47 protein-coding genes (1 of these 47 running past the window's edge) are annotated in these 57,671 nt (G+C 65.5%); 31 read left to right on the forward strand and 16 right to left on the reverse strand.

From position 1 onward, the window contains the following. Nucleotides 1-69: 69 nt before the first annotated feature. The 15 genes from KF791_15675 (at nucleotide 70) to KF791_15745 (ending at nucleotide 15,865) form a co-directional block, all read left to right on the forward strand. A complete protein-coding gene (locus KF791_15675) occupies nucleotides 70-765 on the forward strand; it encodes a hypothetical protein (protein MBX3734014.1) in 696 nt (231 codons plus the stop codon). 394 nt (nucleotides 766-1,159) lie between these two features. Then, nucleotides 1,160-1,759 carry a restriction endonuclease subunit S gene (locus tag KF791_15680; protein ID MBX3734015.1) on the forward strand — a complete coding sequence of 200 codons (600 nt, stop codon included), beginning with the start codon at nucleotides 1,160-1,162 and terminating at the stop codon, nucleotides 1,757-1,759. Then, entirely contained in the window at nucleotides 1,756-3,246 is a 1,491-nt protein-coding gene (locus KF791_15685) for a type I restriction-modification system subunit M (protein MBX3734016.1), read from the forward strand. Before KF791_15680 ends, KF791_15685 begins: the two co-directional genes overlap by 4 nt. Next, on the forward strand, nucleotides 3,243-4,286 hold the full coding sequence (locus KF791_15690; GenBank protein MBX3734017.1) for a virulence RhuM family protein: 1,044 nt from the start codon (nucleotides 3,243-3,245) through the stop codon (nucleotides 4,284-4,286). The genes KF791_15685 and KF791_15690 overlap by 4 nt, the downstream gene beginning before the upstream one ends. Before the next feature lie 79 nt (nucleotides 4,287-4,365). Then, the gene (locus KF791_15695) at nucleotides 4,366-5,547 is read left to right on the forward strand and encodes a restriction endonuclease subunit S (protein ID MBX3734018.1); all 1,182 of its coding nucleotides are present in this window, start codon (nucleotides 4,366-4,368) and stop codon (nucleotides 5,545-5,547) included. Between the two features lie 31 nt (nucleotides 5,548-5,578). Beyond that, on the forward strand, nucleotides 5,579-6,844 hold the full coding sequence (locus KF791_15700; GenBank protein ID MBX3734019.1) for an AAA family ATPase: 1,266 nt from the start codon (nucleotides 5,579-5,581) through the stop codon (nucleotides 6,842-6,844). A gap of 3 nt (nucleotides 6,845-6,847) precedes the next feature. Beyond that, on the forward strand, nucleotides 6,848-7,498 hold the full coding sequence (locus KF791_15705; GenBank protein MBX3734020.1) for a DUF4276 family protein: 651 nt from the start codon (nucleotides 6,848-6,850) through the stop codon (nucleotides 7,496-7,498). A gap of 19 nt (nucleotides 7,499-7,517) precedes the next feature. Next, a complete protein-coding gene (locus KF791_15710) occupies nucleotides 7,518-10,787 on the forward strand; it encodes a type I restriction endonuclease subunit R (protein ID MBX3734021.1) in 3,270 nt (1,089 codons plus the stop codon). Beyond that, nucleotides 10,780-11,481, forward strand: coding sequence for a M48 family metallopeptidase (locus KF791_15715; GenBank protein MBX3734022.1), 702 nt, complete (start codon nucleotides 10,780-10,782; stop codon nucleotides 11,479-11,481). Before KF791_15710 ends, KF791_15715 begins: the two co-directional genes overlap by 8 nt. A 293-nt stretch (nucleotides 11,482-11,774) precedes the next feature. Next, on the forward strand, nucleotides 11,775-12,176 hold the full coding sequence (locus tag KF791_15720) for a hypothetical protein (protein ID MBX3734023.1): 402 nt from the start codon (nucleotides 11,775-11,777) through the stop codon (nucleotides 12,174-12,176). After that, nucleotides 12,157-13,803: a transposase gene (locus KF791_15725; GenBank protein MBX3734024.1), complete on the forward strand. Its 1,647-nt coding sequence runs from the start codon at nucleotides 12,157-12,159 to the stop codon at nucleotides 13,801-13,803. The genes KF791_15720 and KF791_15725 overlap by 20 nt, the downstream gene beginning before the upstream one ends. A gap of 280 nt (nucleotides 13,804-14,083) precedes the next feature. Further along, entirely contained in the window at nucleotides 14,084-14,395 is a 312-nt protein-coding gene (locus tag KF791_15730; GenBank protein ID MBX3734025.1) for a DUF433 domain-containing protein, read from the forward strand. After that, nucleotides 14,392-14,739: a DUF5615 family PIN-like protein gene (locus KF791_15735; GenBank protein ID MBX3734026.1), complete on the forward strand. Its 348-nt coding sequence runs from the start codon at nucleotides 14,392-14,394 to the stop codon at nucleotides 14,737-14,739. The genes KF791_15730 and KF791_15735 overlap by 4 nt, the downstream gene beginning before the upstream one ends. A gap of 543 nt (nucleotides 14,740-15,282) precedes the next feature. Further along, entirely contained in the window at nucleotides 15,283-15,540 is a 258-nt protein-coding gene (locus KF791_15740) for an antitoxin (protein ID MBX3734027.1), read from the forward strand. Then, the gene (locus tag KF791_15745) at nucleotides 15,533-15,865 is read left to right on the forward strand and encodes a PIN domain-containing protein (GenBank protein MBX3734028.1); all 333 of its coding nucleotides are present in this window, start codon (nucleotides 15,533-15,535) and stop codon (nucleotides 15,863-15,865) included. Before KF791_15740 ends, KF791_15745 begins: the two co-directional genes overlap by 8 nt. Before the next feature lie 633 nt (nucleotides 15,866-16,498). Here the strand turns inward: KF791_15745 and KF791_15750 are convergent. The 3 genes from KF791_15750 to KF791_15760 form a co-directional block, all read right to left on the reverse strand. Continuing rightward, nucleotides 16,499-16,990 carry a DUF1269 domain-containing protein gene (locus KF791_15750; protein MBX3734029.1) on the reverse strand — a complete coding sequence of 164 codons (492 nt, stop codon included), beginning with the start codon at nucleotides 16,988-16,990 and terminating at the stop codon, nucleotides 16,499-16,501. Nucleotides 16,991-17,057: 67 nt separating this feature from the next. Beyond that, nucleotides 17,058-20,192 carry an efflux RND transporter permease subunit gene (locus tag KF791_15755; GenBank protein ID MBX3734030.1) on the reverse strand — a complete coding sequence of 1,045 codons (3,135 nt, stop codon included), beginning with the start codon at nucleotides 20,190-20,192 and terminating at the stop codon, nucleotides 17,058-17,060. After that, nucleotides 20,189-21,496 carry an efflux RND transporter periplasmic adaptor subunit gene (locus tag KF791_15760; protein MBX3734031.1) on the reverse strand — a complete coding sequence of 436 codons (1,308 nt, stop codon included), beginning with the start codon at nucleotides 21,494-21,496 and terminating at the stop codon, nucleotides 20,189-20,191. Before KF791_15760 ends, KF791_15755 begins: the two co-directional genes overlap by 4 nt. A gap of 214 nt (nucleotides 21,497-21,710) precedes the next feature. On the opposite strand from KF791_15760, the gene KF791_15765 reads away from it, so the two are divergent. Further along, complete coding sequence (locus tag KF791_15765; protein ID MBX3734032.1) at nucleotides 21,711-23,087, forward strand: dipeptidase; 1,377 nt, start codon at nucleotides 21,711-21,713, stop codon at nucleotides 23,085-23,087. Nucleotides 23,088-23,209: 122 nt separating this feature from the next. After that, complete coding sequence (locus tag KF791_15770; GenBank protein ID MBX3734033.1) at nucleotides 23,210-25,051, forward strand: SLC13 family permease; 1,842 nt, start codon at nucleotides 23,210-23,212, stop codon at nucleotides 25,049-25,051. Nucleotides 25,052-25,141: 90 nt separating this feature from the next. On the opposite strand, the gene KF791_15775 is transcribed toward KF791_15770, so the two are convergent. Together KF791_15775 and KF791_15780 are read right to left on the reverse strand one after the other, a co-directional pair. Continuing rightward, nucleotides 25,142-26,464 (reverse strand): threonine/serine exporter family protein, encoded by a 1,323-nt coding sequence (locus tag KF791_15775; GenBank protein MBX3734034.1) that lies wholly within the window; start codon nucleotides 26,462-26,464, stop codon nucleotides 25,142-25,144. Nucleotides 26,465-26,575: 111 nt separating this feature from the next. Then, nucleotides 26,576-27,598 carry a hypothetical protein gene (locus KF791_15780; GenBank protein ID MBX3734035.1) on the reverse strand — a complete coding sequence of 341 codons (1,023 nt, stop codon included), beginning with the start codon at nucleotides 27,596-27,598 and terminating at the stop codon, nucleotides 26,576-26,578. A gap of 147 nt (nucleotides 27,599-27,745) precedes the next feature. On the opposite strand from KF791_15780, the gene KF791_15785 reads away from it, so the two are divergent. Next, nucleotides 27,746-28,603 carry a transglutaminase family protein gene (locus tag KF791_15785; protein MBX3734036.1) on the forward strand — a complete coding sequence of 286 codons (858 nt, stop codon included), beginning with the start codon at nucleotides 27,746-27,748 and terminating at the stop codon, nucleotides 28,601-28,603. A gap of 63 nt (nucleotides 28,604-28,666) precedes the next feature. On the opposite strand, the gene KF791_15790 is transcribed toward KF791_15785, so the two are convergent. The 6 genes from KF791_15790 to KF791_15815 all read right to left on the reverse strand — a co-directional run bounded on the left by KF791_15790 (nucleotide 28,667) and on the right by KF791_15815 (nucleotide 36,436). Beyond that, entirely contained in the window at nucleotides 28,667-30,199 is a 1,533-nt protein-coding gene (locus KF791_15790; GenBank protein ID MBX3734037.1) for an AbgT family transporter, read from the reverse strand. Nucleotides 30,200-30,338: 139 nt separating this feature from the next. Next, nucleotides 30,339-31,697: a hypothetical protein gene (locus KF791_15795; GenBank protein MBX3734038.1), complete on the reverse strand. Its 1,359-nt coding sequence runs from the start codon at nucleotides 31,695-31,697 to the stop codon at nucleotides 30,339-30,341. A gap of 119 nt (nucleotides 31,698-31,816) precedes the next feature. Beyond that, nucleotides 31,817-33,391: an MFS transporter gene (locus tag KF791_15800; protein MBX3734039.1), complete on the reverse strand. Its 1,575-nt coding sequence runs from the start codon at nucleotides 33,389-33,391 to the stop codon at nucleotides 31,817-31,819. Between the two features lie 143 nt (nucleotides 33,392-33,534). After that, nucleotides 33,535-34,545, reverse strand: a complete 1,011-nt coding sequence (gene glsA / locus KF791_15805) for a glutaminase A (GenBank protein ID MBX3734040.1) — start codon at nucleotides 34,543-34,545, stop codon at nucleotides 33,535-33,537. Nucleotides 34,546-35,063: 518 nt separating this feature from the next. Beyond that, nucleotides 35,064-35,288, reverse strand: a complete 225-nt coding sequence (locus KF791_15810; GenBank protein MBX3734041.1) for a hypothetical protein — start codon at nucleotides 35,286-35,288, stop codon at nucleotides 35,064-35,066. A 92-nt stretch (nucleotides 35,289-35,380) separates the two neighbouring features. Continuing rightward, a complete protein-coding gene (locus KF791_15815; protein ID MBX3734042.1) occupies nucleotides 35,381-36,436 on the reverse strand; it encodes a DUF4105 domain-containing protein in 1,056 nt (351 codons plus the stop codon). Between the two features lie 210 nt (nucleotides 36,437-36,646). Here KF791_15815 and KF791_15820 point away from each other — a divergent pair, with 210 nt between their 5' ends. Continuing rightward, nucleotides 36,647-38,299: a mechanosensitive ion channel gene (locus KF791_15820; GenBank protein ID MBX3734043.1), complete on the forward strand. Its 1,653-nt coding sequence runs from the start codon at nucleotides 36,647-36,649 to the stop codon at nucleotides 38,297-38,299. Nucleotides 38,300-38,459: 160 nt separating this feature from the next. Continuing rightward, nucleotides 38,460-38,750, forward strand: a complete 291-nt coding sequence (locus tag KF791_15825) for a winged helix-turn-helix domain-containing protein (protein MBX3734044.1) — start codon at nucleotides 38,460-38,462, stop codon at nucleotides 38,748-38,750. A gap of 23 nt (nucleotides 38,751-38,773) precedes the next feature. Here the strand turns inward: KF791_15825 and KF791_15830 are convergent, their stop codons facing one another. Together KF791_15830 and KF791_15835 are read right to left on the reverse strand one after the other, a co-directional pair. After that, nucleotides 38,774-39,211 carry a hypothetical protein gene (locus KF791_15830; protein ID MBX3734045.1) on the reverse strand — a complete coding sequence of 146 codons (438 nt, stop codon included), beginning with the start codon at nucleotides 39,209-39,211 and terminating at the stop codon, nucleotides 38,774-38,776. A gap of 163 nt (nucleotides 39,212-39,374) precedes the next feature. Then, entirely contained in the window at nucleotides 39,375-40,301 is a 927-nt protein-coding gene (locus tag KF791_15835; GenBank protein MBX3734046.1) for a LysR family transcriptional regulator, read from the reverse strand. A gap of 80 nt (nucleotides 40,302-40,381) precedes the next feature. On the opposite strand from KF791_15835, the gene KF791_15840 reads away from it, so the two are divergent. From KF791_15840 to KF791_15885, 10 genes are all read left to right on the forward strand, one after another. After that, nucleotides 40,382-41,971, forward strand: coding sequence for a hypothetical protein (locus KF791_15840; protein ID MBX3734047.1), 1,590 nt, complete (start codon nucleotides 40,382-40,384; stop codon nucleotides 41,969-41,971). 56 nt (nucleotides 41,972-42,027) lie between these two features. Further along, nucleotides 42,028-44,388, forward strand: coding sequence for a DUF2309 domain-containing protein (locus KF791_15845; GenBank protein ID MBX3734048.1), 2,361 nt, complete (start codon nucleotides 42,028-42,030; stop codon nucleotides 44,386-44,388). A 243-nt stretch (nucleotides 44,389-44,631) separates the two neighbouring features. After that, entirely contained in the window at nucleotides 44,632-45,564 is a 933-nt protein-coding gene (locus KF791_15850; GenBank protein MBX3734049.1) for a F0F1 ATP synthase subunit A, read from the forward strand. A 78-nt stretch (nucleotides 45,565-45,642) separates the two neighbouring features. Then, nucleotides 45,643-45,852, forward strand: coding sequence for an ATPase (locus tag KF791_15855; protein MBX3734050.1), 210 nt, complete (start codon nucleotides 45,643-45,645; stop codon nucleotides 45,850-45,852). A gap of 50 nt (nucleotides 45,853-45,902) precedes the next feature. Continuing rightward, nucleotides 45,903-46,454, forward strand: coding sequence for a F0F1 ATP synthase subunit B (gene atpF / locus KF791_15860; GenBank protein ID MBX3734051.1), 552 nt, complete (start codon nucleotides 45,903-45,905; stop codon nucleotides 46,452-46,454). A 28-nt stretch (nucleotides 46,455-46,482) separates the two neighbouring features. After that, nucleotides 46,483-46,875, forward strand: coding sequence for a F0F1 ATP synthase subunit delta (locus KF791_15865; GenBank protein MBX3734052.1), 393 nt, complete (start codon nucleotides 46,483-46,485; stop codon nucleotides 46,873-46,875). Between the two features lie 51 nt (nucleotides 46,876-46,926). Beyond that, nucleotides 46,927-48,459 carry a F0F1 ATP synthase subunit alpha gene (atpA, locus tag KF791_15870; protein ID MBX3734053.1) on the forward strand — a complete coding sequence of 511 codons (1,533 nt, stop codon included), beginning with the start codon at nucleotides 46,927-46,929 and terminating at the stop codon, nucleotides 48,457-48,459. A 40-nt stretch (nucleotides 48,460-48,499) separates the two neighbouring features. Continuing rightward, entirely contained in the window at nucleotides 48,500-49,378 is an 879-nt protein-coding gene (atpG, locus tag KF791_15875; GenBank protein ID MBX3734054.1) for an ATP synthase F1 subunit gamma, read from the forward strand. Nucleotides 49,379-49,441: 63 nt separating this feature from the next. Further along, nucleotides 49,442-50,896: a F0F1 ATP synthase subunit beta gene (gene atpD / locus KF791_15880; protein ID MBX3734055.1), complete on the forward strand. Its 1,455-nt coding sequence runs from the start codon at nucleotides 49,442-49,444 to the stop codon at nucleotides 50,894-50,896. Between the two features lie 54 nt (nucleotides 50,897-50,950). After that, a complete protein-coding gene (locus KF791_15885; GenBank protein MBX3734056.1) occupies nucleotides 50,951-51,358 on the forward strand; it encodes a F0F1 ATP synthase subunit epsilon in 408 nt (135 codons plus the stop codon). Here KF791_15885 and KF791_15890 read toward each other — a convergent pair. Next, nucleotides 51,321-52,280 carry a carbon-nitrogen hydrolase family protein gene (locus KF791_15890; GenBank protein ID MBX3734057.1) on the reverse strand — a complete coding sequence of 320 codons (960 nt, stop codon included), beginning with the start codon at nucleotides 52,278-52,280 and terminating at the stop codon, nucleotides 51,321-51,323. The two genes, KF791_15885 and KF791_15890, sit on opposite strands and share 38 nt — an antisense overlap. A gap of 215 nt (nucleotides 52,281-52,495) precedes the next feature. Here KF791_15890 and KF791_15895 point away from each other — a divergent pair, with 215 nt between their 5' ends. Next, complete coding sequence (locus KF791_15895) at nucleotides 52,496-53,722, forward strand: glycosyltransferase (protein ID MBX3734058.1); 1,227 nt, start codon at nucleotides 52,496-52,498, stop codon at nucleotides 53,720-53,722. On the opposite strand, the gene KF791_15900 is transcribed toward KF791_15895, so the two are convergent. Both KF791_15900 and KF791_15905 read right to left on the reverse strand, forming a co-directional pair. Further along, the gene (locus KF791_15900; GenBank protein MBX3734059.1) at nucleotides 53,611-55,542 is read right to left on the reverse strand and encodes a PQQ-binding-like beta-propeller repeat protein; all 1,932 of its coding nucleotides are present in this window, start codon (nucleotides 55,540-55,542) and stop codon (nucleotides 53,611-53,613) included. The two genes, KF791_15895 and KF791_15900, sit on opposite strands and share 112 nt — an antisense overlap. Before the next feature lie 78 nt (nucleotides 55,543-55,620). After that, on the reverse strand, nucleotides 55,621-57,671 hold the 3' portion of the coding sequence (locus KF791_15905; protein ID MBX3734060.1) for a PQQ-dependent sugar dehydrogenase. Its footprint extends 442 nt past the window's final position; 2,051 of the gene's 2,493 nt are visible here — the last part of the coding sequence; its start codon lies beyond the right edge, outside the window — the gene reads right to left on this strand; it ends in the stop codon at nucleotides 55,621-55,623.

Here is a 57,671-nt window from a genome sequence, read left to right on the forward strand (position 1 = left end):
CCCCCGTCATTCCTCACTCATTCCGCCTTCATGCATGCGCGCTGTCCCGATCCATGGTAATGACCAGGAATGAGTGGTGACATCGCCCATCCACCCATCGCCGAGCAATCCTGGTTCCGTGAGATCCTGGAAGCCCACGGTTTCGAGCGCACCGGCCCCGGCGAGTACTCCAATGGACGCGCATCCCTGCGCATCACGGGGAGTCGCCTGACGGCAATCCCTGCCGAAGGTGGCCGCCCTTGGCGGTCCGATCTCACCGGCGCCCAACCGGAAGCCGTCCGCACCCTCCTGAGTGCCGTTCTGGCCGCCCCATCCTTCCAGTCCGCCGCACACATGGAGGCAGCCGCCGTCGCCAGGTCGAAAGCCGAGGTCGCCCTCAGCCAGACCGCAGACACCATTGCCCGGGACCCCGACACCCACAGCGCTGTCCACCTCCGCCGCTTCCTCTGTTCCCTGTACAACGGCCACCATCCGGTGAGCCTCTGGCGTCTGAAGGACGTCCTCGACAGCCACCACAACGCCGCCGTGGTCGAAGTCTTCACCGCCTGGATGCAGGGGCATGTCCCCGAGGCAGCCCTTCGCCGCGCCCTGACCGCCTCCGGCGAAATGGACCGCTGGGACACGGTGAAGCTGGGGGCCAAAGACCGCGAACGCCTCGGTGACGCCCTGGGCGCCGTCACCGACCTCGTGAACACCGTCTCACCCGGCCGCCCCACCTTCGAACTCACCCGGGCCAACGGGCTCCTGCGGCAGGTGGTGGATTGACTGGGAGCGGCGAAGAAGTGACTCAAAGTCCTCCACGGTCCTCCTGTGGTGAGGAGAGCGTCGCACGGGAGGCCGAAATGCTCGACCACCGCCTTCGCTGACCGTAGATCGCCCGCCCATTCGGTTCATCGGCTTGAAGTCTTCGCTGATGAGCCGTATCAGCCCCCATGAGGTCAGTTCCAAGCCCGCCCTCGAATTCCGGCGCCTCGCGCTCAGCATGACTTTGGGACGCTATGGTGCATTTCACGATTACCAAGTGTGACTAAAATCAATAGTTGACAGAGCACACTTAGCTAGTATGCTGGATCCAAGTTGAGCAACAAGGCGGCCAAGCGAGAGTTCGCAGAGCCTTTGTTCCAAGTCGCCTTGAGTGCGGAATCCAATTTCAAAACGCATGACCGAACTGGGCTCCATGGCCGAAATCCGCATGGGCGCCACCCTGCGGGGGCGGGACGCGACCCGTCCCGTCCCCAACGGGCGGTTCCAGCTGGTCAGGATTGGCGACATCTCACATGACGGCCAACTGCTGACGGATCAGTTCGACCGAATCGATCCTGAAGAATCCGTCAGCGCCGATTTGTTGCTCAGACCGGGTGACGTTCTGTTCCCCAACCGCGGCGCTCGCACGACGGCCTGCGTCTTCGAACTCAGCCACGCGGATGCCCTGGCCGGGGCCCAGTTCTTCATTCTTCGCCCCGACCCTCAGGTGCTGCTCTCGGATTACCTGGCCTGGTATCTCCGAAGTGACGAGGCCGCCCGGCATTTCGACGAACGCCGCACGGGCACCCACGTGAAAATTATCCAAAGCGATGCGCTAAAGACCCTCGGCATCGCGCTCCCGCCCCTGGGAACACAGAAGAAGATCGCGGAGGCAGCCCGGCTGCAGCTGTCAGAACGCAGCCTGACGGAGCAAATCGCCACCCTGAGAGCCAGGTTGACCACCGGCCAGCTCCTCCAAGCCGCCAAGAAACTCGCCCATCCAGCCCAAAAATGAACCGCATCAATCAATCCGAGATCAACGACGTCGCCTGGCGCGCCTGTGACACGTTCCGTGGCGTCGTCGATGCCGAGAACTACCGGAACTACATCCTCGTGATGCTCTTCTGGAAATACATGTCCGACGTGTGGCGCGTCCATCGCGACGCCTACCTGAAGGAATACCACGGTGACGCGGAGCGCGTGCGCCGGCGCCTCGCCCGCGAGCGCTTCCAGCTTCCGGAGGGTTGCGACTTCTACTCCCTCTACGCCCTGCGCAATGAGGCTGACATCGGCGAGCGCATGAATGTCGCCCTTGCCGGCATCGAGGAGGCCAACAAGTCCAAGCTGGAAGGCGTGTTCCGTGAGGTGGACTTCAATTCCGAATCGAAGCTCGGGCAAACCAAGGACCGCAACGCACGGTTGAAGCTCCTGCTCCAGGACTTTGCCGACCAACGGCTCGACCTCCGGACTTCCGGCGTGGGCGAGGAGGATGTCATCGGGAACGTGTATGAGTATCTGCTGGAGCGCTTCGCCTCCGATGCCGGCAAAAAGGCGGGGGAATTCTACACGCCCGGCCAGGTCTCCAGCCTGCTCGCCCGGCTGCTCGCGCCGAAGAAGGGGCAGACGATCTGCGACCCTTCCTGCGGCTCGGGTTCCCTGCTGATCAAGGTGGGCCGTCAGGCCGATGAGCGCGACTTCGCCCTCTTCGGCCAGGAGATGAACGGCACCACCCATGCCCTCTGCCGAATGAACATGTTCCTCCACGGCATGGACAACTTCCGCATCGAGTGGGGCGACACCCTGCGGAATCCCCGCCTCATCGAGGGGGACCACCTCATGCGCTTCGACATCGTCGTGGCGAATCCCCCGTTCTCCCTCGACAAATGGGGACACGAGGACGCGGAGAAGGACCCGTTCCACCGCTATCACCGCGGCCTGCCGCCCCGGTCCAAGGGCGACTACGCGTTCATCACCCACATGATCGAGACCGCCCGCGAGGGCACCGGCAAGGTCGGCGTCGTCGTCCCGCATGGCGTGCTTTTCCGGGGAGCGGCCGAGGGCAAAATCCGCCAGCGCCTCATCGAGGAAAACCTGCTGGAGGCCGTGATCGGCCTGCCGGCCAATCTCTTCTTCGGCACCGGCATCCCCGCCGCCATCCTGATCTTCAACAAGGGAAAGACCCTGGGCGACGTCCTCTTCATCGACGCCTCCCGTGAGTTCAAGGAGGCCAAGAACCAGAATGTCCTCACCGAGGAGCACGTGCAGAAGATCGTGGACACCTACCGCGCCTTCCAGACCGTCGAAAAATACGCCTACCGCGCCACCCCGCAGGAGCTCGCCGACAACGACTTCAACCTCAACATCCCCCGCTACGTGGATACCTTCGAGGAAGAGGCCGAGATCGACCTCGATGCCGTGAAGGCCGACATCACCCGCCTCGAATCCGAACTCGCCACCGTGCGGGTCAAGATGGACGGCTACCTCAAGGAACTCGGACTATGAACCCAGCCCCTGACCCGGCCCCGCCGGTGGTCCTCTATCCCGGCCGAAAGGGACGGCCCGACTTCGCCCTGCGGGTGGACGGCGGCACCGTCTGGCTGACCCAGGCGGAGATTGCCGACCTGTTCGGAACCACCACGGCCAACGTCAACATCCACATCCGCAACATCCTGAAAGAAAAGGAGTTGCCGGATGGTTCAGTTGTTAAGAAATCCTTAATCACTGCCGCCGACGGCAAGAACTACCGCACTAAGCTCTACCGGCTGGAAATGATCCTCGCCGTCGGCTACCGGGTGCGCTCCCCCCGCGGCACCGAGTTCCGCCAGTGGGCCACCGCCCACCTCGCGGAATACCTGGTCAAGGGCTTCGTCATGAACGACGAACGCCTCAAAAATCCCGGCGGCGGCTGGGATCACTTCGACGAGCTGCTCGCCCGGATCCGGGAAATCCGGGCGTCCGAGCAACGCTTCTACCAGAAGGTCCGCGACCTCCTGGCCCTCAGCCGCGATTACCGCGACGACCCGGCCGAGTCCGCCCGCTTCTTCGCCGAGATCCAGAACAAGATGCTCTTTGCCGTCACCCGGCAAACCGCCGCTGAGCTGGTCCTCCAGCGGGCCGACCCGGCGCTGCCCAACATGAACCTCCAGTCGTGGAGCGGTTCGCGGGTCCGCAAGACCGACATTTTGGTCGCCAAGAACTACCTCACCGCCGACGAGGTGGACACCCTCAACCGTCTCACCGTGATCTTCCTGGAACAGGCCGAGCTGCGGGTGAAATCCGGGAAGCTGCTCGATCTCGACTACTGGCGCACCAACGTGGATCGGATGTTGGAATTCAACGAGCGCCCCGTGCTCCAGGGAGCGGGCCGGGTGAGCCACGAGCGGATGAAGGAGATCGTCTCCCAACGCTACGAGGAGTTCGACGGTCGCCGCCGGGAAACTGAACGCATGGCCGCCGACGCCGAGGACTTCCGTGCGCTGGAAGAGACTGCCAAGAGCCTCGAAGCCCAGCAAAAGGCCGCGGAGAGAGGGGAGGAAGCGTGAAGGCAGACATCACACATCTCGAATCCGAAATCGCCGCAGTGCGCCAGAAGCTGCCGGCTTACCTGGAGGAGTTGTGGGTATGAAAAAGCTGCACGGCTGGAAAACAACGACGCTGGGCGAAATTGCCAAGATTGGGGGTGGTTCCGGATTCCCAGATGCTTACCAAGGAATTGAATCAGGTGACTTTCCGTTTATCAAGGTGAGTGACCTGAATCTACCCGGCAACGAAAGGCATGTGGTTCATGCCAACAACTGGGTAACGGAAGAAGTTCGACGAAAGCTCAAGGCCAAAGCGCAGCCCAAAGGCTCAATCGTCTTTGCCAAGGTAGGAGGTGCCATGCTGACTAACAAACGGCGAATGCTCACACGGCCGACGATTATCGACAATAATATGATGGCCCTGGAGGCTGAAAACGTTGACCGCCACTATCTGTATCAGTTCATGCTTACCGTGGACTTGGGCAGGTTTCGACAGGAGGGAGCAGTTCCGTCAGTCAATGGTAGCAGAATCGGTGAAATTGTGATTGATCTCCCGTCCCTCCCCGAACAACGCAGAATCGCCGACATCCTGACGACGTGGGACGATGCCATGACCCAGCTCGACGCCCTCATCGAAGCCCAGGAGCGCCGCAAGAAGGCCCTCATGCAGCAGCTCATCACCGGCAAGAAACGAGTTCCCGGATTCAAAGGCAAGTGGAAGAAGGTCGCGCTGGGCGATGTGGCCGAGAACGTCGCAGATCAGAACAAGGGCCGGATGGGGACTGACAGGCTCTTTGGCGTGACAAAGGCTGAAGGGGTCGTGCCCATGCGTGACCATGTGAAGGGCGAATCCTTCGACCGTTGCAAACAAGTTGAAACCGACTGGTTTGCCTACAACCCTATGAGAATCAACATCGGCTCCATCGCTCGCTGGAAGGGGGTTGAAACCGTGATGGTCAGCGGTGACTACGTGGTCTTCCGCTGTCATCCCGGAATGCTCCTGCCATCCTACCTCGATCACCTGCGCCAATCGTGGATGTGGCAATCGTTTGTGACGCGTGGCGGCAATGGCAGCGTCCGTGTCCGAATCTACTTCTCGGACCTTGCCGAGTTCACCTTCCCGTGTCCTCCGCTCGACGAGCAGCGCCACATCGCCGCCATCCTCGATACTGCCGACCAGCAACTCATCCTCCTCCGCGCCCAACGCACCGCCCTCGACCAGCAAAAGCGCGGCCTGATGCAGCGCCTCCTGACGGGAAAAGTTCGAGTAACCGTCGAGTGACTTTCATTCACCAGCCACCGATTCTAACGCTATGCCGCTCATCGAAGGATTCCGCATTCGCAACTTCCGCACGCTAAAAGACGTGCAACTGGGCAAGCTCTGGAACGACCACAACCAGCGGCTAACTCCCATGACCGTCGTCATCGGTCAAAACGGTGTCGGAAAAAGCAGCCTGTTTGATGCTTTCGGGTTTCTCGCCGACTGCCTCAAGCACGGGGTGGAGGAGGCCTGTGACATGAGGCAGCGAGGCGGGTTTGAGCGGATTCACTCGCGAGGGAGCGACGGTCCGATCGAGTTTGAAGTGTATTACCGTGAAGACGGTAACAATCGTCCCATCACTTACGAACTTTCGATCGATGTGAACAAGCGCGACGAGCGCCCCTATGTGGCAAGGGAGCGTCTCAGGCAGCGTCGGAAAGGGCAGAGCAGCGGTCGCCCCTACTCCTTCCTGTGGCTCTCCGGCGGACGCGGAGTCGCCTGGAAGGGCGAGTATGAAGGCCAGCAGCAGGAGACGATGGACATTGAAGACGTGATCCAGAGTGCCAAGCATGAGAGTGCGGAAAACGAGGAGGTGCAGTTGGACAGCCCGCGGATGCTTGGCGTGGCCACGCTGGGATCGCTCAAACAGCATCCACGCATCGCCGCCTTCCGGCGCTTCATTGAAGGCTGGTATTTGAGCTACTTCACGCCCGATGCCGCTCGCAGCTTGCCACTAGCCGGGCCGCAGAAGCACCTCAACATGCACGGCGACAATCTGGGCAATGTTGTACAGTTCATGGAGCGTGAGCACAAAGGGCGCTTTCAGCGCATCCTGGACCGGATCGCGAAGAGGATCCCTGGTATTCAGAGGATTGACACGGAGAGAAGCGCGGATGGACGCCTTTTGCTGCGTTTTAATGACCTCGGGTTTGAAGATCCATTTTATGCGCAGCAGATGTCTGACGGAACGCTGAAAGTCTTTGCCTATCTGTTGATGCTGGAAGATCCGGACCCGCCTCCTTTCATCTGCATCGAAGAGCCGGAAAACGGTCTTTACCATAAGCTGCTGGCCGCCTTGGCAAATGAATTCCGCACCCATGCCACCGGCCATAGGGGTAGCTCGCAGGTCTTCATCACCACTCACCAACCTTATTTTGTGGATGCCTTGGCGCCGGAAGAAGTCTGGATTCTAGAAAAGCAAAAGGATGGCTTCTCCACCGTCCGCCGGGCAAGCGCCGATCCGGTGGTCGTGGAGATGGTCAAACAGGAACTCCCCCTCGGTGGCCTTTGGTATAGCGACTATCTCGACAGCAAATAGGCCATGCACTTCGAGTTCCTCACAGAGGACCAGTCTGGCAAACAGATGCTGGAACTGCTGCTTCCGAAACTGCTGCCCGACGAAGGCGCTCACACCTACAGGGTGCATCCTTACAAGGGCATCGGCCGCATTCCAAAAGGCATGAAGCCGTCAGCGGATGCGAGCAAACGCATCCTTCTGGACCAACTCCCGCGTCTGCTGGCCGGGTATGGAAAAGCCTCTGCAAGTTCTCCTGCGGTGGTGATCGTCGTCTGTGATCTGGATGATCGGAACAAGGCTGGCTTTGAGAAGGAACTCAAAGCTCTGACAACCACCATCCGCCCATGCCCGGCCCACGCCTTCTGCCTAGCCATTGAGGAGGGTGAGGCGTGGCTTCTTGGGGATCAGCCCGCGATTCGGGCCGCTTACCCAACGGCAAAGAACTCGGTGATGACGAATTACGAACAGGATTCCATCTGCGGAACGTGGGAGTGTCTGGCGGATGCGGTTTACCCCGGCGGTTCCGAATCGCTCAAAAAGGAGGGATGGATGCGGATTGGTCAGGAGAAATGCAACTGGGCGCAGAACATCACACCGCACATGCAGGCCGATCAGAATCGGTCTCCCAGCTTCAATCAATTCATGGCCACGGTGTTGGCGTTTGCCGCAGACTGACGGTGAAGATTCCAACTTCATGACCCCGTCCTTCCAAGAAGCCCTCATCAGCCAGATTCCCGCGCTGCGGCTGCTCCAGCAGCTCGGCTTCACCTACCTGAGCCCGGAGGAGTGCGCGGTGGAGCGCCAAGGCCGGCTGGGGCGTGTCATTCTGGAAAGGGTTCTGGCCGGCCAGATCAAGCGCCTGAACAAGATCAGCTTCAAAGGCCGGGAAGTGGCGTTCTCGGAGGAAAACATCGCCAAGGGCATCGAGGCGCTGCGGGACATCCCCTTTGAAGGCCTGGTGCGGACCAGCGAGAAGGTCTATGACCTGCTGACGCTGGGCAAAAGCCTGGACCAGACCATCGAGCAGGAGACGAAGGGGTTCACCCTGCGCTACCTCGACTGGCAGAACCCGCGGAACAACGTCTTCCACGTCACCGCGGAGTTTGAGGTGGAGCGTACCGGCAGCCATGAGACCCGGCGGCCGGACATCGTGTGCTTCGTGAACGGCATCCCGTTGGTGGTGATCGAGTGCAAGCGGCCCGATGCCAAGGACTCGCTGAAGCAGGCGATGAGCCAGAGCGTGCGCAACTGGCAGGAGGAAAACATCCCGCAGCTCTTCACCCTGAGCCAGCTGATGCTGGCACTGAACAAGAATGACGGCAGCTATGCCACGACGGGCACGCCGCTGAAGTTCTGGTCTAAATGGCGGGAGATGCAGGACGTGACCGTCGCCGTGCGTCAGGCGGTGAACAGCCCGGTGCGGCCGGAAGAGCATGCGAAGCTTTTCAAAGGCGTCTTTGCGCATGCCCGCGAAGCCTTTGAGCAGCAGATGCTGCACCAGCGGGAACCGACGCCGCAGGATCACCTGCTGTGGTCCCTGTGCCGTCCGGATCGGCTGATCGAGCTGGCGCGGCAGTTCATCCTCTACGACGAGGGCGGCGCGGTGAAGAAGGTGGCCCGCTACCCGCAATACTTTGCCATAAAGGCCACGCTGGACCGCGTGAAGCAGCGGGACGTGCAGGGCCGCCGCAAGGGCGGTGTGATCTGGCAGACGCAAGGCAGCGGCAAATCCCTGGCCATGGTGCTGCTGGGCAAGGCGCTGGCGCTGGATGAGAGCATCCCGAACCCGCGCATCGTGATCGTTACGGACCGCATCGACCTGGACGAGCAGATCACGAAGACCTTCCACCAGTGCGGCAAGGATCCGCAGCAGGCGAAGACCGGGGCGCATCTGATCGAGCTGCTGCGTGATGAACGCGTGGCCGTGATCACGACGGTGCTCTTCAAGTTCGAGGCCGCCGCCAAGGCCGCCCGCGAGCTGCGCCACCTGAAGGACGATGTCTTTGTCCTCGTGGATGAAAGCCACCGCAGCCAATACGGCGAGGCGAACATCCAGATGCAGAAGGCGCTCCCCAATGCCTGCTACATCGGCTTCACCGGCACGCCGCTGATGAAGAAGGAAAAGAGCACGGCGACCAAGTTCGGCGGCTTCATCGAGCCCGCCTACACCATCCGCGACGCGGTGGAGGACAAGGCGGTGGTGCCGCTGCTCTACGAGGGCCGCCACATCCTGCAGGAGGTGAAGGACAAGCCTGTGGACACGATGTTTGACGAGCTGTGCGAAGGCCTGACCGCGGAACAGAAGGCCGACCTGAAGCGCAAGTTTGCCGCCCGGGACGAGCTGAACCGCCTGCACAGCCGCCTCTACCTGATCGCCTGGGACGTGACGAAGCATTACGTCAGCCAGTGGAAGGGCACGGGCTTCAAGGGCCAGCTCACCGCGCCGGGCAAGAAGGAGGCGCTGCTGCTGAAGGGTTACTTTGACCAGTTCGGCAAGGTGAGCACGGAGGTCATCATCTCCGGCCCCACGGAGATCGAGAATCCCGAGGAGCACCCGACGGCGGAGAAGGACGAGAGCGTGGAGCTCTTCTGGAAGGCCATTATGCAGAAGTATGGCACCGAAAAGGAATACAACCGCCGCCTCATCGATGCCTTCAAGAAGGGCGAGGAACCGGAGATCCTCATCGTCGTGGACAAGCTGCTCACGGGCTTTGATGCGCCGCGCAATGTGGTGCTCTACATCGCCCGCAGCCTGAAAAGTCACACGCTGCTGCAAGCGATCGCCCGCGTGAACCGCCTGCACCCCGGCAAGGATCACGGCCACATCATTGACTACTACGGCGTGGTGACGGAACTGCACGAGGCGCTGGAGCTTTACAGCAGCCTCGATGAGCAGTTCGACGCGGAGGACCTTGAAGGCACGCTGACGAACCTCGCGGAGGAGATCAAGAAGCTGCCCGGCCTGCATGACGCGCTGTGGGACCTCTTCAAGGAGATCCCGAACAAGAAGGACGAGGAAGCTTTTGAGGTGCTGCTAGCAGAGAAGGACAAGCGCGAGGACTTCTACACGCGCCTGTGGCAGTTCAGCCGCGTGCTGAAGCTAGCCTCGTCCAGCATCCACTGGGTGAACGCCGCGCCTGAAGCCCAAGTGAAGCGCTACAAGGCGGACGCGGCTTTCTTCCAGAAGCTCCGGGCCAGCGTGAAGCTGCGCTATGCGGAGGAGATTGACTATCGCGACTACGAGAAGCAGATCCAGAAGCTGCTGAACACCTACGTGCAGGCGGAGGAGGTCATCCAGGTGGTGGAACCGGTGAACATCTTTGAGCGCGAAGCCTTCGAGGCCGAGGTGGAAAAGGCCAAATCCCCGCGCGCCAAGGCCGACACCATTGCCAATCGCACCAAGAAGACGATCACGGAGAGGATGGACGACGACCCGTTCTTCTACCGCAAGCTCTCCGCCCTGCTCCAGCAGGCCATTGATGACTACAAGGCCCAGCGCATCAGCGAGGCGCAGTATCTCGCCAAGGTGACCGAGATCATGGAGGAGGTGCGCGGCGGCAATGCCAAGGACGTGCCCGAGGTCTTGAAGCAGAACGATCTGTCGCGAGCGCTGTTTGGCGCGCTCAAGGAACAGATGGCACCCGCTGCCGGAATGTCGCACGGAGACGGCGGCAACACACTGCGCGAAGATGCTTCTGCCTACGGCGGCGAATCCAGGAGTCCAACGCTGCCCACGGATCAGATTTTGGCCGAAGCCGCTGTCGCCATGGACCAAGTCATCCGGAGGCATGCCGTGGTGCGCTGGAGGGAGAACGTGGATGCGCAGAACCGCATGCGGAACGACTTGGATGATTTCCTTTTCGATCTGCAAAAGGAGAAGGGCTTCACCCTGACCTACGCGCAGATGGATGCCATCATCGAGGCTGTCATCCGCATCGCCATGCACCGTACCAGTGATGTCTAGGCCCGAGATCATTGACACCGCCGCTGGTCCGGCGCAGGTCAAACGCTCGCGACGCAAGACACTGGCCATCAGCGTACTGCCGGATGGCACGTTGGAACTGGCGGCTCCCGATCAGGCGCCGCTCGAAGCGATTCTACCCCGCGTCGCCAAGCGCCTACGTTGGATCAGGACTCAGCGCCGCGCCTTCTCCGAGATGAACGCCCTCCGGCCTGCACTACGCTATGTGAACGGGGCCACCCATCGCTACCTCGGCCGTCAATACCGCCTCAAGATCGTGAAGGGTGAGGTGCAAGAAGTGTCCTTGCGAGGTCCTTACTTCCAGATCGTGACGCCAACGGCCAATCAGAACGCGGTCAAACAAGCGCTCGAAGCCTGGTATCGCCGCCAGGCGCGGCTGCAATTCGAACGGCGACTTGCCTCGTGGGCCGAGTGGTGTCGCCAACGTCATCTGCCGCAGCCAAAGTTGTGCCTGCGGCGGATGCCCAAGCGCTGGGGCAGTGCCCTCCAGGACGGCACCATCTGCCTCAACCCCGAGCTCATCAAGACCCCCTCCGTGTGCATCGAATACGTCATCGCCCACGAGATCTGCCACCTCAAGCACCACAACCACGGGAGCGCCTTTTACTCGGAGCTCGGCAATCTTTGCCCGGATTGGACCTTAAGGAAGAAGCGGTTGGAATCCATGGACCTGTAAGGCTGACTCGCCGTAGAATCACGCAGCGCGCGATTGGATCAAACTTGTATAAGCAACGATTGGTCGGAGCTTTTAGCCGAGGGACCTCCTCAACCTCCTCCTTCAACCATTAACGCACCCGTTCTGAGTGGCCAGTTGAAAACTGACTACTTTTGACCCGAGGTGGCTTGTCTTCAAGAGTCCCTGCGATTCAGACAGTGGGGGAAACGGACTGAAAGGCCGAGCGGAATTCGGCGAGGGGGGTGTCATTTTTGGTTGATGTCTGTATTTGTCATTGTAGAACACTTACAGATATGAGCGAGCCTGAGGCCCGATTACGGCAGGAGCTCTGGCGCATCTACCAGTCCATGGCGCGCACGCTGCGCACCCTCCAACTCCAGGGGCCCATGGTTCAGGGCTCCCTGTACCTGTTGCGGCGCAAGTGCGGCAAACCCAGCTGCCGGTGTGCCCGCGGAGAACTCCACCCCTGTTGGGTCCTGAGCCGCAGCGAGTCGGGAAAGAGCCGCCTGTACCCGGTGCCCTTCGATCAACGCGGCCGCCTGCGTCCGCTGACCCGGGAGTATCGCCGCTGGCAGCTGGCCCGCGCGCGTCTGGTCAGGCAATCGGGGGACTTGGTGGCCCTGATTGACCAGTTGGCCGAGCCCCGACTTCGACCCTGGCCTGCCCCCTCCCCGGATGAACCTGGAACTGGTTGAACCCCATCCCCGCCGGGTGCTGGAGGCCTTCGGACGCGGTGAGTTCGATGGTTTGGAGATCCTGGGTCAGGCCGACGAGAAGGCGTTCTTCGAGTTGTGTTTTGGAGAGCGGATGCTGGAGGAGTTGGCGCAGGGGATGCCGACGGCGCGTAAAAAGGAGGAAGTGCCCCGGTGGTTTATCCTGGCAGCCAACCTGAGTTTGAAGCTGCACGGCGAACATTCCTTTCTGGCCTCGGAGCGGGTGGTGCGGTGCGGCGGGCTGCTCGGAGCCCTGGATCCGGCGCTGGCCTCCAAGCACCTGGATCGGCAGAGCCGGGAAGTGGCGCTGAACTGCACGGGCTTCAATGACAAGAACCAGTACGACCGCCGGAGTCCCTGCGATCAGGACACCTTGCGCAAGTTTGTTCACGATGTGTCGGGGGCTCAGTGGCAGGAGTGGTTCAACGGGGCGGTGCAGGAGGCGTTTCAGGCCCACGGCTTCTTTGATCCCCAGGGCGTGTTTGTCGGGGACGGCAGTTATCTGTTCGTGCCGGACAACCCGGCCTACGAGGGCTCGGTGGTCCTGTGGTTCGACGAGCACAACCATCCGGTTCACTACGAGCAACTGACGCCACAGGAGCGCCGGCGGGCACACCGGGAGCGATGCTACAAGCTGGTGAGTCTGCTGCATCTGCGGGGGGAGTCCTACGTGTACGCCGCTGTGGCGGTCGTGCCGGGCAACGCCCACGAGTTACCGATCCTCTACCAGTTGGTGGAGAATTTCGTGCGCCGGGTGGGACCCGGGGTGCTCAAGAAGTTGATCCTGGACCGGGGCTTTATCGACGGCGGCCGGATCAGCTACTGCAAGAATGTGCTGGGAGTGGATGTGCTCATCCCGCTCAAGAAGAACATGGATCTGTGGAAGGACGCCTGGGCGTTGTCCGCAACCTTGCCCTGGCAACCCCGGATCGTGCCGAGTCGCCCCCTGAAGGCCGCTCCCCAGCGACCCGAAGTCATCGAGCGACGCGAACGGACCCGCCGAAAAACCCTGGCCCGGCAGAAGGCGCAGGAGCCGCCGCCGGATCCGGCCACCGTGCTCACGGCCAGCGAGCTGTGTCCCATCAAGGGCCCCCAGTGGGCGGAGGCCCCCGTGTCCCTCCACGTCGTGGTCCTGCGGGAAACCTACGCCGACGGCCATCAGGAAGGCTGGGCTCTCTTGACCACCGAAGACTTCGCCGATCCCCAGAGCTTGCCCCGGGAGTACGCCTGCCGCACGACCATCGAGGAACGCCACCGCCAGCTCAAATGCTTCCATGACCTCACCGACTTCCACTCCCGCTCCTTCAATGCGGTCAGCGCCCAGGTGGTGTTCGTGCTGCTCAGCTACACGCTGCGCCAATGGCAACTGTGGAAGGAGCTGCGTACGGATCTGGCCGGCCGCCACCCCGAGGAAATCCAACGTCAGCTCAATCTCGAACACCAGTTCGTGGTGATCTACCTGGGGCACGCCTACGCCCAGGTGCCGCTGCTCACCTTCACCCGCCTGGTCCTGGAACTGGAGCCGGAGGCGCGTCTGCGCGCCTTGTCCAAAATCCGCCAAATGGAAGAAAGCTTCCTCAGTCCCCTGGTGAATCCACGTCCGCCCTGAGCCGTCCGGGCCCCTCCACCCCCGAACCCCTCCCGCGAAGACTCCCCAGAGTGCGCCGCTGTCGCCACGTCCTCGTCCGTGGTAACGGCACCCCCCGCACGCCTTCGCCCCAGCAACACCCCGATCCCAGAGCCCAAACGACACCCCTGACCCCGCGCGCCCCGGACAGATCCCTCCAAAAGCGATGCCAACCCGTCGACTTCCTCTCCCCCAGTGTATGAATCGCAGCCGGTTCCAGAGCCTCGTTGCCGTCCACAAACCGAGGCGCTACGGTGGGCCGATGCCGGTTTTAGCGACCGCCCATATTCGGCTTGATGATCGCGGCGTGGCGTGGATTGACGACACGAACACCAAAGTCATCGAGGTTGCGCTGGACATGATCGCCCACGGGTGGAGTCCGGAGGAGATCCATTTCCAGCATCCGCACCTGTCATTGGGGCAGATTCACGCCGGGCTCGGCTATTACTACGATCACAAAGTCGAGATGGATGAGCAGATTCAACGCAGCATGGAGAGTGTCGAGCAGCTCCGAGCGCAAGCCGGCGAGTCACCGATTCGGAAGCGTTTGCGTCAGATGGGCAAGCTGACGTGAGCGTCGGCCTCTACATGGACGTGCATGTCCCGGCGGCCATCACGCGAGGGTTGTTGCTGCGGGGCGTCAATGTGTTGACCGCGCAACTGGATGGCACCACCGAGTTGGAAGACCCCGAGTTGCTGGACCGCGCCACGGAGCTGGGCCGGGTGCTCTTCAGTCAGGACGAAGACCTGCTCGCGGAGGCCACGCAGCGCCAACGGAGCGGGAAGCCTTTCGGCGGTGTGATCTACGCCCACCAACTCGGGATCACCATTGGGCGGGCGATCAACGCTCTGGAGATCCTCGCCGAGGCCGGGACGGTCGAAGACTTCGCGAATCGCGTCGAGTATCTGCCGCCGTGACGGTGTCCTTCCCCACGCGCGGCGCATCGTTTCGCCAACTGGACTTGGAACAAGGCGACTTCGCCGGCCGGCGTCAGGTGCATCACCGTATCCGCGTGCTCGCCACGGGCGGCGAGTTCGGGGGCCGCCAGATTGGTGGCGAAGCTGGGCACCAAGGCGGGGACTGCGCGCGCTTTGGCCTACCGGTTGTATTCGCTTTGTGAAGGGAAGAAGCGGGCCGCCGAGGCGCTGGCCTCAGCCCGGATATTTCACACTCCTTCTGCTGCTGCTGGCTGCAAGCCCGTCTGGCGGCGTTGGCCTCGCATTCCTCACCGGACAGTATGTCCCCATACAGCCCGGCTCGGAATCGCTTCGACCGCCTTGCCAGACGGGCTTTCGCTGCGCCTCGCGACGAAAGCGTGTTAACGATCCGGGCTAGCGGCTTTGTGCAGAACTTGCCCGAATTGATGCGATTGGCGCAGGAAGGCCCGCGGGCCCATGCCACCCCACGAAACGATGTTGTGAGCCATTGATGGGAGTATGGAGTTATGGGAAAACGGAGTCGTGAAGACCACGTTGGAGATTCCGGACGACTTGTTTAGCGAGGCGAAGGCCAAGGCCGCCTTGGAGGGGATCGAGCTGAAGGACCTGGTCGCCGAGAGCCTGCGGCTGCGGTTGGCGACGGAGGCCATGGCGCCCACGGCGCAAGGGCAGAGAGTTCGGCTCCCCCTTGTCCCCTCCCGGCGCCCCGGCACGGTAAAGCTGACCAACGCCGTGATTGCCGAGTTCGAGGCCGGGCTGGACGTCGGCGGTCATGAGTGAGCTCGTGGACAGCAATGTCTGGGTCGCGCTGGCCTTTGAGAGCCATGAGCACCATTCCGCGGCGCGGGCGTGGCTGGACGGCGTTGTGCCGCCGGAGCGGGCATGTTTCTGCCGCATGACCCAGAACTCGTTTCTGCGGCTGGCGACGAGCGTGAGATTCTTCCGGGAGGAAGCGCTGACGAACCGCGCCGCGCTGGCGGCCTACCGGGCGTTGCGCGGGGATCAGCGGGTGGCGTGGGCCGCGGAGCTGGCCGGCATCGAAGAGCCCTGGTGGCTGCTTGCGGACCGGGAGCAGCCCGCGCTAAACGTTCGGCTGCTCGGGTGAAGCGAACGGCAGTCTCTCAGAAACTCCTGCGGACTTCTCGACTCCCCAGTGCGGGCGCGGTGACTGTGTGAGAAACTGTGTGAGAGAAGCGGTCGCGAACCGTGCCAGAGCTCCTGCAAGCCCTGTGGGAGTGCTTGCATTTTTGGGGCGATTTGGGCCCAATTTGCTCAGGAAAACTGTTCTCTGTCGGCCGAGTCCTACCTCTGGAGCCAGCTTCAGTGGACTGTAAAGCAGCAAGTTGCGTTGGAAGAACTGGCCGGTGACAGCGGAATTGCATCCCGGCTTGCACGTCGAGTGGGCTGAGCGGCGACGGGACATTGGTGTATGAACGCGGACGGATCCACCCGGTCCGCTTCAGCAAGGCGTCCCACCCGGCGCGGCAGTGCTGAGGGATGGTGATCCTCCGGCGCTCCTGCAGGCAGGCCAGCTCGGCCCGTGAGACCGCCGATACCAGGCCTCCCCCGGCGGAGCTGTGCCATGGTGATGGGGCGCGACGCCGGGTCGCGACGCAGGGTCGCGGTGAAACGGCGATGCGCGCGCCAGGCAGAACAGCCAGCCACGGAGGTGGCTGGCTGTTTGGGCCGGGGCTGCGGTCGAGGATCCGGCCGTTGAGAGCGGCCACCCTGGCGGTGCCTAGGGTTTCACGGCATCCAGTGCGGCCTGGAGTTTGGCTTCGTCCTCGTCCGAGAGGGACGTTTTGAGCACCTTGCCGCCGCTGCCCTCGAGTTCCTGGAGCACCTTGTCCGGCGTGACTTTCTTGACGAGCACGAACAGCGCGGAACTGCCGGGACACAGGGAGGCTGCAAGGTCCTTCATGAACTGGTCGTTGATGCCGTAGTCGGACACCTTGCCCGAGAGGGCCCCGGCCCCGGCCCCGACCGCCATGCCGAGCAGCGGGTTCAGGAAGATCATTCCGATCAGCGCGCCCCAGAAGCCGCCGCTGGCGGCCCCGGCCGCGGTGAGATTCACGGCCTGGTGGAGCTTGATCTTGCCACCCGCGTCCTTGGTGGCGACGACCGCGTCTTCGAGGTCAATCAGGTAATCCTTCTGGAGCTTGCGGAGTTTGAGACGGACTTCCTCGGCCTGGTGCAGGTCGGGATAGGCGATGACGATCAGGGTACTCATGGATGACTGGTTTTCTTGGGTTCGTTGGGATTGATTTATGCGGAAACGCCTCCGGCTGCGGGCGGCCTCACCGGGCCTCCCCGCCGGCCGAAGAATCCTCCTGGTCCTTCAACGGCAGCGGTTCGGTTGAATTCTCATTGATCCCGAAGGCGATGCAGTAGAGGCAGGGGACGACGATCATCGTGAGGACGCCCGCGAAGGCGAGGCCGAAGATGATCGCGACGGCCATGGCCGAGAAGAAGGGGTCCGGGACGAGGGGAAACATGCCCAGCACCGTGGTGACCAGGACCAGCGCCACCGGCCTCAGACGGCCGACGCTGCCGTCGAGGATCGCCTGATAGGCCGGTTTGCGCAGGGTGTGCAACTGCAGCCGGTATTCGTCAATGAGGACGATGGCGTTCTTGATCTGGCCGCCGGACAGGGAGAGGGCTCCCAGGAGAGCCATGAAGCCGAAGGGTTGGTTGGTGATCAGCAGGCCGGCCACCACGCCGATGACGCACAGCGGCACGGTCAGCCAGATCACTGCGGTGATCCGGACCGAGTTGAAGAGGCAGACGACCGTGAAGACCATGATCAGGAGCGCTCCCGGGAGCCTTTTGGCGAGGGCGCCGCGCGCGTCGCCGGAATCCTCGTGTTCCCCACCCCACTCGAGCGTGTAGCCCTCGGGGAGTTCGATGGCCTCGATCTCCGGCCGGACCCGGGCGAACAGCTGGCTGGGGAGGCCGGTCCGGGGATCGGCATGGACCGTGATGGTCGGGAAGCGGTCCCGGCGCATGACGATGGGATCCTCCCAATCGAGCCGGGCGTCGGCGGTGACCTGGCTGAGCGGGATCATCCGGCCGGCCACCGGACTCCAGATGTTCAGGCTGCGGAGCGCGTTGACGTCGGTGCGCTCGGTGAGCGGGGGACGGGCCACGATCGGCAGCAGGCGCGTCTCCTGCGGGAAGACGCCGGTGGCCGCGCCACCGGGCTCCCGGTAGAAGCCGACGGTGCGGCCCTCGAAGGCCGCTTCGAGGGCCTGGGCGACCTCCACCCGGGTGATGCCGTTGCGACGCGCCGAAAGTTCGAGGACCTCGGGGCGCACCGCGAGTTCCCGTTCCTGCCAGTCATGCCGCACGCAAACCCCGTTGCCCGAGTCGCGGATGACCTGAACCGCCCGGTCGGCCAGGCCGCGCAGCACCGCGGAGTCGGGACCGCTGAAGCGTGCCTGGATGCGACCGCCGGCGCCGGGGCCGAGCAGGAATTTCTTTGCGACGGCGTTGGCGTCGGGATGCTCCTGGTCGAGGTATGCCTGCACCTTTTCGATCAGCCCGTCTATCTTCCGGGAGTCGTCCACACTGACGAGGAATTCGACGTACGCCCGGTTTTCCGACTCCGGGCTGTACACCAGCAGGAAGCGCATGGCGCCGCCGCCGATGAACGTCGAGACGTGCTGGACCCCCGGCTGGGTCTGGATGAACTGCTGGACGGTGTCGGCAAACCGTTCCGATTCGCGGATGTGGGTGCCGGCGGGCAGGAAGCAATCCACCATGAACTGCGGGCGGGTCGCCGGCGGGAAGAAGCTCTGTTTGACGAAGCGGAACCCCCAGAGCGACGACGCGAACAGGCCGACGGAAAGGGCGATCACCACCCAGCGGTGGCGGAGCGCCAGCACGAGCAGGCCCCGGTACCACTGGAACATGCGGCCGGCGTACGGATCACGGCTGGCCGCCGCCGGGTCGGGCTTGAAGAGCAGGTGGCCCAGCAGTGGGGTGTACGTTATGGCGGTGATCCAGCTCAGGCCCAGGGAAAGGAAGATCACCCAGAACAGCGAATTGCAGTACTCCCCCGTCGAGTCGTCCGAAAGGCCGATGGCGGCGAACGCGACCACGGCAATGACCGTGGCACCAAACAGCGGCCACTGGGTCTGCGCGACCACGTTGCGGACCACGTCGAGCTTCTTCCGGCCGGCCTCGATGCCCACCTTCAGGCCCTCGGCAACGACGATCGCGTTGTCGGTGAGCATGCACAGCGCGATGATGAAGGAGCCCAGCGAAATGCGCTCGAGCAGGATGCCCTTCGCGTTCATCACGACCACGGTGGCGAGGATCGTCAGCAACAGAACGCCGCCGATCAGCGCGCCTGCCCGGACCCCCATCGCGAACAGGAGCACCGCGACGACGATGATCACGGACATCGCGAGATTGAGGACGAAGGCGTTGACCGCGCTGGTGACGTCCGTGGGCTGGAAGTTGATCTGGCCGATCTCGATGCCGATCGGCTGGTTGCCCTTCAATTCCTCGAGCTTTCGCCGCACGCCGTCGCCCATGGTGACGACGTTGCCCCCCTGGACCGTCGAGACGCCGATGCCGATGCCTGACTGGCCGTCGAACTTGAGAATGCGCCGGGGGGGCTCGTCGTAGCCGCGCTGGATGGTTGCGACATCCCGGAGGAGCAGTTGCCGGCCCGTGCGATCGGAGCCGATCACGAGATCGAGCATTTCGTCGGCGGAGGCAAAACCGCCGGTTGGGTCGAGCGCGGGGTAGCCGGTGCCGATGCGCACCCGGCCGCCGTCTGCGACCACGTTCTTTGCCTGGAGTTGGGCATAGATCTGTTCCTCGTTGATCCCGAGTTGGGCCAAGCGCTGTCGTGAGATTTCGAGAAAGACCACCTCCTGCTGTTCCGAGAACAGGTCCACCTTCTTGACGTCGGTCACGACCTGAAGTTCCCGACGGAGGAACTCGGCGTAACGGCGGAGTTCGGGCTGGGTGTAGCCCTCGCCGGTGATGGCGAGGAAGATGCCGTAGACGTCGCCGAAATCGTCAATGACCAGCGAGCGTCCGCGTGCCGAGGGCGGCAGTTGGCGCTGCGCGTCATTGATCTTGCGCCGGAGTTCATCCCAGACCTGCGGAATGGCCTCGCGGTCGAACTGGTCCCGGATCACGGCCCGGACGATGGAGCGTCCGCGAATGGACTCGGACTCCACGCGCTTGAGCTGCCCGAGGGTCTGGCAGGCATTTTCGATCGGATTGCTGACTTCCAGGGCGACCTCCTCGGCGCTTGCGCCCGGGTAGGGCGTGATGATCAAGGCCTCCTTGATCGTGAATTCCGGATCCTCGAGCCGGCCGATGGAGTGATACGCCCAGACCCCTCCGAGGAGGACGAGGAGCATCGAGATGTAGAAAACCCGGTCCTTCTGTACGGAAACCACTCCGAGATTCATGGCGTGTTGCCTCCGAGCGCATCCCCCAGGTCGCGGACCTTCATGCCATCCCGCAGGAACCGCACTCCGGCCACCGCGATGCGGCTGCCCGGCTGGAGGCCGTCCACGACTTCAATCAGCCCCCCCGAAGTCGCCCCAAGCGTTACCGGACGCCGCTGAACGGTCTGGTCCGACCCGATCACCCAGGCGACCTGCTGGCCGGCACCCTCCTGATAAATCGCGGAAAGCGGGACCAGGAGCCGGTTCCCGGCCGGGCCGCCGCGGCGGTACGTGACGGTGGCCGTGGCGGTCATGCCGGGCAGGATGTTGGTGCCGGGCGGCGTGGTCATGCCGGCACGCACGCGAAAGGTTTGCGTGACCGGGTCGGCGACCTTGGCGATTTCCCTGACGGTCAGGGGGAATCGCTGCCCGGGCGCGGCGCTGAATTCCGCCACCACGTCCAGCACGTCGCCCGGATTCAGACCCGCGGCCATGAAGGACTCCGGCAGGTCCACCACGATGTCAATGGCATCGGCCTTCTGAATGCGCACCACCGGCTCGGTCGCCCGGACATTCTGGTTCTCCTCGACAAACCGCTGGGAAATCACGCCGTCATACGGCGCGCGGAGGGTGCTGTCCTCAAACTGGATGGTCGCCTCGCGCACCCGGGCTTCCAGCCCGCGCACGTCGGCTTCCCGGGCCTCGATGTCCTCCACGCGCCCGCCGGCGCCGGCCAGCAGCCGCTGACGGGCGCTTTCCAGATCCTCCTGCGCGACGAGCAGGCCGGTCTCTGCAACCTCAAATTCCTCGCGCGACACGGCCTCCGTCGCCACCAGTTCCTTGAAACGCCCGTACCGTGACCGGGCATTGGTCAGCCGGGCCTCCGCCGCCCGCACGTCGGCCTCGAGGCGCAGCTGCTCCTCGGGACGGGCCCCGGCCCTCAACGCGCGCAGGGCGGCCTGCGCCTGGTCCAGCTGGCTCTGCAGCGACTTCTGCCGGGCTTCAAATTCATCCTGCCGGAGCTGGGCGACCACCGCGCCCTGGGCGACCCGCTGACCTTCCCGGACCGGCAGGCGGATCAGCACGCCGGACACCTGGAAGGCGAGCTCGGCTTCCTGGGTCGCCACGGCCCGGCCGGAGAAGGTGCGCACCCGCGGCTCCCCACCGGCGGACAGCAGCACCGTCTTCACCGGACGCGTCACGGCGGACGGCTCCGGCTCGGACCGCGAACACCCGACGACGAGAAAAATAATGGCCAGGGTGAAGGGCGCACTGGGCCCAAGCCCCCTGCTGCCGGAACTCCGGGCGTTCATGGGTCTGATCATCTGCGGAATTTTTTGGGGGAGGTGGCAGGGTTTCGGTGCGAAACCGGCTCGGACACCGCGCGGGAAAATCATCACCAACGACGTCCGGTTCGCCAGAACAAAGATGACGCGGGCCACCCGCCACCGGCCCGACCTCGACTTGCGGTCCTCGTCCGCCTGCCGGTTCGAGAATCAAATTGCTGGAAACGGAAACCCGCAATACAAGTGGTCCCCGATGACTCCAGCAGCGGTTCTCCAATACCTTTCGAGCAACGAAGAACGCTTTATCGGGGAGCTGTTCGAGTACGCCCGCATTCCGAGCATCAGTGCGCAGTCCGACCACGCCGATGACATGAACCGTGCCGCACAGTGGCTGGTCCAGCGCGCCCTCGCGGCCGGGCTCAAGGCGGAGGTCCGCCCGACGTCCGGCCGCCCGGTGGTGATTGCGAAGACGCCCGGTCAGGACCCGAAGAAGCCCACGTTCCTCGTTTACGGTCACTACGACGTGCAGCCGCCGGACCCGCTGGACCTCTGGACGTCGCCGCCGTTCGAGCCGCGGCGTGTCGGCCGCAACGTGTACGCCCGCGGCATCAGCGACAACAAGGGCCAGCATCTGGCCCACATCAATGCGGTCGAGGCCTGGCTCAAGACCGGGAACACGCTGCCGTGCAATGTCAATTTTCTGATCGAGGGCGAGGAGGAAGTGGGCTCGAAGGCGCTGTACGGGTTCCTGCCGAAGAACGCGAAGGAACTGGCGTGTGCGGCCCTGGTGGTGTCCGACACCGAGATTCCCAGCATGAAACACCCGGCGCTCTGCTACTCGCTGCGGGGCATGGCGCCGTTGGAGATCCGGCTGGACGGGCCCGATCGCGACCTGCACTCGGGGCTGTTTGGCGGCGCGGTGGACAATCCGGCGATGGTGTTGTGCCAGTTGCTCGGGCAGCTGCGGGACAAGCGGGGGCGCTTCACGATCCCGGGGTTCTACGAGGACGTGGTGAAACTTTCGGCCTACGAGCGCAAGCAGATGGCCAAGGTGCCGTTCAACGAGGCGAAATTCCGCAAATCGGTGGGCGTGTCGGCCCTGTTTGGCGAGGCGGGCTACACGCCGGATGAACAACGCGCCGCGCGGCCCACCTTCGAAATCAATGGCCTCACCAGCGGCTACCAGGGGGAGGGTGGCAAGACGATCATCCCTTCCTGGGCCAGCGCCAAGATCACCATGCGCCTCGTCCCGGACCAGGATCCGAAGCAGATCAACGCGCTGGTCAGGAAGCATCTGAAGGCGATTTGTCCGCCCACCGTGAAACTCACCATCACGGAAGGGCAGGGCGGGGGGCCGTATCTCGTGGACCCTGCCGGGCCGCTGGCCCAGGCCTGCATGCGGGCCGCCAAGTCCGGATTCGGCCACGAATGCGTGCTCGTTCGCGGCGGGGGCAGCATTCCGATCATTGCGGCATTCAAGCAGCATTTGAAGGCCGACTCGCTGATGCTCGGCCTCGCGCTGCCGGATGACAATGCCCACTCGCCCGACGAGAAATTTTCGCTCGACGCCTACATGGCCGGGATGCGCATGGGGGCGCATCTCTGGCCCGAGCTGGCCGCGGTGGCTTGAAATGTCGGCCGGCGTCGCCCGGTGTCACCCGGCGTTGACGCCGTGGATCCGGCGCGACCCCCGACCAGGGGCGGGGCGATCCGGAGTCCCTGCCCAGTTTTCCAAGTCAGCGTGCACTGCCCATGAACACCGAACTTGCCATAGTCCTGGCCCTGCTGGCCTCCGCAGTCGCGATGTTTGCGCTCAACAAGCCGCGAATGGACGCCGTGGCCCTGATCATGATGGCCCTGCTGCCGTTCACGGGCGTGGTCACCATGAACGAGACGCTCGCCGGCTTCAGTGACTCGAGCATCGTGTTGATCGCGCTGCTGTTTGTCGTGGGCGAGGGACTGGTCCGCACCGGCGTGGCGCAGCGGATGGGCGACTGGCTGAAAAAGACGGCGGGCAACAGCGAAAGCCGGCTGCTGATCCTGTTGATGACCGCGACCGCCCTGTTGGGTTCCGTGATGAGTTCGACCGGCGTGGTGGCGATTTTTATACCCGTCGCCTTGCGCATTGCCCAGGGCACCGGCACGGCCCCGAGCCGGCTGATGATGCCGCTCAGCATGGCGGCATTGATCAGCGGCATGATGACCCTCGTGGGCACGGCGCCCAACCTGGTGGTCAACGCCGAGCTGCAGCGCGGCGAGACCGAGGGCTTTCATTTCTTCAGCTTCACGCCGTTTGGTGCGGTCGTCCTCGTCCTGGGCATCGCCTATATGCTTTTCGCCCGTCGCTGGCTCGCCGCCGGATCCCCCCAGGGGGGCGCCGCCGCCGGCCGCCGGCCCCGCCTGGCGGACTGGGTGGAGCAGTACAAACTCGCCGAGCGCGAGCACCGGCTGCGTATCACCCCCGGCTCGCCCTTCATCGGCAGGACGATCGCCGAGCTCGATCTGCGCAACACGCTCAACGCGACCATCGTTGCCATCGAGCGCCGGGGACGTTTCTCCACCGAGGTCATCGGTCCGGCGGCCCGGACCGAGCTGCAGGCGGAGGACATTCTGCTGGTGGACCTGTGCGGCACCGTGGACTGCCTGGAGACGCTGCATCGTCAGTACCAGCTGGAGACGCTGCCCTTGAGCGGCGCCTACTTTGCCGACCGCTCGCAGGAGATCGGCATGGCAGAGGTGATGCTTGCCGCGAATTCCAGCCTGGCCGGCAAGACGGTGGCGGAGGCGCGCTTTCGTTCGGAGTATGGCGTGACAGTGATCGGGCTCCGCCACGGCGATCAGGCGATCGCGGGCAGCCTGCTGCCGGAAAAGCTGAAGGTCGGTGACACGCTGCTGACCATCGGCCCGTGGCGGGACATCAAGCGGTTGCAGGCGGACACCACCAATCTCGTGACGCTCAACCTGCCGGCCGAGATGGACGACGTGCTCCCCGCCTCCGGCCGCGCGCCGCAGGCCGTCGCGTGTCTGCTGCTCATGGTGGGTCTGATGGTCAGCGGTGTAATCCCCAACGTGCACGCCGCGCTGATTGCCTGCCTGTTGATGGGCGCCCTGCGCTGCGTGGACTTCGAGAGCGCCTACCGGTCCATCCACTGGAAGAGCCTCATTCTCATCGTCGGCATGCTGCCCTTTTCGATGGCGCTGCAGCGGACCGGCGGTGTGGACCTGGCGGCTGACGCGCTCATCGCCGCGACCGGCAATGCGGGAACCCACGTCGTCCTTGGCAGTGTCTTCCTCATCACCGCCAGCCTGGGCCTGTTCATATCGAACACGGCCACGGCCGTGCTGATGGCCCCGGTCGCCCTCGCCATCGCGAAGGACATGGGCGCGTCGCCCTACCCGTTCGCCATGATTGTCGCCCTTGCCGCTTCGACGGCATTCATGACCCCGATCTCGTCGCCGGTGAACACGCTGGTCGTCGGCCCGGGCAACTACAAATTTGGCGACTTCGTGAAGGTCGGCGTGCCGTTCAGCCTGGTCGTGATGGTGGTTTGCGTCATCCTCGTGCCCATCGTGCTGCCGCTTTATTCCAAATAGCGGCGGCGCACAGGACCGGGCTGCACTTCCCGTCGCCAGAGGTCATCGGGGAGCCCGCGATGGGGCTGGGTCCGGCGGCAGGGTTCCGGCTCACTTCTTTCTCCCGCCCTGAAAGTACCGCCCGACGCGGCCGATCTGCAGCTGCCACCAGCCGAACGTTTCCGTGACCCATTTATAGGCCGATGCGCCGATGAGCGTGCCCAGGGCCACCGAGGTGATCACGAACACCACGGTGACCATGCCCTCGATACCGGCGGTGCGGTCGCTCAGCAGGCGCGTGACGCTGAGCAGGCCAAGGGCGCCGGGCACCATCAGCCAGAAACTGGGCAGAAAGGTCACGATCGCCGGCGGGCCGCGGAAGCGGAGCTGGATCAGGTAGCCCAGCGGCGTCGCCACGAGCGTCCCAAAGAAGCCGCTGATCTCGCTGGCAAACACCTCCGCCGCGGCCCGCTGTGCGGCGACCGCCAGCAACACGACGAGGGTGATCCATTGGAGCGAGTTTCGCGGCGCCGAAAAATGTAGGTAGGCGCCCAGGGAAAAGATCAGCACCCCGCCCCACGGTGCCCATGCGATCTTCACATATTGTGAGGCGGTGGCGACGAGGTCTCCGGAATCATAGCCCACGAGCATGGCGCCGGCGGCCAGACCGAACGCGAGCAGCACCAGCTGCACGAAACCCGCAATCAACCGGCTGGCCCCGCTGACCATGTCCCCGTAGGCCAGCTCCACCATGCCCAGCGTCAGCATGCCGCCGGGCAGAAAGGTCACCAGCGGCGGAATCAGCGCGTGCAGCGGGTCCACGGGCAGGCCCCGGCGCACCGCGAGGAAGACCAGCGTCGAAACCAGGGCGGCCGCAATCACCGGCATCGGCACCGCCTGCATGGTGCGACCGCGGTTCAACAGCTTCAACAGCCCGACGATGAGCCCCAGCACGGCTGCGGCGATCACGTTGGACAGCGTCGGCGTCAGGACCATGGCCACGCCGACCGCGAGAATGGTGTGTCCGAGGACGATGCCCGCCCAGCCAAAGCGCGCCGGCTGGCGCAGAATCGCGGTCAGGCGCTGCAAGCCGTCGGCCAAATCCACCGTGCCGGCCTGGGCCGACTCGCCCAGGGCATAGATGTCGGCCATCTGATCGAGCCGCAGCGTCTGGGGCTCGCACTCGGTCAACGTCACCCGCTCGCCCTCGCTATCGTGCAGCGAGATGAACACCGCGGTCGGAAACGCGACCACCCGGGACTTGCGCATGCCGTAGGCGGACGCGGTGCGGCGCAGGAGCAGTTCGACCTTTGCGGTCTGCTCGCCGCAGGCGAGGTAGGCCCTCCCCAGCCGGAACATGAACTCGAGCAGGACGTTCGTGTCGGTGGCCGGAGGTCTCTCCGGAGCCCCGGGGGCTGGGGAATCGGGCTTCATGAGGGCTGCGACGGCACCCCGCCCTGGCGCGTCGCCGAAGTCTCAAAGGCCCGAAGCCCGTCCCCCTGCGCGGTCCGTGGAGGCACCATCACGGGAGCGGACCCTCACGATTCAGAACCGGCCGGCGGCCCGGATGCCGATGTAGGGGGCCGGGTCGTAGTCCTCCTTGAGCAGTTGGTTGCCGTTCTCGTCATCCAGTTGGAGCTGGCCGCCCAGCACGACACCGGCGAGGAAGTTCACGGACACCTGCGGGGTGAGGTTCCATCCCACGCGCGCCCTCAGGGGCAGGGAGGTGTCCTCGCCCACCCCGTTGGGTGCCAACTCGGCATCGTCAAGGCGGAACCGGCGCTGGTTGAAGAGCAGGCCCAGGCCCACGTTCCACTGCTCGGTGAACTGGTATTCCACCTCGGCGGCGGCGGCGGCGCCACCGCTGACGGGAATCGCCCCGACCCGGAGGAGCCATTGCTCGGCCGGCACCCAGTTCACCGCGACGACCGGCTCGACCCGGGCACTTTCCTCGATCTGGGAGACCAGGGCCAGGCCCAGGCTGATGAAGAGCGTCTTGCTGTGCCGGTAGTCCACCCCGAGCGACCCGCCGCCGGTGAACCCATCGGTCCAGTCGGCGCTGGTCTCCCGCGAGAACATGAAGACGCCGCCCGCGCGCACGCCCCAGTGTTCATCCACCTGGTAGGCGAACTGGGTGCCGTAGCGGTTGAAAAGCACCGTGTCCCACGGATTGCCCTCGGCGAATCCTCCGCCGTCAAATTCGTAGTTGCTGAGGCCGACGAAGAAGGTGTTGAGCCAGGTCACCTTTTCCCCCAGGGCGGCCTGGAACCCGACGGTGGCATCGTACCGGGTCACCTGCATGGTGCCGCCTCCGTCAATGTCGGCCTCGCCCTGCCATGCGAAACCGCCATTCCCGACGAACTTGAACTCCGGGGACGCCTCGTAGCTCAACAGGTCGTCCGGTTCCTCGGCGAGGGCTGCCGGCCCCGCCAGCGCCAGCGCGGTCGCAGCGATCAGCCGGCGGGCTTGAGCCGTATGAAGGAAGCGCCGTTCCCGGGGGGACGGCAACGGCTCGCGTCGCCGGATGGATGGGACAGGCGCGGCGGCGCCTACGCTGAGGTGCTTCATGGTCTTGGGTTAAATCGGGCAAAAAAACAGGGCTCTAAGTACGGATCAAGCTCGTTCGGCAGCGTGGAAAGTCTGCTGCCGGGGTGCAAGTGCGAAATGATTGGGTTGGCGTCCCAAAGACCCGGGAAGTTATCCTCGGGCTTCACGATGAAGCGCATCCGCATCAGCCACCGGACTGAATATCACTACCACGAGCCCGTCACGTTCGGCGTTCATCGGGCCCTGATGCGCCCGCGCGAGGATCACGATCAGCGCATCGTCACCGGCCGTTTTGAGATCGAGCCTGCCGCCGAGGTGCGCTGGCTGCGCGACATCTACGACAACTCAGCGGCGGTGATCACGTTCGGGGAGCCGGGGGCCCGGCTGCGGGTCTTCAGCGAGGTGGACGTGGATTTGCGGGACGAGGAACCCGTGGAGTGTCTGATTGATCCGGCGGCGCGCTCGTTCCCGTTTCAGTACGGCCCTGAGGAGCAGGTGGAGCTGGTGACCTACCGGCTGCCCAGCTACCCCCATGACGGCCCGGCCCTGCAGCAGTGGCTCCTGGAGCTGTACCGCCCCGGGCAGCTCATCGGGACCTACGAGCTCCTGAACAACCTCAACGCCCGGATTTTCCAGTCCTTGAAGTACTCCGCCCGCGAGTCCGCCGGCGTGCAGCTGCCCTGCGAAACGTTGGCGAAAGGCGGGGGAACCTGCCGCGACTACGCCGTGTTGATGATGGAAGCGGCACGGGCGTGGGGGTTTGGGGCACGCTTTGTCAGCGGGTACATCCAGCTGGCCGATGGGCAGCACGGCGCGACCCACGCCTGGACGGAGATTTATATCCCGGGCGCCGGCTGGCGCGGCTTTGATCCCACCAACAACAAGCGCGCCGGCAACGAGCACATTTCCACCGCCGTCGCCCGCGAACAGGAGAAGGCCATGCCCTTGTCGGGTTCCTGGGCCGGGCCTTCGACCGCCTTCGACCGCCTGGACGTCTCGGTGCAGGTCGCGGCGGTCCCGCAATAAGGTCCGGTTGCGGGCTTCGGGGCGTCCGCAACCGCCCGACCTCCCGTCATCCGTTGCCACGCATCAGTTCAATCCCCAGGGCAGCCCGAGGAGGAACCACGCGACAAACAGCAGGACCCAGATGAAGGAGATCCCGATGACGTACGGGATCATCAGGGCCACGATCGTGCCGACGCCCGCGGTCTTGTCATACTTCTGGGCGAACACGACCACCAGCGCGAAATAGGCGTTCAGCGGGGTGATCACATTCATCGGCGAATCCGCCACACGATAGGCCGCCAGGACGGACTCGGGGGCCACACCCAGTTGCACCAGCAGCGGGACAAAGATGGGTGCGAAGAGCGCCCACTTCGCGATGGCGCCGGTGATGAGCAGGTCAATGATGGCGACCACCACGATGAAGCCGAGCAGGAGGACCAGTGGCGGGACGCTGGCCGTTTTGAGCACATCGGCCATGGAGACCGCAAGGATGGTCCCGATGTTGCTGTAATTGAAGTAGGCGATGAACTGGCTGAGGATGAAGAGCAGGAAGATGAGGCTGCCGAGGCCGGCCAGCGCCTTCTCCATGGACGTGATCACGTCGTTGGCGCTTTTCATCGTCCGGGCGCCAAGGCCGTAGGCGGTCCCCGTGACCCAGAACAACACCATGATCACCGCGATCAGGCCGTTCATGAAGGGCGAGTTCCCGATCAGGGCGCCCGTCTCCGGATTTCGCAGCGGCGCCCCGGGTGCCAGGGTGAGAAAACCCAGGACGATCAGAACGCCGACCAGTCCGAAGGCGGCAAATTTGAGTCCGCGGGGTTCATCGCCCATCGCCGCCGCATTGGCCTCCGCGGAATCGGGAGTCGCCGACAAGTCGCCGGCACACCCCGGGTCGTACCTGCCCAGCCGCGGCTCGATCACCCGCTGGGTGACGAACGTGATCACCACGGTCAGGACGATGACCGAAGCGATGGAAAACCAGAGGTTGGCCGTGAGATCAATGGAGAGGGCCGGGTTGACCAGGTGAATGGCATCGTTGGTGAACTCGGTCAGGACGGCGTCCAGCGGCTTGATGAGCATGTTCACCGTGAACGCGGCGGCCACGGCGGCGAAGCCCGCGGCCAGACCCGCGAGGGGATGCCGGCCGACGCTCAGGAACGCGGAGCCGGCCAGGGGGATCAGGACGAGATAGCCGGCATCCGCTGCAATGCTCGACACGATACCCACGAACACCAGGATGTAGGCAATGGCCCAGCCCGGGGACACGGCCACCAGTTTGCGAATCAGCGCCTTGATCAGGCCCGAGGCCTCCGCCACCCCGACTCCGACCATGGCCACGATGATGAGCCCCACCGCGGTGAACCCCATGAAATTGGGGATGACCGAGGTGTACATGAAACGGATCCCCTCGGTCGTGAGCAGGCTGCGCGCGTGGACGGTGCTGCTCAGGAGCTGGTCCGACTGCGGATCCATCACGCTTTGCGTCACGGACGCACCGGCGAGATGCAACACGTGCGACAGGACCACCACGACGACCATGAGGAAGAGGAAGATCATCGCGGGATGCGGAACCTTGTTCCCCACCTTCTCGACGACATCGAGCATCCTTTTCATAAGCCCGCCGCTGGCCTGGGGAGGGGCTGTTTGCGTGACGTTCATAGTAGGATTGTCTTGCGGACCGGGGGCCCGGTCGGAGGTTTGAAGGGTCCTTGGGATGAAGATCCAATTCGGAATGCCGACGAAACGATCCGGCTCAAAAGGCAAGGCGGAAACGACCCCAGAAGGCGCCAATGACTTCCTGGGTGGGGGCGTTGCCGGGGTCGAAGATGGCCTGGGCACCGACCGAGACCTGGGAGAAGTGCGTCAGCTGCCATCGGTAGAATCCCTCCAGGACTTTTTCCTCCTGCGCGGCATCATCGCGGGGAAACCCGACGGAAAATGCGATTCCCGCCATGTCGTCCGGATCACCCATCAGACCGCGAAAGCCGAACCCGCCCTGAATGTACTGTTTGATGTTCGAAATGGCGTCCGCGTAACCGTACCGGGCTGAGAACTGAATCCTTTCGTTGATCTGCTGGTCGGCGACCACCGACACGCCGTTGCCGGCGGGCACGCCCGTCTGGTCCCGTTCGCCGACATGCCAGCCTGAGACCGTGTAGCGGCCCTGTCCAAGCCTCGCAAAGGTGGGTGTCCAGCCGACTTCACCGAAGGAGAAAAATGTCCACTGATCGAGCGTGCTGAATCCGGAGGTGGTGGTGGTTCCGTAGGCATTGGCGGTGCCGGCGGTGGCGTAGAACTCCTGATCCTTCGGCCGGAAGGAGACTCCCGCCGTGGGTCCATGACCCGGTCCGGCGATGGTTGGGTTCGCCGAAAACATGCGGTTTACGAACGAGATGTTCGCGCTCTGCAGCCAGGTGGAGCCGAAAAAGTCCGTCGGATCTCCGCGCCCGACGAGAAAGCGGAACTGACCGTCGTACAACCGCTGGGCCCAGTACACGTCGCGGACGACCCAGCCGCGGTCATTGAAGGTGTTGGCGGTCGGTTGGAGGGTTCCCGCCTGCGGTCCGAGCGAATTGGGCGTGGTCGAACCGATGGCAAAGCGGTCCTCAATGTCGAACACCAGTCGGCCCGGGTTCTCGGTGTCGCGTCCCACCAGAGTCCATGACGTCATCAGGTCAAAATCCCCCGCGGCCCCGTAACGTTCCGGCGGCCCGCCACTGAGCCCTTGAAAGAGCATGGTATAGGCGGTGCCGATGCGCAGCCCGGTCGCGCGGTACAGATCGGCCAGATGATCGGCGGCGTAATCCACCGGCCACGAAACGTACGGGATTTGGAGGTAACCGCGGCGGACGACGGAGAGGTCGTCGAGCTCGGCCTCGGCGGCGCTCGGCGAAAGGCCCGGGGTCCAGCTGACGTCATCCACCTCCGGCCCGAGAATGTAACCCAATCCCTCGGCACCCATCCGGTTGCCTGCCAGGAGCAGGCACGCCACCGTGCCGAGAGACCAGAGCGGGTGTCCCGAACGCAGGAAGGCGGGGGGCCTGGACGATGCCTGCAAGGCCTCATCGCGGAGGGGGGCGGAGGGCCGGGAGCCATTATCGGGGGCCCTCATCGGATCGCGGGAGTTATTCATGGCTGGATACCTGCGGGAGGTGGGGCAGGGGCGACGGCGTGAGGGAGTCGGGTGGAGTCGGGTCCCGCTGGATCGGAGGGTTGCACCCAGGCCGGGGGTCAGGCTCTGTTCGGCTTCGCGCCGGAGGGGATGTCACCCGGTTTCAAGCCGGGCAGCCAGCCACAGGGCACGAGCGCGAGCACGGAAAGCAGGGACAGGAACACAAATCCGGTCTTGAGCGCCCGAAGGCGGGTTTCGGAGTTGATTCGAACGGCCTCGGCGACCTGTTCGGGTGTGGCGTCGGTCTGTTCGAAGCGTTCCTTGAGACGGTCGTTGTTCAGGAAGTTGATGCTGGCGAGGTTGACCTGTTCCTTCATTTCGGCGGTGATCTTCGGATTATCGTACACTTTGCCGAGGACCCCGGCACTGAGCACGGCCACCACCAGCGCGCCCATGACCGCGGTGCCGACCGCGGCGGCGAGATTCTGGGTCACACCGCGCAGGGACCCGACATCGCCGGCGAACTCGCGGGGCGACTCGGTGACGAGCACGTTGAAGAGCAGGGTGACCAGCGCCCCCTGGCCGATGCCGACGGTGATGAGGCCGAGGATGACGGGGAGGACGCTCCAGTTGTTGCTGGCGACGAACGCGAGCCAGAGCGTTCCGACGGTGACGAGGGCGTACGCGCCGCGGGCGATCTGCCGCGGGCTAAACGTGTCATAGAGCCGGACGACGAGCAGCGCGGTGAAGAACACCGTGAGCATGAAGGGCATCATCGCGATCGAGGTCGCCGCCGGCGCCCGGCCCTGAACGATCTGGATGTAGAGGGGCACGGTGAAATTGATGGCCGCCTCGGTGCTGACGATGAGGAAGAGCGCAATGACCGTCGCCCATTCCCGGGCTGAATCCACCACCCGGAGGTCCAGCAGGGGGGTGCCGCCCCGTTTCGCGACACGGTGCGACCAGCCGAAGAACCCCATCACGATGGCTGCGCCGACCACGATCAAAATGGGCGCCGGGGAAACCCCCAGGAGGTCGAAGGGTGCCGACGGTCGGGCCAGCAGCGCCCCCCAGCCCCGGAGATTGTTGAACCCGAAAGTGATGGCGATGATGCCCAGCGCGGCGAGAACGACGCCCACACCGTCAATCCGGATGTCCGGGTTCCCCGGGGTGGGCTTCAGCTTGAAGCTGAGCAGCAGGATGGCCGCGGCGTGCACGATCAGCAGGCCGAAGCCGAGGCGATAATCAATGGAGGCCAGGAATCCCACGGTGACGAACGCCAGGACGCCGGCGATGGCGCGTGCCGAGCCGAGGAGACCCACGGCCTTGGCCTGTTGTTTTCCGCGGTAGTGACTGGCAATGAGCGCCACGAGGGTGGGCACCAGGGAGGCGCCCGCCAGACCCGCGAGGCCCTGCGCCGCCAGCATGATGGAGGCCGTGGGCGCGAGCACCATCAGCACCATCGCCGCGAGGAACATCCCGACGGCGATCTGGAAGAAACGTTTCACCCCCAGCCGCTGGCCGAGCTTCCCGCCCAGCATGACAAAGCCGGAGACCCCCAGGGAATACATCACGATGGCCGTACCCACCGTGGTGGGTGCCGTCTGAAACCGCTCCACCATGCCGCTCATCGAAACCGGGATGGCGGCCACGTTGAAGGACATGAGCATCTGGCCCATCGCGATGACCACCATCGGCAGCCAGGGCTCCTGCGTTTCGGTTGCGGCGCCGGCGCCCTTGAGTTCGGTTGTTGCCATGAAGGGGAGTTGGTTTGGTGTTGTTGCGACCGCTCCGACGGACGGGAGGCGCCGGCATTTCCGGGGGCGGGCCCGCGCCCTCAGGATTCCGGCTTTGATGTAAACAGATCGAGGCCCAGCCGATCCGAAAGAAACCGGGCTGCAAGCTGTCCCTTGACGCTGTTGCCGGCCGCGTCGAGCGGCGGGGCAAACGTTCCCAGCCCGCCCTTGCCCGGCGAAACGGTCACAATGCCGCCACCGATGCCGCTTTTGCCAGGCAGTCCGATGTCGTACAGCCAGTCGCCCGAGGTCTCATACAACCCGGCCGTGGCCATCACCACCAGCGCATCGCGGCAGCTTTCGGCATCCACCACGCGCTCCCGGGTGATCGGGTTGACCCCGCCGTCGGCCAGGGTGGCGCCCATCACCGCCAGATCCCTGGCGGAGACGTTCAGCGAACACTGCTTGGTGTACAGGTCCACCGCCTGGGCGGGATCCATGTAGATCCGGCCGAAGCTTTGCAGCAGACGGGCGATGCCCTGGTTCCGGTAATTCGTCTCCGTCGCGGAGGCATAGACCACATCGTTCAGCGGCAACGTACGGCCGGCAAACCGGGACAGCCCCTCGTGGATGAACGACCACTTCGCCTCGTGGGTCGCGCCCGGCACCAGGCTCGTCGTCGCAATGGCCCCGGAATTGACCATCGGATTGGTCCGGCCATCCCCGCTCACGCTGCGCTCAACGGCCGCGAGCGAGTTGAAGGCCATCCCGGTCGCATTCACCCCGAGCTTCTGCCGCGTCTCCTCCGCACCGAGGGCCTGGCAGACCAGGGCGAAAACAAACGGCTTGGACACGCTCATGATCGAGAATTCATATTCCGCGTCTCCAGCCTGGTAGACATTGCCGCTGGTGCCGACCACGCAAATGCCGAACAGGTCGCTGTCCACCTCGGCGAGCGCCGGGTAGACCTGCGAATTGCTTCCCCCGGTGTCGGACTTGAATCGCGCGTGGGCCTCGGCCACAAGGGAGCTTACAAGGTCCGCCGGCGGCAGGCGCCCCGTGGAAACATAGGAGGGGGTCGTGGCCCGACCGATCAGGGATGAATTGCTCATGGAATCTTCCTGCGAGGGCACCTGACGAACCACCGCGCTCCCGGTTGGTCCCGCGTGGTTCTTGATCGGACGGGCCGCACCCACTGCTCGGGCAAGCGACTTGCAGAGTGAGTTCCATGGATCGTCATCGCGTCAAGGGAAAGCTTTGAAATCGAGGAAATTGATCGCCATCCGGGACGTTCACCAGATGGCCGCGGGACTTCCAGGTCGGGCCGTGAAGCTGTCGTGCTTCTGCGGCCCGGCGGATTGGCGAGTTGGCGGTTGGCAGCCCGGGCGAACACTTCAGATGGGATGCCCGGCGCCTGCGCCAAAGCGTCGTCCCGGTTCCACGCCTTCGGAATATCAGCCAAGTGGCGCGTTTGGGCGGTGCCAAGCCTGACCGGAAGAACCATGGCGACCCGATGCCGATGCGGATCCGCGGAAATTATTTACCGAGGACCACCCGCCCGGGCAGGTCCAATTCGAGTCGGGCGGGGTCTCCGGGCCAGGGGGGCCGGATCATACCCGGGTCCCGGGTGTCAGGAGGCTTTCTCTGCGGGGAGCACCGCCTGCGCCTTCTTGACATCCCCGACAAGCTCCAGGAATCCGCAGTCCAGGCACAGGAGTCCGTGCACGGGAATATCACTGGTGCGGAGGGTCAGGAACTTCGCGTTCTCAATCTTGAAGTGGCTGCGCCCGAAAGACTCAATGGCCCCGGGTTCGAGCCGGGTGCCGTCGCAACGAAGACAGGTGCGGTCGCTCACGCGTTGGAGGGGGTCGTGTTGAAGGGGATTTGTCAAGCGCCTTACCATCGGGTTATGAAATCCTGAAATCCCGGATGCGGGCCGCGGTCGCCTCAGGATCGTCGGGGCGGCAGGGCGGACCGGATGCGCTCGGAAAAGTCCGGGGCATCGCCGGCCGCCTTTGCGTCATCGTTGATCCAGGACCGCTGGCGCAGCTCCTCGAATGGGAGCGCCGCGTCGAGGAAGCCGGCGTGGTAGAGGTAGCGGTCAATCAATCCGTTGAGCACGTGGCGAAAATCGAGCCTGCCGGTCCGGCCCGCGCGGTTGGCGTAGCGGACGATGTTGATGGTGCAGCTGTTGCTCAGCAGGTGGTAGAACTCCGCCCGATCGGCGAGATTATTGATTCGTTCCAGGTAGACCAACAGGAGCTGGCGGGCCTTTTCAGGGGGGATTCTCAGGCGGTACAGGTACACATCCTCGTCCCGGTGATCGGTGCGCAGGCGCACCAGGTCCCGCTCGTCGCCGACCACGTAGATCAGCTCAAACTGCTTGAAAAGCGAGGCAAGCGGGTCAAAGCCCTCGCCTTCCTCCGGACGGGTTTCGATCGAAATGCAGAGCGGCAGCGCGTTCTCGAAATTGAAGCTGAGAAAGGTGTGTCCCACGGGACCCTCCTTCCAGTAGGACACATAAAAGTCCACGGAGGTGAGCTGGGAGAGCAGGAACTCGCGTTCCTCATAGTGCGGCGTGAAATCATCCCGGCTGCGGTACTCGAAGTTGCGGAAGCCGGAGATGCGCACGCGGTCGCCGTCAATGGTCGCCCGGGGCATCACGGCCACCTCCTGCCTCCACGGGCGCTCATGCGACGGGTGGATCGTGGTCCACCAGGCGAGCACGGCGAGATACGCCATCGCAAATGCCGCAAACCGCCGCCGCCAGCGGGACACCCAAAGGGCCCAGATCGCGAAGACGCAGAAGGCCCCGGCCAGGATCAGCCGTGGGCCGGCCCACGGCAGGTTGGAGTAGTAGATCGCCAGCGTTGCCCACGCGACCATCACGACCCGGAAGAAATCCCAGAGCCGCCTCAGCGACCAGCGAAGGAGACGAAGCGGCCATGGGCTTGGGGGGATCGCGGGAGGTGCGGGGGGGGCGGGGACTTCCGGTGGGCTCATTCTCGGTTTGCAGGTTGACCGCGGGCCGTTGCGGGATTCGTCCACGCCGGCCGACGGTTGACGGTGCGGACCCGCCGCGTTTTTGCAACTCATCCCGCAGTTCCGGGCATTGCGCAGGCTCCTGTCCGGATCGGCGGCCGGTGGTCTCCTTGAGGACAGGAGTCCCAAGGCTTCCATGCCCGCATGGGCGTCCATACACTCCATGGGGAAATGACCCGCTCGTCAACCCACGAAGGCCCGCCGCTGCCCCGAAGGCCCGATTTTGCCCGCCGCCTCGGGCCAGCGCCTGCCTTCTGCCTCCTGACTTGCCTCCTGACGTTTACGGTTCCTGCCCAGAGCCCGGAGCATCCGCTCCAACCGCCGGACCGGTCCAGCCCCCGCGTGGCGCTGCGTGGGTTCCTCGAAGCCGGGGATGCTGTGGGCGCCTTTCTCGCCGGGAGCTACCTGCCGTCGCCGTCGCGCGCGAATCACCCGACCCTGTTGTCGCAGGTGGAAGCCTGCACGGAAGCGCTGGATTTGAGAGAGATGCCGCCTGCGGCCCGCTTGAAGCGGGGGCGGGCGGCAGCCCTCTCCTTGTATGAGGCCTTGAACCGCGTCCCATTGCCGCCATGGGAGGCCATCCCCGACGCCGATCAGTGGCGCGAGACTGCCGGCACCAATGCCCACTATTGGGTGATCCCGAACACGGAGATCGCCCTCAGGCAAGTTGGGAGCGGACCCCGCCGGGGCGCGTTTTTGTTCAGCCCTGAAACGGTGGCCAACGCCGGGGGCTACTATCAGCGCGTGCAGGATTTGCCCTACACCCGCCTGGTGCCCCTCGAGGATCTGCGGGAACGCTTCCTCTCCGGCTTTGGAGGATGGATGATCCCGTTTCGCTGGATTCAAGCCCTGCCCAAGATGCTGCGCCACCCGCTGGCCGGACAACCGGGCTGGAAGTGGATCGGATTGACTTTTGCGCTCGGCGTGGTGGCCCTGGTGCTCCGCGCGGTCCATCGCCTGTCGCATTGGGGAGGCGCAGGGCAACCCTTTCGGCGGGCGGTGGCCCGGGCGGTCCTGCCCGCGTTTCTGCTCCTTGCGACGCCCGCACTGGCGTACTTCGCGCTCGTCCAGCTGAGTTTCTTCGGCGACGTGGGCAGTGCGATCGAACGGGTGACAACCGCCGTCGGCTTCCTTGCGGGTGCCTGGATTTGTTGGCGCCTCGCACCGGTGGTCGCCGAGGGCATCATCGCGTCGCCCCGCATTGCCTCCGAAAGCATTGACGCGCATCTGATCCGGATTTGTGCCCGGCTCCTGGGCATGGTCGCCGCCGTGCTGTTGCTGGTCGCCGGCGCCGAACGCATCGGCATGCCCTTGTACGGCATCGTGACCGGTCTGGGCGTCGGCGGCCTGGCCATCGCCCTGGCCGCACAGCCGACCATCGAGAATCTGATCGGCGGGTTCAGCCTCTTTGCGGACAAACCCATCCGGGTCGGCGATTTCTGCAGGTATGGCGCCGAGACGGGCACGGTGGAAGCCATCGGCATGCGCTCCACGCGGATTCGTGGTTTGGACCGGACGCTGACGACGATCCCGAATGCCGTGCTTTCGAGAATGTCGGTCGCGATCCAGGAGGACATCCTCCTGCGCACGATGGACGTGGTGGCGGCCTCCGGCACGGGATTCGCGGCCCCGTCACAGACGCTCTATTTCGCCCGCGACGCGGGACTGGACCCGGACAAGTCGGCAGCGGCACTGGCGCAGGTGCAGGCGTGGCGCGCGGACCCGAAGCTCCCGTTCCCGGAGTTTGATCCTGAGTTTCGGAAGTTGCACCGGGACACTTTGGACTATCCGCCGAACGGATCGCCCGAGGCCGCCAGAAAATGAGGGACGCAAGCGCCGGCCGACCTGCCCTTTGAGCGTCGGTGCGCCAGCGACGTCCTGTCCGGAAGGCGACGTCGCGGACGGCCAGGACGTTTGGAGGCGCCGCCAAGTGACGCGGCGGGTCCGCTGTCGCCGGCTCCATAGGCTTCGCTGATGGCTCCGGATCTGCAGAACGCTGCCCGAGCTGGACCTGGGCGCCGTCCTTGCCCGGAGGCCGCAGCTGGTGCTGGTGGACGAGTTCGCGCACCTCCTTCGACTCCTCGTGCGCCACGCCGGCAAGGTTCTGACCCATCGCCAACTCCTCCGCGACGTCTGGGGGCCAGGGCACGAAGAGCACACGCACCATCTGCGGGTTTACATCGCGCACCTGCGGGAAAAAATCGAAGCGGACGCTTCGCGGCCTCAACGCATCATTACCGAGCCCGGCGTGGGTTATCGGCTGCTGGAAGGTTGAGCGGGTGGGCCACTGCCGCCGGCTCAATCCGGAGGGGTGAACGGTGCTTCGATGGGGTGGCGGGTGAGCCCTTGGCGATGGGGCGATCCATCCTGGTCAGGCGCGGGCCGGGTCGGGGAACGCGATGGCTTCATGTCTGCGGTGAATGGATTGGCCCCCAGTGGCTCGAAGTCCTTTACGGTGAAAACCGAGTCCCGGTCCCAGAACGCGCCGCCACCTCGGCCAACCGACCGTGTGCGCCTGGCCACAGTGTACGCCGACCAACCGTCCTTGCCGTTATCGCCTCCGGTGACGGTGCGAATGAAGACCACCAGGTTTGGCGCGATCTCGGGATGCGTCAGCAGCGCGTTGGCGACCGTGGTCTGCGGACCGCCGGCGATCACCAGCAGCGGTTTCTCCGGGGTCGCCTTTTTCGCCTCGGCCACGATCAGCCGGCTGCCGTCGGTGGTGTTCGGGAACAACGGCGATCGCTGTCGTCACCGACAGCAGCCCTCCGAGGCGGACGAGCGCGCGTGTTGATCTCATGGCGTGCTGAGGCGGGTGGGTGGCGGCGCATTCAGGGTCCTCCCGGCAGGTCACCGGTCGGTGGTGTGCCGGAAATTCTCCGGCATCCCGGCGGCAGGGTCAACGCCCGTGGGCCGTGCCTCGGGTGCGCCGGCCGGGCCTCTTGGCGGATTGGACCTGCCGGATGAGTTCGGCAGCCAGGGCGTTGGGGAAGCGGCGGGTCGGCGCGATGGCGTGAAACGTTTCGTGCAGGTCCGGAATGCGGTGCGTCACGACAAGTTCGCGCCGTTCGATTTCATCCCGAACCACCACCTGGGGCACAAGGCTCAGCGCCCCGCTTTCCCGGGCCAGCAGCCGCAACATGGCCATGTCGTCCACCTCGGCCATGATTTGCGGACGCACCCCGGCATCGGCCAGGAGGCGGTCGAAGCGCATGCGGGTGTTGCTTTCCAGGCTGGGCAGCACCAGGGGCACCTCCTCGAAACCGCCGGGGAATTTGAGCCGCTTCCGCGTCCAGGCCGGAACACCCACCAGCACCACCGGTTCCTCATCCAGCAAATGGCTGTGCCACGGTGTTTCGGCATCGCACTGGGCCGCCTGGTCCGAGAGCACCAGATCCACCTGGTGCGATTTGAGCAGACCGAGGAGGTCGCGCAGCGCCCCGGTGCGGACGACCACCTCGACGTCGGGCCGGCGCAGTGCGGGCTGCAGGAACTCCAGCTGGAAATTGCGCGACAGCGTCGAGACGGCGGCCACCCGCAGGATCTGTCGTCCGCCCCGGGGACGGTGCCGCATCACGTCCACCAGTTCCTCGCCGGCCCTGCCGATGATGTCCGCATAGTCCAGGGCCACCCGCCCGGCCTCGGTCAGCAGCAGGCCGCCCCGGGTGCGCTCCATCAGCGCGTGTCCGAGGCTTTCCTCCAGCTGTTTGAGCTGGACGCTCAGGGCCGCCGGGGTGACGTGCAGGGTTTCCGCGGCCCGGGCGATGCTCCGTTCGCGGGCGATCACGCGGAAGTAGCGCAGGTGGTGATAGTTCAGGAAGGACATTGCTGATTAAATAAAAGTAACGCTCAGCGTTGGAAAGCTGAAGTTTTCTAAACCAAGGCGCCACCGCAGGATCCGGGGCGATGCAACTGATGCCCGCGGTCCTCCTGGTCCTGATTCCCGGTCTCCCGCTGCTGAGCGGTCTCGCGCTTCGCGCGGGTCCGCCCGCGTGGGCCGGCCCCGGGGCGGTGGCGTCCGCCGCCGCGGCGTTGCTGCTGGCGCTGCTGGCGACGGCCGAGGTGATGCTGGGGGGTGGCGGCCAGTGGCGGCTTGCGGCGGGGGCGGCGTCCCCCGCGGCGCTGACGCTGAGGCTGGATGCGGTATCGGCCACCCTGGCGGTGCTGGTTTCCTTTCTGGGTCTGGTGGTGAGCCGGTTTTCCCGCAACTACCTCGCGGGGGATCCGGGGCAGGGGCGCTTCTTCTCGTGGATGAGCCTCACGCTGGCCGCCGTGCTGCTGCTGGTGCTTTCGGGCAACCTGCTGGTGCTCCTTGCCGCCTGGGTGGCGACGAGCCTGCTGCTGCATCAACTGCTCACCTATTATCCGGAACGCAAGGGGGCGGTCTTTTCGGCGCGGAAAAAGTTCGTGTACAGCCGCCTGGGTGACGGGTGCCTGTTGGCGGCCCTGGTGCTGGTGCAGCGTCATTTCGGCACCTGGGAGATGGAGGCGATCTTTGCCCGGCTGGAGTCCGGCGCCGGTTCGGGGTTGACCCCGATCGGACTGCTCCTGGCCGGTTGCGCGCTGCTGAAGTCCGCGCAGTTCCCGTTCCACGGCTGGCTGCCCGACACCATGGAAACACCGACGCCGGTCTCGGCGTTCATGCACGCGGGGATCATCAATGCGGGCGGATTTCTCGTCATCCGGCTCAGCCCGCTGATGGTGGAGGCGGGTCCCGCCCTGGCGTTGCTGGCGCTCGCCGGGGCGCTGTCGGCGGTCTTCGGCGCGATGGTCATGCTGACCCAGCCGACGGTGAAGCGGGCGCTGGCGTTCTCCACCGTGGCGCAAATGGGGTTCATGCTCCTGCAATGCGGCCTCGGTGCGTTCGGTCTGGCGCTCGTGCACCTTGTGGCGCACTCGCTCTACAAGGCCCACGCCTTCCTGCGCGCAGGTTCGACGGTCGGCGCCGTGCCGCGCGCGGCCATCCCCCTGCCGAACGGGGCGTTGATCTTCGGAGCCGTCGCCGGCGCGGCCCTGGTCCTCGGCATGGCCGCGGTCCGGACGGCGCTGCTGCCCGGAGCCGTCCACCCGGCCGGGGTGTTCACGCTCATCCTGGCCCTCGCCCTGGCCTACGGCGTGGCGCGCGTCGCGTCCGCGCCGGCAGGCTCCGGCTCCGTCGCCGGGGCGCTGGGGATCGCCGCCGGGGTGGCGGCGGTGGGGCTGGGACTGCATGCCGCGGCGGGCTGGATCTATGCCTCGCTGCCGGTGGTGGCTCCTCCCGGGTGGGTCCTTGCCGTGGTGGGCGCGGTGTTCGTCGCGCTGTTTCTCTTCCAAATTCTGCTGTGGCGTGCGGGCGGGACGCATTTGGGGCGGGTGCTGTATGTCCATGCGCTCAATGGCTTCTACATGGGCACCTGGGGCAACCGGCTCCTCAACGTGCTCTGGCCCGCCGACCCGGTGGCGGTTCCCCGTCCGGCCCCGCACCTGTCCGGGGGCATCGTCGCATCCCAACGCTGATTGGCCGCCCGTCTTCCGAGGATCTCTTCGCACCCTTCAATGCACGACACGTTCCCATGACTGCCATCACCGAACCCCCTGCTGCTGCCCTGGACCACGCGATCACCACCGCCCTCCGGCGCATCCCCCCGCTGTGGCCACTGGGGCATTTTGTGGCCGTCAATCCCTTCGCGGGCCTCTCCGGGCTCCCGTTCACCGGCGCCTGCGCCCTGCTCCAACGGACGGTGGGCACGGTGCCGCTGCTGCCTCCCGCAGGGTACCTCGCCCTTTACGAGGAGGGGGCCATCACCGACGCGCACCTCGACACCGTCGCGGACGATCCGGGGTCCGCCGCGGCGCTGGTGGGGGCCCTGCGGCGCCACGTCGGGGCGGCGACCGGCGCACCCATCCCGACCGTGGCGGACCTCCTGGACCGGGAGAGCCCTCATGCGCATTGGAGTGTTTTCATCGCCGAGGAGATCTCGAAGTGGTGCGCCGTCGCCCTGGATGACAACCAGACGATCTGGCGCTTTCCCTGGCGGGATGCCGGCCTTTATGCCGGGTGGCGGAGCGCCGCCCTTGTTGACGGCAACCCGGAGGCCTTCGGACTCGCGGGCTTTCGGGCGTTCGTGGCGGAATTGCCCGGCGATGCGGATGCCGCCATCGCCCACTGCCTGCAACGGCTGGGCCGCCACGAGGCCGACCCCACGGATTTCCTCCACCGGCAACTGGCCAGCGTCGCCGGCTGGGCCGGATACGCCCAATACCTCCGCCGTGAGGCGCAGATGCGCGGGGGCGACCATTCCGCCCTTCGCGATCTGCTGGCCATCCGCCTGGCCTACGATGCCGCCCTCCACGACGCCCATGCCCGGGACGAGGTGTTTGCCCGGGACTGGCCGCGGGCGACGAAAGGGGTTGCCGACGAGACCCTCATTGGCGTGCTGGCCCGCTGGCAGCTCGCCTATGAACTGGGCCATCAGCAGGAGCTCGCCCGCGCGCTGTGCGCGCAGCCCTCCCATCGCCCCGCCGCGCGGCCGGAGTTCCAGGCGGTCTTCTGCATTGATGTGCGCTCAGAGGTCCTTCGCCGCCACCTCGAGGCCGCGGCGCCCGGCGCCCAGACGCTCGGCTTCGGCGGGTTTTTCGGATTCCCCATCTCGCATCGCGCTGCCGACACCGACGTCCCGACCGCGCGTTGCCCCGTGCTGCTCGTCCCTCCGATCTCCACCGTTGAGGCCGCCGGTGCCGGCGAGGTTGCGGCCGCCCGCGCCCGCCGCGCCCGCAGCGGAGCGTGGAAGGCGTTTCAGAACTCCGCTGTCTCCTGCTTCTCGTTTGTCGAGACGGCCGGCCTGGCCTTTGCCGGCGTTCTCGGGCGCAACCGGGATGCCGGCTCCTGCGGCTGCGCCGGGCCGGCGCCGGAGTGGGCCGCGCCGGCTGCCGATGCCACCGCTGCGCAGGCCGCGGTCGCGTGCGGCGCGCTGGACAGCATGGGCCTGACGCGGAATTTCGCGCGGCTCGTGCTCTTCTGCGGCCATGGCAGCCAGAGCGCCAACAATCCCTACGCGTCGGCGCTGGACTGCGGTGCGTGTGGCGGGCACGCCGGCGACGTCAATGCCCGCCTTGCAGCCGCAACCCTCAACGACCCTGGCGTGCGGGCCTGCCTCGCCGACCGGGGCCTCCTTGTCCCCGACGACACGTGGTTTCTCGCCGGATTGCACAACACCGCCACCGACGAAATCACGCTGTTTGACGTGTCGTCCGTGCCCGCCAGCCACGCCGCAGATCTGGCGGCGCTGCGCCGCGTTATCGAAGCAGCCGGCGCCGCCGCCGCGCGGGAACGCGCCGCCGCCCTGGGCCTGGCCACCCTGCCGGCCACCCGACTGCCCCGGAGTCTCCGGGCCCGTGCTGCGGACCCCTCCGAAGTCCGGCCCGAATGGGGCCTGGCCAACAACGCCGCCCTTGTCGCCGCACCCCGCAGCCGCACGGCCGCGCTCCACCTCCACGGTCGGGTCTTCCTTCACGACTACGATGCGGCGTCGGACCGCGATCTCAGCGTCCTGACGCTCATCCTTTCCGCCCCGGTCGTGGTCGCCAGCTGGATCAACCTCCAGTACTACGCCTCCCGGGTGGACCCCCGGCACTACGGGAGCGGGAACAAGACGCTGCACAACGTCGCCGGCGGGATCGGTGTCGTGGAAGGCAACGGCGGCGACCTGCGCACCGGCCTGCCCCTCCAATCGCTGCATGACGGCAGAGCATTCCTCCACGAACCCCGCCGCCTTTCCGTCTTTGTCGAAGCGGCGCCCGACGCCCTTGCCACCGTTCTCGCGGCCCAGCCGGCTGTCCGGGAGCTTTTCGATCACGGCTGGATCCACCTGTTCGCCCTCGTCGGCGACCGTTGCCTGCGCTACCGCGCGGACGGCTGGTCGCCGGTGTCGTGAATTCAGGCCGGCCGTTTGTGGGCGATGCCGGAGCCGGAGGAATCCGGACCCGCCGTCCTCCGGAGGCGGCCCCCGGGAAGCCGAACGATTCGTGCGGCGGGGACCGGAATCCGGCGGGATTGCGGCCTCCCCATTTTCACAAAAAAAGCACTTGTGAAAAATTTCACGTGTCGCCAGCGTCCGGCTTCTTTCGGAGGGCGTCCGGCGTCCGGTGCGTGCCGGCGGGCGGCCCCTCCCCCCTGTATGCGCTGGCTTCAAATCGTTCTCGCATTGGCCCTGTGGACGGCCGTGCCCGGACTGGCCCTGGGTGCCGCGTCGGTCGGCGCGGGTGACGCCCATGGCGGGGAGCACCACGAGGAGGGACTGCCGGCGGATGCGCCGTGGATCTTTCGGATCGGGCCGCTCGACATCAACAACTCGACCCTGATGATGTTTGGTGTGGCGGCATTGCTGATTCTCGGGGCGCAGCTCGCCACGCGGAATTTGAAGCTGGTGCCGGAGGGATTGCAGAACTTTGCCGAATGGCTGGTGGAGTCGTTGTACGAGTTCCTCGAGGGCATCATCGGCACCGATCTGGTGAAGCGCACCTTCTGGTTCTTTGCCACGATCTTCATCATGATTCTGGCCATGAACTGGGTGGGGCTCATCCCGGGCGTGGGCACCGTCGGGTGGGGGGTGGCGACGTCCACGGGGTTTCAGTTGACCTCCCCCTGGTTTCGCGGCGCGAACGCGGACCTGAACACGACGCTCGCGATGGCCATGGTGTTCTTCATCTTCTGGGTCATCTGGGCGGTCCAGTCCAACGGGTTCGGCGGGTTCATCCGCCACCTGTTCGGCGTGAAGGGGGACTCGTCAGGGATCATGAAGCTGGTGATGGTCGTGGTCTTTTTTGCGGTGGGTATCCTGGAGGTGGTCTCGATCCTGTTTCGTCCGGTCTCCCTGAGTTTCCGCCTCTACGGGAACGTGTTCGCCGGCGAGAACATGCTGGAGACGATGACCCACCTGGGGGGCCCGTACTTCGGATGGCTCCTTCCCCTGCCGTTTTACGGCATGGAGCTGCTCGTCGGCCTGGTTCAGGCCCTGGTGTTCATGCTGCTGACCGCGGTGTTCACGCTGCTCATCTGCACGCATGACGAGGAGGAACATGGCCATGGCAAGGCGGAGGAGGCCCACTGAATCCACATTTTGGCCGTCAGACGGTGGCACGACTGCCGGGGCGGCCCGTAACAACCAAGAGAAAGAGAAAGTTCAACTATGCTCCCCCTGTTCGCTGAAATGACCGGCAACATTCACGTCGCGGCTGCCGCGGCCGGTGCCGCGATTGGCGTGGGAATGATCGGCATGAAGGCTTCGGAGGCGGTCGGCCGGAATCCCGGTGCCGCCACCAAGATCCTCGTGCAGGCGATCCTGAGCACCGCCTTCGCCGAAGGCATCGTGTTCTTCGCCATCTTCCTCGCGAGGTGATCATTCCGGGTGCCGGGCGGCTGTCCGGCACCCCCAGACTTTTCCCGTCCATGAGCGCCCTCCCCATGCTGATTGCCGCCGAAGGCGGTCTGCTGCAGATCGCCCGGCAGACCGGTGAGCAGTTTGGCTTCAATACGCCGCTGTTCCTTTCGCAGTGCGTCAGCTTCGTCATCGTCGCCTTCCTGCTGCACCGCTTCGCGTACCGGCCCATCCTCGCCCAGCTGGAGCTGCGGCGTCAGAAGATCGCCGAGGGGCTCGCCAACGCCGAGAAGGCGGCGCGCGAGCTCGCCAATGCGCAGTCGAAGGCCCAGGAAGTGATCGGCGAGGCCGGCCAGAAGGCGGCGAAAATCATCGAGGAGGCCCGCGCCGCCGCCGGGGTCGTCGCCGAGCAGGAGCGCCAGAGGGCGATCGCCGACGCCCAGAACATCCTGGCCAAGGCCCGGGAGGCCGGTGATGCCGAGGTGGCCCGGCTGAAGGGCGAATTGAGGCAGGAATTCGGCCGTCTGGTGGTCGCCGCCGCGGACCGCTCCACCGGGCAGGTGCTGACCGCCGACCAGAAGGGGCGCCTCGCCGACGAGGCCGTTCGCCAGCTCACCGCCTGAGGCGCCAGCACCGCTCTTCCCGGACCCCATGAAGACCTCGAAACAGGCCCGCCGCGACGGTCGCGACCTGTTCAACGCCTGCCGAGTGAACGGGGTGCTGGACGAGGGCCGCGTGCGGGAGGCCGTCTCCCGGGTGATTGCCGCCAAGCCCCGGGGCTATGCCGCCCTGCTGGGTCACTTTCAGCGCCTCGTGAAGCTCGACATCGCCCGCCGCACGGCGCGGGTCGAGAACGCGGTGGAGACCTCCCCGGCCCTGATGACCTCCATTGAGGAGCAACTGGTCCGGTTGTACGGACCCGGACTCAACATCACCTACTGGATCAATCCCGCCCTGATTGCCGGGGTGAAGATTCGCGTGGGCAGCGACATTTTCGATGGCAGCGTGGCCGGACGTCTCGCCGCACTGGGCGATTCCCTGTAGCCGCCCGCCGCCCCCCCAGATTTTCCCAGTTTTCAAATTCAGATTCCCGCGATGAGCACAATCCTCCAGGAGATCGAAGCGCAGATCGCCGGCGTGAAGACGTCGGTTGCCAGGCAGAATGTCGGCGTGGTCCGGGAAGCCTCGGACGGCGTGGCCAAGGTCGAGGGCCTCACGGACGCGATGCTCAACGAAATGCTGGACTTCGGTGACGGGGTGGTCGGCCTGGCGCTGAACCTCGAGGAAACCGAGGTCGGCGTCATCATCCTGGGGGATTACCTCGGGGTGAAGGAGGGCACCGAGGTGCGCACCACCGGCAAACTGCTGTCCGTGCCCGTCGGGAAGGGCCTGCTGGGCCGGGTGGTGGACACCCTCGGACGACCGCTGGACGGCAAGGGTCCGGTGATCAGCGACACGGCGTATCCGGTGGAGAACATCGCCCCGGGCATCGTGAAGCGGAAGTCGGTGACCCAGCCCCTGCAGACGGGCATCATGGCGATTGACGCCATGATCCCGATCGGACGCGGCCAGCGCGAACTGATCATCGGCGACCGGTCCACCGGCAAGACGACCATCGGCGTGGACACCATGATCAACCAGGCGCGGATCAACCAGGTGGGCCGGGCCTCCGGGGATCCCGCGTTCCGCCCGGTGTACAACATCTACGTCGCCGTCGGGCAAAAGCAGTCCAACATCGCGCGCGTCGTCGCGGAACTGGAGAAGGCCGGGGCGCTGGAGGACACCATCGTCGTGGCCGCTTCCGCCTCGGACTCGGCGGCCAACCAGTATCTGGCGCCGTTCTCCGGCGCGGCGATGGGCGAGTGGTTCATGGACAACGGCATGGATGCCCTGATCATCTTTGACGATCTTTCCAAGCAGGCGGTGGCCTACCGCCAGGTATCGCTGGTCCTGAAACGTCCGTCGGGCCGTGAAGCCTACCCGGGCGACGTCTTCTACCTCCACAGCCGCCTGTTGGAGCGGTCGGCGCGGGTCAATGAGAAGAACGGCAACGGCTCCCTGACCGCGCTGCCGATCATCGAGACGCAGGCGGGTGACGTCTCGGCCTACATCCCCACCAACGTCATCTCCATCACCGACGGGCAGATCTACCTGGAGACCGATTTGTTCTACCAGGGCGTGCGTCCGGCCATCTCGGTCGGCCTCTCGGTGTCGCGGGTCGGCTCGGCCGCCCAGATCAAGGCCATGAAGCAGGTCGCGGGCAAGATCAAGCTGGACCTCGCCCAGTATCGCGAACTGGCGGCCTTTGCCCAGTTCGGGTCGGATCTCGATGCCAAGACCCAGGCGACGCTGGAGCGCGGCAAGCGGATTGTGGAGCTGTTCAAGCAGAACCAGTACAACCCGATCCCGGTCGAGGTGCAGGTGGCGGTGCTGTGGACCATGCAGAACGCGCTCCTGGACGACGTCCCGGTGGAGAAGGTGAAGGATTTCCAGGGCCGGCTCACCGACTTCCTGGGCACCCGCAAGGCCGCCCTGTTGGAACGGATCCGCAACGAGAAGGCGGTCAGCGATGCGCTGGCCGGCGAGCTCAAGTCGGCGGTGACCGAGTTCAAGCAAAGCTACCGCTGATCCTGCGGCGTCGCGGTCCGGCCGCGCGCCCCACTGAACCATGCCCAGCACACGCGACATCCGGCGCCGCATCAAGTCGGTCAAGAGCACGGCGCAGATCACCAAGGCGATGCAGATGGTCGCCTCGGCCAAGATGCGCCGGGCGCAGATGGCCGCGCTGGCCGGACGTCCCTACGCGGCGTTGATGAACGAGGTTCTGGCGGCGGCCACGGCCGGCGCCGGCGAGTTTTCGCATCCGCTGATGGAGGTGCGTCCGGTGCGCCGGCGGGCGCTGGTGTTGATCACCACCGACAAGGGGCTGTGCGGCGCCCTCAACACCAACCTCCTGCGCGAGGTGGCCCGGGTGGATCCCGGGGGGACGGTCTATGTCTGCGCCGGACGGAAGGGCGCCCAGTTTGTGGCGCGAACGCGGCGCGAGCTTGCCGCGGAGTTCACCTACCGCGATACACCGCAGTTCACCGAGGCGCGCGCCATCTCCCGCTTCGCCCAGGACCTGTTCCTCAAGGGCGAGGTGGATGTCGTGGACGTCGCCTACACCAACTTCATCTCCACCCTCGCCCAGAAGCCGGAGGTCCGCACGCTCCTGCCGCTGGGTGAACTCAAGGCCGTGTCAGCCGATGTCACCGGCGAGGGGGTTGCGGAGGACCTCGGGGCCGCCAGGCAGGAGTACCTGTTCGAGCCCGCCCCGGGCGAGGTGCTGGGCAGCCTCCTGCCGCACTACCTGAACTACCAGGTGTTTCAGTTCCTGCAGGAGGCCAAGGCGTCGGAACACTCGGCGCGCATGGTCGCCATGAAGAACGCCACCGACAACGCCCGGCAGATCATCAAGGACCTGACGCTGGAGTACAACAAGCTCCGACAGGCCAACATCACCAAGGAGTTGCTGGAGATCACCACCGCACAGATGGCGATGGGCTGACCCGCCGCCGAACTCCCCCGACCCGTTTTCGCACCCATTCCCGCCCTTTTAACGCTGAGTCCCATGAACAAAGGCAAGATCGTCCAGATCATCGGTCCCGTGGTGGACATCGAGTTCCCCGCGCCACTGCCCGCCATTTACAACGCCCTGACCATCGAGTTCACCCCGCCGGGCTCGGGCCCGACCCGGCTGACCCTCGAGGTGCAGCAGCATCTCGGTGACCACTGGGTGCGTGCCGTCGCCATGAGCACCACCGAGGGGCTTCGGCGCGGCATGGAAGTGGCCGACGCGGGCGCCCCGATCTCGATGCCCGTCGGCGAGGCCGTCATGGGCCGGGTGTTCAATGTCACCGGGGACGCCGTGGATGAGCAGGGCCCGGTGCTGGCCGACGGCTACAAGCCGATCCACCGCGCCGCGCCTCCCCTGGTGGACCAGTCCACGAGCCCGCAGATCCTCACCACGGGCATCAAGGTCATTGACCTCATCTGCCCCTTCCTCAAGGGCGGCAAGGTCGGAGCGTTCGGCGGTGCGGGCGTGGGCAAGACCGTGGTCATCATGGAGCTCATCAACAACATCGCGAAGCTGCACGGCGGCATCTCGATGTTTGCCGGCGTCGGCGAGCGCACCCGCGAGGGCAACGACCTCTACAACGAGATGATCGAGGCCGGCGTCATCAAGGTGAAGAAGGACGACAAGGGGCATCCGGTGGCCGGCGACAACGGTCTCCCGATCATCGAGCCGGGATCCCGGATCGGCCTCGTGTACGGCCAGATGAATGAGCCGCCGGGCGCCCGCCTGCGCGTGGCCCTGTCCGCCCTCGCGGTCACCGAGTACTTCCGCGACGAAAAGAACCAGGACGTGCTCCTGTTTGTGGACAACATCTTCCGTTTCTCCCAGGCGGGCTCCGAGGTGTCCGCGCTGCTCGGCCGCACGCCCTCGGCGGTCGGATACCAGCCGACCCTCGCCGCCGAGATGGGCAATCTGCAGGAGCGGATCACGTCCACCAAGAAGGGGTCCATCACCTCCTTCCAGGCGGTGTACGTGCCCGCGGACGACCTGACCGATCCGGCACCGGCGACGACCTTTGCGCACCTCGACGCCACCATCGTGCTGGAGCGGTCCATTGCCGAGTTGGGCATCTACCCGGCCGTGGATCCGCTCGCCTCGAACTCCCGTGCGCTGTCCCCGGACATCGTCGGCGAGGAGCACTACAACGTGGCCCGCGGCGTGCAGAAGGTGCTGCAGCGCTACAAGGACCTTCAGGACATCATCGCCATTCTGGGCATGGACGAGCTGTCGCCGGAGGACAAACTGACGGTGTTCCGCGCCCGCAAGATCCAGAAGTTCCTCAGCCAGCCCTTCTCGGTGGCAGAGGTGTTCACGGGACGCCCGGGCAAGCAGGTGCCGGTGGCGGACACCGTGCGCGGCTTCAAGGAGATCCTTGAGGGCAAGCACGACGACGTCGGCGAGAACGACTTCTACATGAAGGGCGGCATTGAGGAGATCAAGGAGGGTTGAGCCCTCCCGGATCGCAGGGCGGTCCCCGGTCCCCCCGGAATTTCAAGGAGCACCATGGCCACACTGAAGCTGGAAATCGTCACGCCCGAGGCGAAGATCTACTCGGAGGACGTGGATCACGTCACGCTCCCGGGGGTCGAGGGCGAACTGGGCATCTACCCGATGCACATCCCCCTGATGACCCAGCTGATGTCGGGCGAGGTGTGTGCACGCCGCGGCGGACAGGACCATTATCTGGCCGTTGGCGAGGGGTTTGTGGAGATCACCGGCGAGCGGGTGGCGATCCTCACCGACATGGCCATCCGGGCCGACGACATTGACGAGGCCCAGGCGGAGGAGGCCCGGCGCCGGGCGGAGGCGAGGCTTCAGGACAAGCTCGGAGCCGACGAGCATGCGACGGTGCAGGCGGCCCTCCTGCATTCGCTCACCCAGTTGAACGTGAAACGCCGCCGGCGGTCCTGATGGGTCGCCGGCGCGAGTCGTCCTCCGCGCCCCCCAGAAACCAGCGGCGAAAGCGAAGGTCCGCATCGCGAACACCCCGCCGCAGCAAGGGCAGCAGGCGCCGCCAGTGCCGCGCGAGCAGCGCGGGGTGCTTCAGGCTTTCGATGGCGTATCGGCGGGTGGCGTTCGTCAGCTCGAGATTCTCCACGATCACAGCCTCGCTGCGGTTGTCCGCCAGTTGCAGGATTGAGCCGTCGGGCGCGACGATTTTCGAATCCCCGGCGGACCACCGGCCGCCACCCTGCGGGCCCACGGAGTTCGCAAAGACATAGAAGACCGCGTTCTCGAAGGCGCGCACGACCATGCCGTCCCGTCCCCGCCGCTTGGTTCTCGAAACGGCCAGGGCATCCATGCCGGCGTTGGGATGGAAGACCACCCGGGCGCCAGCCATCACGGGCAGGCGGACCAGTTCCGGATACCGCCGCTCGTGACAGATGATCGCCGAGGCGCGGACGGTCTCGATGGGGAACAGGGAAATGCCGTCACCGGGCGTGAACCATCGGCGGTCCGCCTCGGTCAGCTGACACTTCGCGTAGGTGTGGGCCAGTTGTCCGCGTCGGTTGAACGCCAGGAAGGCATTGAAGCGCCGGCGCCCGGCGAACACCGGACTGCCGACCAACAGGTGGATCCGCAGCCGCGCGGCGAGGGCGGCCACCTCGTGCAGGGCTTCGCGCAGGGCGCCGGCATCGAGGGCTCCAAAGTTGCAGGCGTAGCCCGTGGTGGCGCATTCCGGGAAGAGCACCGCGTCGGCGTCCCGTCGGGCGGCCTCGCCCGCGGCCTGCCCGATCTTCGCAAGGTTGCCGGCGATCGAGCCGGCGAAGGCCATCTGAACCGCGGCGACGCGGAGGCACCCTGGCCGGGCTCGGGATTCGACGGGGTTCATGTGGATTTGATCTGCGCGGATTCGGGGAAGGAGGCCAGCCGGAAATCATCCGCCGTGCGATGCCTCCGTGGATTCCGGCGGCCGGGACGACCCCGTCCGCCTGGGCGGGGTGCCGCCCGTCCAGCCCGCGGAAATCCATTTGCGAAATATCCGGGCTGGGCGGCGGCGATCGGTCGCGAACACACTGGCGCGGTCCGATGGCTGTCGCGCCGTCCATGAAAGTGCTGGTCTTCGCCCACGTGCCGCCCCCCCACCATGGCCAGAGCCGGATGGTGCAATACCTGGTGGACGGACTGCGGGCGCGCGTCGAATTCGGGATCGAGGTCCACCATGTGGATGCCCGGTTGTCCGACGATCTGCACGATGTCGGCACACCTCGCGGCGGGAAGGTGCTGCGTGTGCTGCGCTACTGTGCGCAGGCGCTCCGGCTGCGCTGGCGGCACGGAATCCGGGTGCTGTACTACGTGCCCAGTCCGCCCAAGCGGGCTCCGCTGATCCGGGACTGGCTGGTCTTGCTCCTGCTGCGGCCCTGGTTTCCGAGGATCGTGCTGCATTGGGAGGCCGCCGGCTTGGGGGACTGGCTGGAGACGCGGGCCTCCATGGTCGAGCGGATGCTGACGCGCGCGCTGTTCGGACGTCCGGCACTGTCCGTGGTCCTGGCCGAATCCAACCGGAATGATGCGAAGGCGCTGCGTTCGCGGGCGACCCGGGTGGTACCCAACGGGATCGAGGATCCGTGTCCCGATTTTGCCCGGGATCTGGCCCCGTTTCGCCGGATTCGTTCCGAGGTGATTCGGAGGCGGGAGGGCGAAGTTCAGGTGCTCTTCCTCGCCCTTTGCACCCGGGACAAGGGGTTGTTCGACGCGCTGGAGGCCATCGCACTCGCCAATGCGGCAGGGTCGGGTTCGGCGGCGACCGGGGAGGGGCTGCGATTCCGTCTGCGCGTCGCGGGGACATTTCCGGAGGCGTCGGTCGAGGAGGCGTTTCGCGAACGGTGTGCCCGGCCCGACCTCCGGGGCAGCGTGGTGCCGATCGGGTTTCTCTCCGGGGATGCCAAGGAGGCGGCGTGGCGCGATGCCGACCTGTACCTGTTCCCCACCTATTATGCCAACGAGGGCCAGCCGGTCAGCCTGCTCGAGGCCATGGCCCATGGCGTGACGGCGGTCACCACGTGCTGGCGCGGAATTCCGGAGATGCTGCCGGCAAACTATCCCGGACTCGTCAAACCCGGGGATCCGGTTGAGCTGTCCCGACGCCTCCTGGCCCTCGCGGATTCCTGCGAGGGACTCCGCCTCCGGCAGGAATTTGAGAGCCGGTTCACGCTCGACCGCTACCTGGAGGGCATGGCCGGGGCCCTCCGATCCCTGGAGACCTCCGTCCCTGCCGCCGGGACCCCTGCGGCGTCCGGGCCGGCATCCGGCGGGCCGGGCACCACCCGATAATATCCACGAATCGTTGAGTCCGGAAAGTCGGTGAAGCGGGCGGTGGGATTTCCGGCCTCGAGGTGCTGGACCACGGTCCAGTCGAGGAGATTGGTGGAATACTGGACCACGGTTGCAGCGGTCTCCCGGGCGGGGGCCACCGTGCCGATCACGCGCCCGGCGTGGACGTCGAGCGCGTCAATCCGGACGGTCGAGGCCGGTGGGGATACGACGGTCAACAACGCCGCACGGCTCTCCGCGGCCAGCGCGTCGGATTCAATGCGGACCGACCATCGGCTCCCGTCATCGGTCCTTCCAACCGGCTGGACGACGTGGGCGGCATTCGTGGCTCCCGGGATCTCCGCACCGTTGCGCCGCCATTGGAATCGCAGGGATCCCCCTCCGGTTGTGGCAACCACAAACCGGACGGCCTCACCCTCCTGGGCCAGGACATCCCGGGGTTCGGCGGTCAGCGCATCCAGGCCGAGCCGGAATTCGGTCGCGTTGTCCAGACCGTCGCCGTCGGGGTCATCGGTGCCACGATGAAACAGGTGTCCGAACACCGCCGCCTCCCAGACATCGGAGAGGCCGTCGGCGTCGGAATCCGGGTCCGGGTTGCTCTCATCCCACAGGATGGCCCCGGGATTGGCGCCGGTCGCCCCGACGCCGTGCCATGCGCAGTCCACCGGCAATCCGCGGCCGGCCCGCAGCGCGATCATGTGCGAGGAGGTTCCGAAAACCACGATGCCGTCGGACAGGATCGGGTTGGTGCACGATCCGATGCCCTCGCCATCGGCGGACCACACCAGGTCGCCGGTCCGGCGGTCTTGAACCACGATCCGCGAGGGGGAGGTCCCGTGGGTGCTCCGGTAGAGGTACCGGTCGCATACCGCCATTGCGCTCCAGCCGTCCTCGCCGAAGAAGCCCTCGCGGATCCAGGCGACCGCTCCGGTGCGGGCGTCCAGCGCCGCGACAGCGCCCGTTCCCCACGGATTCCAAAGCGGGACGTAGACCATTCCGGCGTGGGCCGTCAGCGTGGAGCGCACCTGAAGCCGGGGAAAGGACTGTTGCCACCGGATGGCCCCGTCGCTTCGCCGGAGCGCAAACACGGCGCCGTTGATCCGTGCGGCAACGATCTGGTCCTCGACGGCGTCATGGATCGGATTGTTGAACTGCAATTGTTCGCTGATGCCGAGCTCCGTCACCCAGCGCACCGCGCCCGTGCGCTTGTCGAGCCGGTACATCCAGTTGGTCACCGCGGCGCACTGCACGTACACGGAATCGTCGCCGGGCAGCAGCGGACTGCCATTGTTGTTGGTCCATCCCCGCCCGGGGAACCGGTGGCTCCAGAGCTCCCGCCCGTCCGCGCGGGAATACGCGGCGACGTCATCCGGGTAGGACGCCCCCGGCTTCAGGAGCCGGACGTAGAAGGCGTCGGTCTCACGGTCGTAGGGGACGTTCTCGAAGTAGGACCCGTGATAGATCGGAAACTCCCGGCGTGGCTGGAGCGTGTAACGGTCGAGTTCTGTCAGGGCCCCTGGTCTCCAACTGTACACCCAGTCGCCCACGACAAAAGGCGCCGTGGCAACCGAGACTCCGGGCGCGCGCGCAAGGATCTCCCCTGTGTGCAGGCGGACGGCGATCAAGGAGCTGTCGGTGACCTGGGCGTAAATCACCCCGTCGCGGATGATCATCATGTGCGAGTCGCCGGCACCTACGGGAGTGCTCCACAGGATCTGGAAATCCGGCGTGGAGCCGTCGGAAACGGGATCTGCCTCGAGGGCGAAGCCCAGCATCAGCGCCAAGAATAGCCGGTGGGTGGCGGTTGGGGACCGAAACACCCCGCGAGCCTATCTTCACAAAGCGGATGCCGCCAAGGAGAACGCTTGCAAACCTGTGCAGTCCAATGGCGCGCCGGCCTACGGCGCACGCGTCCGCACGCGATAGAAGGTCGGGCCGCTCCCGGACTCGGGACGGAGATCCACGAGACGATCCCGTGCGGGGAAGCCGGGGATGATGCCCGGGGCGTCCACCGGGGTCCACGGTCCGTTCCACAGGTCCGGGGTCTGTTCCAGCTGCAGCGCCCGGTTCGCCGGCTGAAGCACCCGCAGGGCCAGGAATCCGTTTTCGACGAACGATTCCATCCGCAGTTCCGGGTCCGGATCCGCAGGGAGGCCCGTGGCGACGATCCAGGATTCCAGCAGGGCGACTCCGGCGGCATCCGCAATGCTGGAGGCCAGCGGGGGCATGCGCTCCGGCCCCCGTGTCGCCAGGCGGCGCCACAAAACGGAGTGGGTGACGTCGCCCGGAACGATGACCCGGTTGGCAGGGTTCCCCCAATCGTCGAGCAGTCCTCCATTCAGCACGCCCGTGGTCGTCGTGCCGGTCTGCGCGCGCAGGTCGAACTGTCCGCGCCCGGGACCCCCCGGTTGATGGCAGAAGGCGCAATTGGCGGCGAGATACGAACGGGCCCGCCACTCGAGGCTGGCTTCGTCATCGGCGATTCCCGCATGCCGGGGCAGGGGATGCAATGCCGCGGGGGCATTGGTGAGGTACCCCGCTGCCGCGAGGGCGGCGATCTGGTGGGTGCGGACGCCGTCCCAGTCCACCTCCCTGTTCAACTGCGCGGTGTTGAAGCTGAGGGCAAAGCCTGCGCCGCGGACGTGGCACACGAGGCATTCGGAACGGCTGGGATAGCGCCATGTCTGGGGGACCGGAACGCCGTTGATGGTGCGCACGATCGTCTCATCAAGGCCTTCGGCGGGCACCAGCACGGCATTGGTTTCCGAGGTCCACCGGTAGGTGATCCCGTACACGCCATTGGTCTGGCGGACGAGAAACCGCGTCTCGATGCGGCGGGAGGACGCCGCCACTCCCGGCGTCAGCTCCAGATCGAAGTGTTTGACCCAGACGGTACCCGCCGGGGCGCTCCATCCCTCATGCGCCTCGAATCCCAGCATCTGGTCGGCATCGGGGATCGAGACCCAGCGGCGCTTGTGGGCATCATCGGACCAGAAGGGATGGTTGACCTCGTACGGGATCACACCGGGCGCGGGTGTCAGGGACGCGAGATCCGAAAACGCCCCGGTGTCCGCAAGGGTTTCCGGCAGGGGCGGTCCTGAAAAGGCCGGCGAGGGCTCCAGCCGCCAAAGCCGGGATTGGGCGAGTTCGGAGATCCACACCTCCCCGTCCACGGGGTCCGTCGCAAAGTCAGTGGCGGAGGGGAGGTAGAGGGACAGGCCCCGCATTTCGCCCGCACCTTCCGCGTTCAACCGGATGGCACCGACCCATCCGAACTGATGATCGGCGATCAGATAGGAGCCCCAAAGCTCGGGCATCCGGGTTCCCCGGTAGACCACGCCGCCGATCACGCAGCGTCCTCCGCCCTGCTGGTAGGTGAACACGGGCGGCATGTACCCGTACTCAGGATTTGAGGGGAAATCGGGGGGCACCGAGTTCCGGAGGATGCCCGGTGCGGTGCCCTCGAAGGCCGGCCACCCGTGGTTGGCTCCTGGACGGGTGACAAAGACCGACTCTGCGGTGAAGAATCCCACATCGGCCACCCAGAGCTCCCCGGTGAACGAATCAAAGGAGATCCGGAAGGGCTCGCGGAGACCGACGGACCAGAATTCCGTGCGCACTGACTCTGGCGACACCGGGCCACCCAGGAACCGGGTGGCGCCCACGAACGGGTTGTCGGCCGGCACCTGATAGCCACCCACCACCGACGGATGCGGATTTGGCGGCAGGGAGCCGGGCCGGGCGTCCACGTCCAACCGAAGCACGGCCGAAAAGAAATCGCCGTCAATCTGCTGGGAATTCACCTTGGGGCTGAAGCCATCGCCGATGGAGGCATACAGATGGCCCTCGGGCCCGAACTCGAGGTCGCCGCCGGCGTGGTCGAGCCATTGATACACCTGGCGGATCAGGACGGTTTCCGCGCCGACCGGCTGGAGGGACGCCGGGTCGA

This window comes from Verrucomicrobiia bacterium, from assembly GCA_019634635.1.
GTDB lineage: Bacteria > Verrucomicrobiota > Verrucomicrobiia > Limisphaerales > UBA9464 > UBA9464.

Coding starts and splice junctions, on each gene's coding strand:
- KF791_15675 (MBX3734014.1), top strand. CDS start 70: ATGAGTGGTGACATCGCCCATCCACCCATCGCCGAGCAATCCTGGTTC.
- KF791_15680 (MBX3734015.1), top strand. CDS start 1,160: ATGACCGAACTGGGCTCCATGGCCGAAATCCGCATGGGCGCCACCCTG.
- KF791_15685 (MBX3734016.1), top strand. CDS start 1,756: ATGAACCGCATCAATCAATCCGAGATCAACGACGTCGCCTGGCGCGCC.
- KF791_15690 (MBX3734017.1), top strand. CDS start 3,243: ATGAACCCAGCCCCTGACCCGGCCCCGCCGGTGGTCCTCTATCCCGGC.
- KF791_15695 (MBX3734018.1), top strand. CDS start 4,366: ATGAAAAAGCTGCACGGCTGGAAAACAACGACGCTGGGCGAAATTGCC.
- KF791_15700 (MBX3734019.1), top strand. CDS start 5,579: ATGCCGCTCATCGAAGGATTCCGCATTCGCAACTTCCGCACGCTAAAA.
- KF791_15705 (MBX3734020.1), top strand. CDS start 6,848: ATGCACTTCGAGTTCCTCACAGAGGACCAGTCTGGCAAACAGATGCTG.
- KF791_15710 (MBX3734021.1), top strand. CDS start 7,518: ATGACCCCGTCCTTCCAAGAAGCCCTCATCAGCCAGATTCCCGCGCTG.
- KF791_15715 (MBX3734022.1), top strand. CDS start 10,780: ATGTCTAGGCCCGAGATCATTGACACCGCCGCTGGTCCGGCGCAGGTC.
- KF791_15720 (MBX3734023.1), top strand. CDS start 11,775: ATGAGCGAGCCTGAGGCCCGATTACGGCAGGAGCTCTGGCGCATCTAC.
- KF791_15725 (MBX3734024.1), top strand. CDS start 12,157: ATGAACCTGGAACTGGTTGAACCCCATCCCCGCCGGGTGCTGGAGGCC.
- KF791_15730 (MBX3734025.1), top strand. CDS start 14,084: ATGCCGGTTTTAGCGACCGCCCATATTCGGCTTGATGATCGCGGCGTG.
- KF791_15745 (MBX3734028.1), top strand. CDS start 15,533: ATGAGTGAGCTCGTGGACAGCAATGTCTGGGTCGCGCTGGCCTTTGAG.
- KF791_15750 (MBX3734029.1), bottom strand. CDS start 16,990: ATGAGTACCCTGATCGTCATCGCCTATCCCGACCTGCACCAGGCCGAG.
- KF791_15755 (MBX3734030.1), bottom strand. CDS start 20,192: ATGAATCTCGGAGTGGTTTCCGTACAGAAGGACCGGGTTTTCTACATC.
- KF791_15760 (MBX3734031.1), bottom strand. CDS start 21,496: ATGATCAGACCCATGAACGCCCGGAGTTCCGGCAGCAGGGGGCTTGGG.
- KF791_15765 (MBX3734032.1), top strand. CDS start 21,711: ATGACTCCAGCAGCGGTTCTCCAATACCTTTCGAGCAACGAAGAACGC.
- KF791_15770 (MBX3734033.1), top strand. CDS start 23,210: ATGAACACCGAACTTGCCATAGTCCTGGCCCTGCTGGCCTCCGCAGTC.
- KF791_15775 (MBX3734034.1), bottom strand. CDS start 26,464: ATGAAGCCCGATTCCCCAGCCCCCGGGGCTCCGGAGAGACCTCCGGCC.
- KF791_15780 (MBX3734035.1), bottom strand. CDS start 27,598: ATGAAGCACCTCAGCGTAGGCGCCGCCGCGCCTGTCCCATCCATCCGG.
- KF791_15785 (MBX3734036.1), top strand. CDS start 27,746: ATGAAGCGCATCCGCATCAGCCACCGGACTGAATATCACTACCACGAG.
- KF791_15790 (MBX3734037.1), bottom strand. CDS start 30,199: ATGAAAAGGATGCTCGATGTCGTCGAGAAGGTGGGGAACAAGGTTCCG.
- KF791_15795 (MBX3734038.1), bottom strand. CDS start 31,697: ATGAGGGCCCCCGATAATGGCTCCCGGCCCTCCGCCCCCCTCCGCGAT.
- KF791_15800 (MBX3734039.1), bottom strand. CDS start 33,391: ATGGTGGTCATCGCGATGGGCCAGATGCTCATGTCCTTCAACGTGGCC.
- glsA (MBX3734040.1), bottom strand. CDS start 34,545: ATGAGCAATTCATCCCTGATCGGTCGGGCCACGACCCCCTCCTATGTT.
- KF791_15815 (MBX3734042.1), bottom strand. CDS start 36,436: ATGAGCCCACCGGAAGTCCCCGCCCCCCCCGCACCTCCCGCGATCCCC.
- KF791_15820 (MBX3734043.1), top strand. CDS start 36,647: ATGACCCGCTCGTCAACCCACGAAGGCCCGCCGCTGCCCCGAAGGCCC.
- KF791_15835 (MBX3734046.1), bottom strand. CDS start 40,301: ATGTCCTTCCTGAACTATCACCACCTGCGCTACTTCCGCGTGATCGCC.
- KF791_15840 (MBX3734047.1), top strand. CDS start 40,382: ATGCAACTGATGCCCGCGGTCCTCCTGGTCCTGATTCCCGGTCTCCCG.
- KF791_15845 (MBX3734048.1), top strand. CDS start 42,028: ATGACTGCCATCACCGAACCCCCTGCTGCTGCCCTGGACCACGCGATC.
- KF791_15850 (MBX3734049.1), top strand. CDS start 44,632: ATGCGCTGGCTTCAAATCGTTCTCGCATTGGCCCTGTGGACGGCCGTG.
- KF791_15855 (MBX3734050.1), top strand. CDS start 45,643: ATGCTCCCCCTGTTCGCTGAAATGACCGGCAACATTCACGTCGCGGCT.
- atpF (MBX3734051.1), top strand. CDS start 45,903: ATGAGCGCCCTCCCCATGCTGATTGCCGCCGAAGGCGGTCTGCTGCAG.
- KF791_15865 (MBX3734052.1), top strand. CDS start 46,483: ATGAAGACCTCGAAACAGGCCCGCCGCGACGGTCGCGACCTGTTCAAC.
- atpA (MBX3734053.1), top strand. CDS start 46,927: ATGAGCACAATCCTCCAGGAGATCGAAGCGCAGATCGCCGGCGTGAAG.
- atpG (MBX3734054.1), top strand. CDS start 48,500: ATGCCCAGCACACGCGACATCCGGCGCCGCATCAAGTCGGTCAAGAGC.
- atpD (MBX3734055.1), top strand. CDS start 49,442: ATGAACAAAGGCAAGATCGTCCAGATCATCGGTCCCGTGGTGGACATC.
- KF791_15885 (MBX3734056.1), top strand. CDS start 50,951: ATGGCCACACTGAAGCTGGAAATCGTCACGCCCGAGGCGAAGATCTAC.
- KF791_15890 (MBX3734057.1), bottom strand. CDS start 52,280: ATGAACCCCGTCGAATCCCGAGCCCGGCCAGGGTGCCTCCGCGTCGCC.
- KF791_15895 (MBX3734058.1), top strand. CDS start 52,496: ATGAAAGTGCTGGTCTTCGCCCACGTGCCGCCCCCCCACCATGGCCAG.